The sequence below is a fragment of the Trichocoleus desertorum AS-A10 genome (genome assembly GCF_039962155.1).
Lineage (GTDB): Bacteria > Cyanobacteriota > Cyanobacteriia > FACHB-46 > FACHB-46 > Trichocoleus.
This window is the reverse complement of record NZ_JAMPKN010000009.1, coordinates 115,344-173,014: the sequence shown is the minus strand read 5'-3', so window position 1 is coordinate 173,014 and position 57,671 is coordinate 115,344. Positions and strand designations below refer to the sequence as shown.

Annotated in this window: 45 protein-coding genes (2 of these 45 cut by a window edge); 26 read left to right on the top strand and 19 right to left on the bottom strand. The window is 48.4% G+C overall.

Annotated features, from left to right (window positions below):
• The 3 genes from NDA01_RS14570 to proC all read left to right on the top strand — a co-directional run.
• A protein-coding gene (locus NDA01_RS14570; RefSeq protein ID WP_348228499.1) for a YggS family pyridoxal phosphate-dependent enzyme crosses the window boundary here: on the top strand, positions 1-133 show its final stretch. 551 nt of this gene lie to the left of the window's left edge; 133 of the gene's 684 nt are visible here — the last part of the coding sequence; the start codon falls outside the window, past its left edge; the stop codon is at positions 131-133.
• A 409-nt stretch (positions 134-542) separates the two neighbouring features.
• A complete protein-coding gene (locus NDA01_RS14565) occupies positions 543-1,124 on the top strand; it encodes a cell division protein SepF (RefSeq protein ID WP_190431762.1) in 582 nt (193 codons plus the stop codon).
• Positions 1,125-1,274: 150 nt separating this feature from the next.
• Positions 1,275-2,087 carry a pyrroline-5-carboxylate reductase gene (gene proC, locus NDA01_RS14560; protein WP_348228498.1) on the top strand — a complete coding sequence of 271 codons (813 nt, stop codon included), beginning with the start codon at positions 1,275-1,277 and terminating at the stop codon, positions 2,085-2,087.
• Here proC and NDA01_RS14555 read toward each other — a convergent pair.
• Together NDA01_RS14555 and NDA01_RS14550 are read right to left on the bottom strand one after the other, a co-directional pair.
• Entirely contained in the window at positions 2,084-3,472 is a 1,389-nt protein-coding gene (locus tag NDA01_RS14555) for a (Fe-S)-binding protein (RefSeq protein WP_348228497.1), read from the bottom strand. The genes proC and NDA01_RS14555 overlap by 4 nt on opposite strands.
• A gap of 5 nt (positions 3,473-3,477) precedes the next feature.
• Positions 3,478-4,833 (bottom strand): FAD-binding oxidoreductase, encoded by a 1,356-nt coding sequence (locus tag NDA01_RS14550; RefSeq protein WP_348228496.1) that lies wholly within the window; start codon positions 4,831-4,833, stop codon positions 3,478-3,480.
• A 259-nt stretch (positions 4,834-5,092) separates the two neighbouring features.
• On the opposite strand from NDA01_RS14550, the gene NDA01_RS14545 reads away from it, so the two are divergent.
• From NDA01_RS14545 to NDA01_RS14535, 3 genes are read left to right on the top strand one after another with little or no spacing between them, the layout of a single operon-like run.
• Positions 5,093-7,684, top strand: a complete 2,592-nt coding sequence (locus tag NDA01_RS14545; protein ID WP_348228495.1) for a PAS domain-containing protein — start codon at positions 5,093-5,095, stop codon at positions 7,682-7,684.
• Positions 7,685-7,699: 15 nt separating this feature from the next.
• Complete coding sequence (locus tag NDA01_RS14540) at positions 7,700-8,845, top strand: hybrid sensor histidine kinase/response regulator (RefSeq protein WP_348228494.1); 1,146 nt, start codon at positions 7,700-7,702, stop codon at positions 8,843-8,845.
• Positions 8,838-9,956: a hybrid sensor histidine kinase/response regulator gene (locus NDA01_RS14535; protein WP_348228493.1), complete on the top strand. Its 1,119-nt coding sequence runs from the start codon at positions 8,838-8,840 to the stop codon at positions 9,954-9,956. The genes NDA01_RS14540 and NDA01_RS14535 overlap by 8 nt, the downstream gene beginning before the upstream one ends.
• Here the strand turns inward: NDA01_RS14535 and glcD are convergent.
• Positions 9,936-11,405, bottom strand: coding sequence for a glycolate oxidase subunit GlcD (gene glcD, locus NDA01_RS14530; RefSeq protein ID WP_348228492.1), 1,470 nt, complete (start codon positions 11,403-11,405; stop codon positions 9,936-9,938). The genes NDA01_RS14535 and glcD overlap by 21 nt on opposite strands.
• 422 nt (positions 11,406-11,827) lie before the next feature.
• The gene (locus NDA01_RS14525) at positions 11,828-12,079 is read right to left on the bottom strand and encodes a hypothetical protein (protein ID WP_348228491.1); all 252 of its coding nucleotides are present in this window, start codon (positions 12,077-12,079) and stop codon (positions 11,828-11,830) included.
• 38 nt (positions 12,080-12,117) lie between these two features.
• Between NDA01_RS14525 and NDA01_RS14520 the strand changes: the two genes are divergently transcribed.
• The 6 genes from NDA01_RS14520 (at position 12,118) to NDA01_RS14495 (ending at position 20,284) form a co-directional block, all read left to right on the top strand.
• Positions 12,118-15,285, top strand: a complete 3,168-nt coding sequence (locus NDA01_RS14520; protein ID WP_348228490.1) for an ABC transporter transmembrane domain-containing protein — start codon at positions 12,118-12,120, stop codon at positions 15,283-15,285.
• A 372-nt stretch (positions 15,286-15,657) separates the two neighbouring features.
• A complete protein-coding gene (locus NDA01_RS14515) occupies positions 15,658-17,112 on the top strand; it encodes a beta-barrel domain-containing protein (RefSeq protein ID WP_348228489.1) in 1,455 nt (484 codons plus the stop codon).
• 63 nt (positions 17,113-17,175) lie between these two features.
• Positions 17,176-17,625, top strand: a complete 450-nt coding sequence (locus NDA01_RS14510) for a HetP family heterocyst commitment protein (RefSeq protein ID WP_348228488.1) — start codon at positions 17,176-17,178, stop codon at positions 17,623-17,625.
• An 838-nt stretch (positions 17,626-18,463) separates the two neighbouring features.
• Entirely contained in the window at positions 18,464-18,652 is a 189-nt protein-coding gene (locus tag NDA01_RS14505; RefSeq protein WP_348228487.1) for a hypothetical protein, read from the top strand.
• A gap of 236 nt (positions 18,653-18,888) precedes the next feature.
• Positions 18,889-19,629 carry a peptidylprolyl isomerase gene (locus NDA01_RS14500; RefSeq protein ID WP_348228486.1) on the top strand — a complete coding sequence of 247 codons (741 nt, stop codon included), beginning with the start codon at positions 18,889-18,891 and terminating at the stop codon, positions 19,627-19,629.
• A gap of 403 nt (positions 19,630-20,032) precedes the next feature.
• Positions 20,033-20,284 (top strand): hypothetical protein, encoded by a 252-nt coding sequence (locus tag NDA01_RS14495; protein WP_348228485.1) that lies wholly within the window; start codon positions 20,033-20,035, stop codon positions 20,282-20,284.
• A 105-nt stretch (positions 20,285-20,389) separates the two neighbouring features.
• Here NDA01_RS14495 and NDA01_RS14490 read toward each other — a convergent pair whose 3' ends face one another.
• On the bottom strand, positions 20,390-20,875 hold the full coding sequence (locus tag NDA01_RS14490; protein WP_348228484.1) for a Coq4 family protein: 486 nt from the start codon (positions 20,873-20,875) through the stop codon (positions 20,390-20,392).
• A gap of 490 nt (positions 20,876-21,365) precedes the next feature.
• Between NDA01_RS14490 and NDA01_RS14485 the strand changes: the two genes are divergently transcribed.
• Together NDA01_RS14485 and NDA01_RS14480 are read left to right on the top strand one after the other, a co-directional pair.
• Positions 21,366-21,560, top strand: coding sequence for a hypothetical protein (locus NDA01_RS14485; RefSeq protein WP_348228483.1), 195 nt, complete (start codon positions 21,366-21,368; stop codon positions 21,558-21,560).
• A gap of 88 nt (positions 21,561-21,648) precedes the next feature.
• On the top strand, positions 21,649-22,848 hold the full coding sequence (locus NDA01_RS14480; RefSeq protein ID WP_190431780.1) for a homocysteine biosynthesis protein: 1,200 nt from the start codon (positions 21,649-21,651) through the stop codon (positions 22,846-22,848).
• Positions 22,849-22,921: 73 nt separating this feature from the next.
• Here NDA01_RS14480 and NDA01_RS14475 read toward each other — a convergent pair whose 3' ends face one another.
• Positions 22,922-24,043: a hypothetical protein gene (locus NDA01_RS14475; protein WP_348228482.1), complete on the bottom strand. Its 1,122-nt coding sequence runs from the start codon at positions 24,041-24,043 to the stop codon at positions 22,922-22,924.
• Positions 24,044-24,530: 487 nt separating this feature from the next.
• Here NDA01_RS14475 and NDA01_RS14470 point away from each other — a divergent pair, with 487 nt between their 5' ends.
• Positions 24,531-25,427: a tetratricopeptide repeat protein gene (locus tag NDA01_RS14470; RefSeq protein ID WP_190555908.1), complete on the top strand. Its 897-nt coding sequence runs from the start codon at positions 24,531-24,533 to the stop codon at positions 25,425-25,427.
• A gap of 132 nt (positions 25,428-25,559) precedes the next feature.
• Here the strand turns inward: NDA01_RS14470 and NDA01_RS14465 are convergent, their stop codons facing one another.
• Complete coding sequence (locus NDA01_RS14465; RefSeq protein WP_190431786.1) at positions 25,560-26,180, bottom strand: TMEM165/GDT1 family protein; 621 nt, start codon at positions 26,178-26,180, stop codon at positions 25,560-25,562.
• A gap of 251 nt (positions 26,181-26,431) precedes the next feature.
• Positions 26,432-27,556, bottom strand: a complete 1,125-nt coding sequence (locus NDA01_RS14460) for an alpha/beta fold hydrolase (RefSeq protein ID WP_348228481.1) — start codon at positions 27,554-27,556, stop codon at positions 26,432-26,434.
• A 198-nt stretch (positions 27,557-27,754) separates the two neighbouring features.
• Here NDA01_RS14460 and NDA01_RS14455 point away from each other — a divergent pair, with 198 nt between their 5' ends.
• The gene (locus NDA01_RS14455) at positions 27,755-28,726 is read left to right on the top strand and encodes a terpene synthase family protein (protein ID WP_348228480.1); all 972 of its coding nucleotides are present in this window, start codon (positions 27,755-27,757) and stop codon (positions 28,724-28,726) included.
• Positions 28,727-28,812: 86 nt separating this feature from the next.
• On the opposite strand, the gene NDA01_RS14450 is transcribed toward NDA01_RS14455, so the two are convergent.
• Positions 28,813-29,835: a S1 RNA-binding domain-containing protein gene (locus NDA01_RS14450; RefSeq protein ID WP_431193404.1), complete on the bottom strand. Its 1,023-nt coding sequence runs from the start codon at positions 29,833-29,835 to the stop codon at positions 28,813-28,815.
• A 117-nt stretch (positions 29,836-29,952) separates the two neighbouring features.
• On the opposite strand from NDA01_RS14450, the gene NDA01_RS14445 reads away from it, so the two are divergent.
• Positions 29,953-32,220, top strand: a complete 2,268-nt coding sequence (locus NDA01_RS14445) for a recombinase family protein (protein WP_348228479.1) — start codon at positions 29,953-29,955, stop codon at positions 32,218-32,220.
• On the opposite strand, the gene NDA01_RS14440 is transcribed toward NDA01_RS14445, so the two are convergent.
• The 3 genes from NDA01_RS14440 to NDA01_RS14430 form a co-directional block, all read right to left on the bottom strand.
• Complete coding sequence (locus tag NDA01_RS14440; RefSeq protein ID WP_348228478.1) at positions 32,195-33,574, bottom strand: serine/threonine protein kinase; 1,380 nt, start codon at positions 33,572-33,574, stop codon at positions 32,195-32,197. The genes NDA01_RS14445 and NDA01_RS14440 overlap by 26 nt on opposite strands.
• A 25-nt stretch (positions 33,575-33,599) precedes the next feature.
• The gene (locus tag NDA01_RS14435; protein WP_348228477.1) at positions 33,600-34,973 is read right to left on the bottom strand and encodes a serine/threonine protein kinase; all 1,374 of its coding nucleotides are present in this window, start codon (positions 34,971-34,973) and stop codon (positions 33,600-33,602) included.
• A gap of 85 nt (positions 34,974-35,058) precedes the next feature.
• The gene (locus NDA01_RS14430; RefSeq protein ID WP_348228476.1) at positions 35,059-35,811 is read right to left on the bottom strand and encodes a dienelactone hydrolase family protein; all 753 of its coding nucleotides are present in this window, start codon (positions 35,809-35,811) and stop codon (positions 35,059-35,061) included.
• Between the two features lie 283 nt (positions 35,812-36,094).
• Here NDA01_RS14430 and NDA01_RS14425 point away from each other — a divergent pair, with 283 nt between their 5' ends.
• From NDA01_RS14425 to NDA01_RS14410, 4 genes are all read left to right on the top strand, one after another.
• Entirely contained in the window at positions 36,095-37,078 is a 984-nt protein-coding gene (locus NDA01_RS14425) for a GntR family transcriptional regulator (protein WP_190431801.1), read from the top strand.
• Between the two features lie 224 nt (positions 37,079-37,302).
• Positions 37,303-37,614, top strand: a complete 312-nt coding sequence (locus NDA01_RS14420; RefSeq protein ID WP_190431802.1) for a hypothetical protein — start codon at positions 37,303-37,305, stop codon at positions 37,612-37,614.
• Positions 37,615-37,804: 190 nt separating this feature from the next.
• On the top strand, positions 37,805-39,532 hold the full coding sequence (locus tag NDA01_RS14415) for a succinate dehydrogenase/fumarate reductase flavoprotein subunit (RefSeq protein WP_348228475.1): 1,728 nt from the start codon (positions 37,805-37,807) through the stop codon (positions 39,530-39,532).
• A 139-nt stretch (positions 39,533-39,671) separates the two neighbouring features.
• Positions 39,672-40,313 carry a pentapeptide repeat-containing protein gene (locus tag NDA01_RS14410; RefSeq protein WP_348228474.1) on the top strand — a complete coding sequence of 214 codons (642 nt, stop codon included), beginning with the start codon at positions 39,672-39,674 and terminating at the stop codon, positions 40,311-40,313.
• Between the two features lie 45 nt (positions 40,314-40,358).
• On the opposite strand, the gene NDA01_RS14405 is transcribed toward NDA01_RS14410, so the two are convergent.
• From NDA01_RS14405 to NDA01_RS14375, 7 genes are all read right to left on the bottom strand, one after another.
• Positions 40,359-40,781, bottom strand: coding sequence for an ATP-binding protein (locus NDA01_RS14405; RefSeq protein ID WP_199296120.1), 423 nt, complete (start codon positions 40,779-40,781; stop codon positions 40,359-40,361).
• A 324-nt stretch (positions 40,782-41,105) separates the two neighbouring features.
• Positions 41,106-41,426, bottom strand: a complete 321-nt coding sequence (locus NDA01_RS14400; RefSeq protein ID WP_190431805.1) for an STAS domain-containing protein — start codon at positions 41,424-41,426, stop codon at positions 41,106-41,108.
• An 81-nt stretch (positions 41,427-41,507) separates the two neighbouring features.
• Positions 41,508-43,484 (bottom strand): glycosyltransferase, encoded by a 1,977-nt coding sequence (locus NDA01_RS14395; RefSeq protein ID WP_190431806.1) that lies wholly within the window; start codon positions 43,482-43,484, stop codon positions 41,508-41,510.
• A gap of 63 nt (positions 43,485-43,547) precedes the next feature.
• Positions 43,548-46,457: a DUF3131 domain-containing protein gene (locus tag NDA01_RS14390; protein ID WP_348228473.1), complete on the bottom strand. Its 2,910-nt coding sequence runs from the start codon at positions 46,455-46,457 to the stop codon at positions 43,548-43,550.
• Positions 46,458-46,496: 39 nt separating this feature from the next.
• Positions 46,497-47,963 carry a DUF3131 domain-containing protein gene (locus NDA01_RS14385; RefSeq protein ID WP_348228472.1) on the bottom strand — a complete coding sequence of 489 codons (1,467 nt, stop codon included), beginning with the start codon at positions 47,961-47,963 and terminating at the stop codon, positions 46,497-46,499.
• Between the two features lie 163 nt (positions 47,964-48,126).
• The gene (locus NDA01_RS14380) at positions 48,127-49,665 is read right to left on the bottom strand and encodes a hypothetical protein (RefSeq protein ID WP_348228471.1); all 1,539 of its coding nucleotides are present in this window, start codon (positions 49,663-49,665) and stop codon (positions 48,127-48,129) included.
• A gap of 75 nt (positions 49,666-49,740) precedes the next feature.
• Positions 49,741-50,385, bottom strand: a complete 645-nt coding sequence (locus tag NDA01_RS14375; RefSeq protein WP_348228470.1) for a pentapeptide repeat-containing protein — start codon at positions 50,383-50,385, stop codon at positions 49,741-49,743.
• Positions 50,386-50,807: 422 nt separating this feature from the next.
• On the opposite strand from NDA01_RS14375, the gene opgC reads away from it, so the two are divergent.
• The 5 genes from opgC to NDA01_RS14350 all read left to right on the top strand — a co-directional run.
• Positions 50,808-51,989, top strand: a complete 1,182-nt coding sequence (opgC, locus tag NDA01_RS14370; protein ID WP_348228469.1) for an OpgC domain-containing protein — start codon at positions 50,808-50,810, stop codon at positions 51,987-51,989.
• A gap of 41 nt (positions 51,990-52,030) precedes the next feature.
• Positions 52,031-53,353, top strand: coding sequence for a DUF3131 domain-containing protein (locus tag NDA01_RS14365; protein WP_348228468.1), 1,323 nt, complete (start codon positions 52,031-52,033; stop codon positions 53,351-53,353).
• 124 nt (positions 53,354-53,477) lie between these two features.
• Positions 53,478-54,344 (top strand): Tab2/Atab2 family RNA-binding protein, encoded by an 867-nt coding sequence (locus NDA01_RS14360; protein WP_348228467.1) that lies wholly within the window; start codon positions 53,478-53,480, stop codon positions 54,342-54,344.
• A 111-nt stretch (positions 54,345-54,455) separates the two neighbouring features.
• Positions 54,456-55,790 carry a TldD/PmbA family protein gene (locus tag NDA01_RS14355; RefSeq protein ID WP_190555871.1) on the top strand — a complete coding sequence of 445 codons (1,335 nt, stop codon included), beginning with the start codon at positions 54,456-54,458 and terminating at the stop codon, positions 55,788-55,790.
• 299 nt (positions 55,791-56,089) lie between these two features.
• Positions 56,090-57,671, top strand: the 5' portion of a protein-coding gene (locus tag NDA01_RS14350) for a chloride channel protein (RefSeq protein ID WP_348228466.1). The gene runs 1,037 nt beyond the window's last position; the window shows 1,582 of its 2,619 coding nt (coding positions 1-1,582); it begins with the start codon at positions 56,090-56,092; the stop codon falls past the right edge of the window.

Here is a 57,671-nt window from a genome sequence, read left to right as displayed (position 1 = left end):
GCAGAAGAGTTGGGCTAATATCCAGATGGCTCAGCTTTCAATGGGAATGTCCAATGACTATCGGCTGGCTGTGCAAGCAGGGGCGACAATGATCCGCTTGGGCACAATTTTATTTGGAGAACGGGGTATCTAACCTCTTGCCTAAATTCCTAGACCCAGGTAGTATGTGCATGCTTTATTTATTAGGCAGTATTAGTAACAAGAGCTTGCAATCCCTCCATGAAGTCTGGCTTCTGTTGTGTTGTGTTAATTGCCACCACGCTCTTGCGCCTGTAAATCAACACTGCACTTCTGGCTTTTTCTGAGATTACAAGTAAGAAATCGATGTATACTGTGGAGTCAATTCAGGAAAGTCAGCCAGGGTGTTCGCAAGCTTCATTATGGATTGGGCTCTTAATTTTTTATTAAAGTCCGACCGTAAGCTTCAACTAGGAGGCACGCTTTTCAAGGGCTTAAGTCAATTTAGGTCTACTAGCGTTGTTTCCTCCTAATTAATGAAGTTGTTTACTGAAGGTAACTATTGTTGTGATGGAGCGTGAACCGTGAACAATATTTTCACGAAGTTACGGGATTTTGTTGGTTTTAACGATCCCGTCGATTATGAGTATGAGTATGACGAGACGGATGGGGAAGAATATCAAAATCTCTATCGAGAAGAGAACCCCCAACCCGCGCCAGAGGAAGATGCCCGGAATCGCCGTCGCATTCGTGAGCGCGTATCAATGTCCACTGAAACAGGAATTGGTTCAACCATGAATAACGTAATTGGCATGCCGGGAGCCATCAATGGCCTCTCTGAAGTGGTGGTAATGGAGCCTCGTTCTTTTGAGGAAATGCCTCAAGCCATCCAAGCCTTGCGCGAACGGAAGTCAGTGGTTTTGAACCTGACGATCATGGACCCCGACCAAGCTCAACGAGCCGTTGATTTTGTGGCAGGTGGTACCTACGCGATTGATGGTCATCAAGAGCGGATTGGCGAAAGCATTTTCCTCTTCACCCCCAACTGCGTGCAAGTTACGACTCAAGCAGGTGTGGTTCAAGAAGCGCCTCAGCCTCAAGCGCGCCCCAGCCGTCCTGCTGCTCCTACGCCCGCTTGGACTGCTGAGCAAGCTCGCATGGCTTAGTAGCTCACTAGCTACAGCTTACGTTCGCTTTGTTGTCTATCAATTAAGCCAAGTCTGTGAGTGGATCGAAGTTTCGATATCACTCATAAAAGATTTGGCGCAGAGACTCCTGTTAAATCGCACTAATTTATATAGGAGACAGCAAACAGGTTGTCTGCAAAATTTGGTTTAATTGGCGGCGGGGTAATGGGGGAAGCTCTGTTATCCCGCCTCGTCGCTCAAAAAATTTATCAGCCTTCAGAAGTCATTGTCAGTGAGCCACACCCACCGCGACGTGATTTTTTGGCACAACAATATGGTGTTGCTGTGACTTCAGAGAACGAAGTCGCTTTCGAGGCAACTGAAATTGTGTTGCTGGCGGTTAAACCGCAGGTGTTTGATGCTGTTGCGGTTAAGCTAGCTCCCAAACTGACAGGACGCGATCGCCTCCCGATTGTGCTTTCTATCTTGGCGGGGGTGCCGCTGCACAAGTTAGAAGATGCTTTCCCTGCATGCCCAGTCGTGCGCGCCATGCCTAATACACCTGCCACTGTGGGAGCGGGAATGACCGCGATCGCCCCTGGGAAATTAGCTCAGCCTGTTCACTTAGAACAAGCTCGAACTATTTTTGGGTCTGTGGGCGAAGTGGTAGAGGTGCCAGAAAATTTGATCGATGCGGTAACGGGGCTCTCTGGTTCTGGACCCGGTTACGTGGCGATTGCGATAGAAGCCCTGACTGACGGTGGGGTAGCGGCAGGATTACCACGGGCGATTGCAGCGAAGTTAGCTTTGCAAACGGTCTTAGGTACAGCGCAGCTTCTACATGAATCGGGAATGCATCCAGCAGAGCTGAAGGATCGTGTCACCAGTCCAGGAGGCACAACGATCGCTGGGATTGCTCAATTGGAGCAAGCAGGATTTCGCTCGGCTTTGATTCAAGCTGTGACCAAAGCCTGCGATCGCGCCAAGGAGCTAGGCAGCTAAAGCTGCACACCTCGAATTGAGTAATCGAGTAGTTCAATCGGGTGCATGATCGCTAAGTCCTTACCCGCATCTGGCATATGCTTCTTGATTTGTAAGCTACAGCCAGGATTGGGTGAGGCGATCATTTGTGCGCCTGTAGCGAGCAAGTTTTGAGCTTTCTGCTGACCGAGTTCGGCAGCCACTTCAGGTTGCAGCATGTTGTAGACTCCAGCGCTGCCACAACATAAGGCTCCATCAATAGGCTCGCGCAACTGCACTCCAGGAATTTGTTGTAAAAGTTGGCGCGGCGGCACGCTGATTTTTTGCCCATGCAAGAGATGGCAAGCATCGTGGTAAACCAAGGTTAGAGGTTGCTCCTGCAACGGAGAAAGTGTAGCTGTTAAGCCAACCGTGACGAGAAACTCCTGCACATCTCTAACTTTGCTAGCAAAAGCTTTGGCTTTCTCGCGGTAAAGCGGGTCATCTTGCAAAATGTGACCGTATTCCTTCAAGGTATGGCCGCAGCCTGCTGCGTTAATAATGATGAAATCAACATTCGTGCCCTCGAAGCTATCGATCATTTGCCGAGCGATCGCTTGAGCTTGCTGTTCTTGACCTTGGTGAGCAGGAAGCGCGGAGCAACAACCTTGCGTGGGGGGCACGACAACTTCGCACCCATTGGCTGTGAGCACTCGCACCGTGGCTTCGTTGACGTCGGGGAAGAACAAACGCTGGACACAGCCGAGAATCATGCCGACTCGGTAGCGCTGTTGTCCTTGAGCGGGAATTAAAGTCGGGATCGAGTTCTGAAACGATTTGAGGGAAACCTGCGGCAGCAACGACTCCATTGCTGCCAGTTGAGGCGAGATCTGTTTCAGCCAGCCTAAGGAGCGCACGAGTTTTTGTAGCCCAGATTGTTGGTAGATTCCCAAGGGGCCTAGCAGCAACCGCAGGCGTTCTGGGTAAGGGAATAGCGAGAAAATCAAGCGTCGCAGCAATCGGTCAGGGAGCGATCGCGAATAGTTACGCTCAATTTGGGGCCGCATCGCCGCAATCAGTTTGTCGTACTGCACGCCCGAGGGACAGGCAGTGGTGCAAGCAAGGCAACCCAAGCAAGTATCAAAGTGCTGCACGGAAGCTTCAGACAAGGGTGCTTTGCCCTCCTCGATCGCATCCATTAGATAGATACGGCCTCTGGGCGAGTCCATTTCTGTTCCTAAAACTCGATAACTAGGGCAGGTCGTCAAGCAGAAGCCACAATGCACGCAAGCATCAATCAGTTTGGGGTCAGGCGGGTGATGATCATCAAAGCCCTGAAAGTCGGCTAGAGTGGCAGGCCTTTGGTTGCTGGGGGGGGCGCTGGATGAATGGTTTGACTGAGGAACAAGAGAGTCTGAAGTTTGCATGCTCACTAGATACCGCCGACAAAACGATGGGGGCTTAAAAGATTTTTGGGGTCAAACTGATGTTTCAGCCGTCGCATGAGATCAAGCCCATTACCAGCGTAGCCCCAAACCTCGAACTCCTGCTTGACGGCGATCGGCGCTTGCAGCACTGAAAGGAAACCCCCGTGGGCTTGATACAAGGTCCGTAGTTCTAACAAGGTAGCGGGAGAGGTAGCTTGGCTGTCCAGATACAACTTCCCTAGCCCGCTGCTGGCATGAATTAGCCCTGCGGCTGTCTGGGAGGTGATGGCCTCGGTTTGTGCTAAGACCGCGATCGCCTCGGCAGGTCTGACTCCAATTTTGCAAACAATGGGTTCTGAGGAATCTGCGGACGTGGATGCTGCCAAGCGCTGCCAAAGCTGTTGTTCATCAGTATCGGCATATAAATGACTGGATAAACTCAACGTTTGCCCGAGTTCTAGTAGGCGATCTATTTGAGCTTTGACACTGCTAGCCATGCTCTGGAAACGAGCCACCAAGCCCATGCCTTTACCAATTTGCAGATTAGTGACCGTAGCAGTGGAGAGGATATCCAGGGCAGCGGGAGTTAGGGCGGAATGCAGGAGGGTTTGGGTGGCTTGAGCGATCGCCTCTGCCTCCCCGGTCAAAATCACCGTTCTCGAATCTGTCTGCAAGGGATACAGGCGGAACGTGACCTGAGTGAGGATGCCCAAAGTACCATAGGAGCCGCTGATCAGCTTCATCAGGTCATATCCTGCCACATTCTTCACCACGCGCCCACCAGCTTTGGCGATCGCTCCATCAGCCCGCACTAAAGAAAGACCCAGCAGCATATCTCGCACACCACCGTAGCGTTGCCGCAGTGAACCAGCATCACTAGTGGCAACAATACCCCCCAACGTTGCTGTTTCCGGATAAGCCGGATCAAGGGCTAGGAACTGGCCTGCCTTGGCTAGGAGGGCTTGCAGGTCAGCAAATTTCGTTCCCGCTTCAGCGGTAACGGTTAAATCTCCCACTGCATGCTCGATCACTCGGTTGAGCCGTTGAGTGCTGACCACCAAGTTAATGTCTGAGCCCAGCCCTCCCCAGCTGAGCTTGCTGCCGTTCCCGCAGGGTAAAATACCCCATTGGTGTTCATCCGCTTGACGCACAACTTCGGCTAGTTCTGCTGAAGTGCCAGGATAAACCACACCGCTAATCTGCGTTCCGGGCGCGACGGCTTGGGCGATCGCTCGCTGCCATGGTTCAGACAGCTCTCCATAAGAGCGGATGTTTTCTGCTCCCACAATAGAAGTGAGTTCCTCGATTGGAGGGCCGAGACGAGGTGCATTCGCATAATCTTCCGCAGGAATTGCTGCCATCCACTTTTCTACTACTTCTTAAATGCTGCAACTTAAGGTGACAGCGCTGCTCCTAGGAGGCGTGCTGCTCTGGATTCAGAGACCTATTGGCTTAATTTACCAAGAGTTTTGCTCGCTTGTGTGCAGCTTAGAGAGATTGGCATCCTAGGGTGAGTTACTTAAGTTTTGGATCTTCCCCTGAGAAACCTCCGTATAAAATCCCATGAACCGCAGAGTTGTCACGGGCCACAATAAAGAGAAGCAGCATTCTTGAAGACTTATGCCGAGTCTCAGCGCTCAGAAGCGCATGCTAAGAGACTGTAAATTTTTACTGCTGCAACAGTTACCCAGTGACGGATTGATTATGCTGCTCAACCCCCTAGCCCTCCCCGTCAATCCTCTAGAGCTTGTAATCGATCGCTGTCCTCTGAGGGTGACGCCTCAAACTCCGGTGTTGGAGGTGGCAAGGTTGATGAGTGTGAGCGATCGCTTGCTGGCTAGCCCTGCCTTACCTGAGCCTTGCGCCCTAGTTATGGAGGCAGGCCGACTGGTTGGGCTTGTGACTGCTCAGCAGATCCTGTGTTTGATGGTAAGTGATATGAGTCTGGCAGGACTTTGTGTCGCCGAAGTCATGGGGGAGCCGCCGCTGGTACTTCAGGAAGCAGAAGCCACCGCGTGGACCGCTGTAGGGGCTTTATTGCCACAACCGCAGACTCAATATTTGGTGATCGTGGATGAGCGAGAGCAGATTATAGGAGTGGCTACTCTGGAGCGTCTCTGCTTAGCTTTGCTGTCCTACCCGCAAGAAAACCAATGTCTGGAGCAGAAATGGGCAACCGTCATGACCCAGGTACGAGACGGGCAACTGCGGCCTACTCAAGAAGCACCTCAACCTCTAGAAACCGCGCTACAGATTGCTAGGGCTGAACTAGAAAATCAATTTGAGGAGCGAACCGCAGCGCTAAGACAGGCCAGTGATGAACTGATTGCTGAAATTGTCCATCATCGTCGCACAGAAGTTCAGTTGTCTCGTAGAACTTTTGAGCTAAAAACAATTTTTCAAGCCTTTCCCGACCTCTACTTTCAAGTTGATGTCGATGGCACCATTTTGGATTACCACGCGAACGATCATGATGATTTGTATGTGCCGCCAGAAGAATTTCTTGGCAAAAGAATGCGAGATGTTTTGCCCGCTTCTGTCGCCAAGGAAATACAAGCTGCGATTGATCGGGTAGTAGTTACTCGCACTTTAGTTGCAGTCGAATATTCTCTACCCTGGCAAGATACCCATAGACATTTCGAGGCGAGAATTCTGCCTTTTCTGGATCAAAAAATGCTGGTGATTGTCCGTGACATCAGCGATCGCATTCGGGCAGAAGCCGCATTACGTAAAAGTGAGGCTACAACCCGAGCTTTGTTAGCAGCGATTCCAGACTTGATGATTCGCATGAATAGTGCTGGAGACTACCTCGACTTTTTGCCTGCTAAAAATTTCAAAACCGTTGTATCGAGTACAGGTTGGCAGAAGAAAAATGTTTATGAAGTCATGCCACCTGCGATCGCCCAAGAGCGAATGTTTTATGTTGAGCGAGCTTTGCAAACAGGGATGACTCAAGTTTATGAATTCGAGTTGTGCTTAGAAGGAGAAACATTTACAGAAGAAGCTCGGATTGCCGTGAGCGGGGAAGATGAGGTTCTAGTCATTGTACGAGACATTACCGATCGCAAGCAGGCAGAAGCTGCCTTAAAAGCGCAAAAAGAATTTCTTTGCCATGTGATTGATACGGTGCCTAACTTAATTTTCGTCAAAGACTGGCAAGGGCGATTTACGCTGGTTAACCAGACATTAGCCAATATGTATGGTACTAGCGTAGAAGATTTGCTGGGCAAAACCGACGCTGACTTTAACCCGAACTCAACAGAGGTAGCACAATTTCTACAAGCTGATCGAGAAGTGATTCTTCGCATGCAGGATAAAGTTATTCCAGAAGAAACAGTAACTGATGCTAACGGACGAACTTTTTGGTTCCAAACTATTAAGAAGCCATTGTTGTCACCGGATGGCAAAGCTTACCAAGTGCTAGGAGTGGCCACAGATATTACAGCTCACAAACAAGCAGAAGTGGATCTACAGTTATTAAATGAAGCTTTGGAACTAAAAGTTCAGAAGCGGACTAACGCTTTGCAAGCAGTTAACGAGCAACTGTTAACGGAAATTACTGAACGCCAGCGAGCAGAAGAACAAATCAAACTATCTTTGCGAGAAAAAGAAGTTCTACTCAAAGAGATTCACCATCGGGTCAAAAATAACCTGCAAGTAATTTCTAGCTTACTCAAGTTACAGGCTGGCTCTATTAAGGAGTATCATGTCCTGGAAATTCTCAAGGAAAGCCAAAATCGTGTCAGAGCAATGGCTTTGCTGCATGAGAAACTTTATCAATCTGAAGATTTGGCTAAGGTTAACTTTGCTGAATACGTACATAGCTTAGTCGCTAACTTATTTCGGTCTTATGGCGTCAAATCGCAAACCATTACGGCGAAAATCAATGTTCAAGATATTTTGTTCGATATTGATGCCGTAATTCCTTGTGGTCTCATTATCAATGAGTTAATTTCCAACTCCTTGAAATATGCTTTCCCCGAAAACCAAAAGGGTGAGGTCAGTGTTGAGTTGGTGTCAACTGAGGCTGGAGAATGCCAAATAGTCGTGAGTGATAATGGAGTGGGTTTACCAAAAGAGCTAGACTTTTATCATACGGAGTCTTTAGGCTTGCAACTAGTCTGCATGCTCACTGAGCAACTAGAAGGTAGAATTGAGCTCGATCGCAGCTCTGGGGCAGTTTTTAGGATTAGCTTAAAGCCAATAAAATAAAAATACTAAAATTAAATGTCTACCAAAATTCTAGTAGTTGAAGACGAAAAAATAATCGCTTTTGATATTCAGAAAAGTTTAGAAAGCTCAGGATATAGCGTTCCTGCGATCGTTAGTTCTGGGGAGCAGGTGATTGAGAAAATTCCTGAGGTTGAACCGGATCTGGTTTTGATGGATATTATTCTCAAAGGTGAGCTTGATGGAGTTAAGACCGCAGAAATTGTTCGCGATCGCTTTGATATACCCGTAGTTTACTTAACCGCTCATGCTGACGAAACTACCCTTAAAAGAGCAAAAATATCAGATCCCTTTGGCTACATTTTGAAACCTTTTGAAGATCGAGAACTGGTTACTACGATTGAAATTGCCTTGTCTCGACATCGGGCAGAGTCAGCAACCCGTAAAGCTTTACAACAAGAAAAAGAACTTAGCGAGCTCAGATCGCGATTTGTTTCTGTGGTTTCTCACGAGTTTCGCAATCCACTCAGTACAATTTTGTTTTCCACAGAGCTATTAGAAAAATATCAAAGCAGACTTAGCGAAGCGAAAAGATTAACTTATTTACAGCGAATTCAAGCTGCGGTAAAGCGTATGAGTCAGTTGCTAGATAATGTTTTAGCCATTGGCGCAACAGATGCCGGAAAACTTATCTGTAATCCTACCCCCTCAGATCTCAATCAATTTTGTCTTGATCTAATTGAAGAACTGCAATTTAGTACTAATACTAATTGTGTGATTGGTTTTAACAATCACGATTTTCCAGAACCATTCACCGTTGGTACGCATCTGCCTTGCTTAGACACGAAGTTACTCCAGCATATTTTAATTAACTTGCTGTCAAACGCGATCAAGTATTCTCCTACAGGAAGCAAAATAAACTTCGACTTATACTATCAACCAGAAGCGGCTATCCTGCGGATTCAAGATCATGGCATGGGTATTCCAGTCGCAGATCAAGCGCAGCTTTTCAGCCCTTTTCACCGTGGTACTAATGTGAGTAACATCGCAGGGACTGGACTTGGGTTATCTATTGTTAAACAGTGCGTTGAGTCTCATGGTGGTACGGTCCAAGTTGTCAGCGAGGTAGGGATGGGAACCCTATTCACAGTCACGCTTCCGTTGAGTTATTCCCTCGCTCATTCATCAGCTCCCTATGCGTAAGATTTTAGTGATTGAAGATGAGCAACCGTTTCGTGAAGCGGTTTTAGAGCTTTTGGAGGTGGAAGGTTTCCAAGCCATTGGCGCAGAAAATGGTCAAATTGGCGTGCGCTTGGCCCAAGAAAATTTACCTGATTTGGTGCTTTGCGATATCCAAATGCCTGATATCGATGGATACAGTGTCTTAAGGGAACTTCGACAAAATAGTCTCACGGCAACTCTCCCTTTCATTTTTCTCACAGCTAGGGGAGGCAGAGACGAACTGCGTCAAGGTATGAACTTGGGGGCAGATGACTACTTGATTAAACCTTGTACCTCAGCGCAGTTGCTCAATGCGATCGCGACTCGGCTGAACAAGCAGGAGGTTCTGAAGCAACAAGCTCAAACTCAATTAGACGATCTTCGAAATAACATCACCGTAGCCCTGCCCCACGAACTGCACACTCCTTTAAATGGAATTTTGGGCCTCTCACAAGTGCTGATCGATGAGTATCAGGGAATCGAACGCGGGGAGATTTTAGAAATTGCCAAAGATATTTACCTCTCTGCGGAGCGTCTATATCAACTCACTCAAAAGTTTTTGCTGTATGCCGAACTAGAACTAATTGCCACCAATCCAGCCCGCTTGCAAGAGTTGCAAAAGGATGTAACGCCTTGCTCTAAGGCGGCGATCGCCAGCGCTGCAATGCAGGTGGTAGAGCAAGCGGGTCGGCAAACGGATCTTCAGCTAGACCTAGCAGAACTGTCAGTGTGGATGGCAGAGTTCAGACTAAAAAAAGTTGTCGAAGAGTTGATAGACAACGCTTGCAAATTTTCCCTTGCCGGAACTCCGATACGCCTAAGTACAACTCATGGAATGACAACGCAGAACCAGCAAGCCGTTGTATTGAGCGTTAGCGACCAAGGCCGTGGGATACCGCCTGAGGAGATCGCCAACTTAGGTGGATATATGCAGTTTGAGCGTAAAATTTACGAACAGCAGGGAGCAGGCTTGGGTTTAGCGATCGCTAAACGCTTGGTTGAGTTACACCAAGGCGAACTGGCGATCGAGAGTATTCTAGGCCAACAGACCACAGTTCGAGTTGTTTTACCACTAGAAAAGCTCCATCCCTGAGAATTGTTTGCTCGTTTCTACTCGCGCTGCCTCTCCACAGGTGCGAGGGGTTGGAAAAATTTTGTCCGGGTTGGCGATGCGTTGCGGATCAAACACTTCACGCACCCAAATCATTGTTTCTAAATCGGTAGGGGTAAACATATTAGGCATATAGCAGCGTTTATCCGCCCCAATGCCGTGCTCTCCGGAAATGCTGCCCCCCACTTCCACGCAAAGCTTGAGAATATCCCCGCCTAATTCTTCAACCCGCTCCAGCTCGCCAGGGATGGAGTTGTCGTAGAGAATCAAAGGGTGCAAATTCCCATCCCCAGCATGGAACACATTGGCGACTTTGTAGCCGTGTTTTTGGCTGAGCGCTTCAATTTCTTGCAAGACGAAAGGAAGCTTGGTGCGGGGAATGACGCCATCTTGAACATAATAATCTGGGCTAAGCTTACCCGCCGCTGCAAATGCCGCTTTACGCCCTTTCCACAATTTCAGACGTTGTTCTGGGTCAGTGGCGATCGTGACGCTGCGCGCTCCATTGTGGCGACAGATTGCTTCCACTCGCTGGCTACTCGCCGCCGCTTCCACTTCTAAACCATCCACTTCGACTAAAAGAATAGCCACTGCATCACGAGGGTAGCAACCTGTCGCCACCACATCCTCCACCGCATTAATGCTGAGGTTATCCATAATTTCCATACCACCGGGGATAATGCCAGCACTAATAATGTCAGAAACGGCTGCACCCGCCGCCTCGACATTGGTGAAGTCTGCCAGCAAAACCCGGACGGCTTCTGGTTGTTTCAAAATTCTTAGCGTAATCTCTGTGGCAATGCCTAAAGTGCCTTCAGAGCCGACAAACAACCCTGTTAAGTCGTAACCGGGAGTCTCGGCCACCTCTCCACCCACTTCAACAATCGAGCCATCGGGCAAGACCAACTTGAGACCGAGAACGTGATTGGTCGTCACACCATATTTGAGACAATGAACTCCTCCAGAGTTCTCAGCTACGTTGCCGCCTACGGAGCAGACGATTTGGCTGGAGGGATCGGGGGCATAATAAAATCCTGCACCGCTGACGGCTTGCGTCACCCAGCTATTGATGACTCCGGGCTGAACCACAATCCGCTGATTGGCTAAGTCAACTCGCAAAATTTTTCGCATCAGCGCTGTGACGATCAGAACACAATTCTCTGTGGGTAAAGCGCCACCCGATAACCCTGTGCCTGCGCCTCTAGTGACAAAAGGCAACCGCTGGCGATCGCAAATCTTCACCACGGCTGCGACTTCTTCGGTGGTACGCGGCAAAACCACCACCGCTGGCCGCTGGCGATAGCTGGTCAGGCCATCGCATTCATAGACCAGCAGTTCTTCAGGTCTGCGAACAACGCCATTTTTACCAACCACGGCTTCAAATTGTTTGACCACCGCTGTCCAATCACGTTGTTTGTTTTGGGTGATCATCAAATTTCTCCTTGAAGATATAGTGTCTCGCGAGTAAGAAGCGACTAGGCAAATTGAAGTTGTCCTCAAGACTATTGTGACAGCAAGCCCAAGGCAGTGAAAGCAGGGGTGCCGCTAAAGGCGATCGCGCTCTACTCAGCCCCATAGGATGGCAGAAAATCGTTCCTCTGAATCTTCCGATGTTTTTGGTTTTGAACCTCTTACTTGCGTGATACTACTGAGGAGCTGGAAGGACAGAGAGTTTCGTACCTTGATCAGGAAGGACCTTTTGTTATTATTTCAGCCGAGCTAATTTATATGATCGTTTTTTTGAACAGACCATCCGACTCGTAAATTTCTGGATATTGCGGCTCAAAAGCAGAACTGTCTTGGATTTGAGCCTACAGTGAAGTCTGCTTGATGGCCTTAAATTGGTCAGTTTTTCAACTTGTAATTTTTGGTTTATAAAAAATTAATATTTGCTCTAATCCTGCTCCTCTATGGAAAACCACCCTTTTTGCTAAGTCAGGGCGGTTTATTAACCCAAAATTTGCTGTTACTCTTAATTCAGCAAGTCTAGCCTTAGTGATTTCACGTAAAAAAAATCTAACTAGAACTCGTGCATCCTGCTTTTTTTGGGCTAACCAAAGGATCTTCTCAGTAATTTCACTGAGGAGCTGGCTAGAGTTGATCATACTGAATCCAGCCAAGAGACTTTGATAAGGCTAAAGTCATGAATCAGAGCCTAAAAACTCAAGCTCAATCTCAACATTCTCCAGAAAGCTCTAAAGCGCTGGCGGCTTCTCAATTGTTGTCCTTGATTCAGGCAGACCTTTCTCTGTCTGCTGACTTGAGCCAAGCTTTTCAAATCAAGCAGTTTCACTTGGGTGAAGATTGTGTCAGTTCTGAGTTAGTTAATTCAGCTCAGAATTCTGCTTGCCATGAGCAGTTGTATTTGGTTTGTGCGGGGCGGGTGCGCTTACTCAGTTTTGATCCAACTCAGCAGCGAGAAGCCCCTGTCATGGTTCTAGAGGCAGGCGAAACTTGGGGGGCAGACTCACTTTGCGCTCAGACTCCGCTTCCTTACCGAGCGATCGCGGCTAGTACCGTGGAGGCGGCGATCCTAGATGGTGCGGCCTTGACTGAGTGGTTCGATCAACTGCCTCGTCTACGCGACTATTTGCTCCGTCAAGCTCAACAGCGCGATCGCCTGATCTTTTTGAAAACATTAACCAACCTGCGATCGCTACCCAGCCAGAAGCTACGGCAAGTGAGCGACTATCTCGTAGAAACCCAGGTGGCTGCTGGCAATGCTTTGTCTCCGCCTATTCTGGCTGAAACAGACTACTGCTGGTTGCGGAACGGTGAAATTCAGAGCCAAGAAGCTCAGTCTCAGCCGTTGATGGTGGGGGCAAGTTGGCATTGCTCAAAAGCACCCCTGACCGATTGGATGGCTCAGACAAATCTGATAATTTATCGGCTGTCTTTGGAGCACTCTCTCAACTTGCAAGTGCTTGTTCCAGAAATCGGGGATTTAATCAAGCACCTGGCTGAATCAGAGGTTGTTGCCAATAATGGCCATTTGCAAGCTGCACCAGCTCAGCCACCTGCCCCTGCAACTGTCATTCGACGATCGCGGAAGCCCCAAGAGCATCTGGCTCGCCCTGCCGCTGATGGAAAAACCGCTCAAGCTAGCGCTACCTCTGAACCTATTAACTTTCCCGCTCCCTCTCGGCGTTACTCCAGACGACATTTGTGGGCGGGTTATCCCTTTATTCAGCAACAGAGCAGTTCTGACTGTGGGGTGGCTTGCTTGGCAATGGTGGGGCGATATTGGGGGCAGGACCTTAGCTTGAACTTTCTCAGAAACTTGGCGGGGGTTGATCGGAGTGGCGTTTCACTAAAAACCTTAGCGGTTAGTGCCGAACGCTTGGGGTTCCATGCTCGACCCGTGCGGGCCAGTTTAAGTGCCTTGGTGGATCAGACGCAGCCTTGGATTGCTCACTGGCAGGGAGACCATTATGTGGTGGTCTATCGCACTCAAGGCAGGAAGATTCTAATTGCCGATCCAGCGGCTGGGAAGCGATCGCTTTCTCACCAAGAATTTCAGCAATATTGGACAGGATATGCCCTGCTTCTAGAACCCACTGAAAAGCTGAACGAGATTGAAACTAAAAAACCCTCACTCGACCGTTTTTTACGGTTACTTTGGCCTTACCGTGGGGTTCTACTACAAATTATTCTAGCCTCACTCCTGATTCAGATTTTTGGGCTGATTACCCCTCTATTTACTCAAATTATTCTGGACCAGGTGGTAACGCAAAAAAGCCTCCTTACCTTAAATGTTTTCGCGATCGGCATCCTCATTTTTGGAATTTGGAGCATCACGCTCACCACAATTCGTCAGTATCTTTTAGATTATTTTTCTAATCGCTTAGATCTGACTTTAATTAGTAGTTTTGTCAGTCATGCCCTACTACTACCTTTGAAGTTTTTTGAATCGCGCCATGTGGGTGATGTACTAACGCGAGTTCAAGAAAACCAAAAAATTCAGATGTTTCTGACCCGTCAAGCTGTGACTGCTTGGCTAGATGCCCTGATGATATTTGTCTATCTAGGGCTGATGTTTTATTACAACTGGCAACTGACATTACTTGTAGTCGCTATTATTCCGCCGATTGTAATTTTGGTGCTCGTAGCCACTCCTTTGCTACGGCAAATCTCACGCGAAATCTTTAACCGAGAAGCGGCTGAAAACTCGACGCTGGTAGAGATTTTGACAGGAATTGCCACCGTGAAGGCAGCGGCAGCAGAGCGGGATTTGAGATGGGGCTGGGAAGAACGCCTCACCAGCATGCTCAATGCTCGATTTCAGGGGCAAAAGCTGAGTAACACTTTGCAAGCGGTCAGCGGGTTAATCAATACGATAGGCAGCACTGCTCTACTTTGGTACGGCGCTTCATTGGTGATTCGCGATCAGTTAACGATTGGTCAGTTTGTAGCCTTCAACATGCTGATTGGTAATGTGATTAATCCCGTCTTACGATTAGTGGGACTGTGGGATGAGTTCCAAGAAGTAATCGTCTCCGTAGAGCGGCTAGATGATGTTTTCTCAACCGAGCCAGAGGAGTCTGTGCGAAAACCGCTTCTGGCTCTACCACGCTTGCGGGGAGATGTGCAATTTGACAATGTGACTTTTCGCTATCAAGAAGACGAAGAACATAACACGTTGCAGAATATTTCTTTTCAAGTGCAGGCAGGTCAAACGATCGCCATTGTTGGCCGCAGTGGTTCTGGCAAAACAACTTTGATGAATCTGTTGCAAGGTCTGTATCACCCAACCAATGGCCGCATTTGGATGGATGGACATGATATTCGCCACGTTTCTCCCCAGTCGTTGCGATCGCAGCTTGGGGTGGTGCCGCAAGAATGCTTTCTTTTTTCGGGCACCATTCTGGAAAACATCACGCTGTCTCGCCCAAATTTTGCGCTTGAGGAAGTTGTGGAGGTTGCCAAGCTAGCAGAGGCTCATACCTTTATTCAGGCCATGCCGTTGGGGTACAACACTAAAGTGGGTGAGCGAGGAGCCATGCTCTCTGGGGGGCAGCGTCAACGTATTGCGATCGCCCGTTCTCTTTTGGGCAATCCACGAATTCTGATTTTGGATGAAGCGACCAGTTCTCTAGATACTGAGTCAGAGCGACGCTTTCAACAAAACTTGGCTCGCATTAGTCGCGATCGCACTACTTTTATCATTGCTCATCGTTTGTCCACGGTTCGACATGCCGATTGCATTCTAGTCATTGATCGCGGCGTTTTATTAGAGCAAGGGACACATGAAGAACTGATTGCTTTGCATGGATTGTACTACCACCTAGCACAACAACAACTTGACCTTTAATCTTTTAAGTCCACTTTATACAATCTTTAAATCTAGAACATTGTGAAATATGCACTTATCAATTTTGTTGCCTGCATTTCAGTCTTTATCCTCAATATTGCTAGTCAGAAAACTGCCAAATTGGCAGTTATGAAAAAAGGTGAGGATTAGCATGAATATGACCGCTAAGCTATTTCTGAAAATACATCGAGTCAAAGTTTGATTCTGTATAAAACAACACGACTTTTTGAGAGTCATGAACTGTGAAGACTGATTCAATCCGACCCTAAAGAGAAGCCTAGTTGAGCTGCCAAGATTAGCGATTGCTGCGAAGGCTTATAGACTGCTTAAGCAGCATTTAAATCAACCTTCATAACCACTGGATGCAAGGGCATGAACTTTAGTTTTCACGAAGGTTCTACTGGTTCTAGACGGCCACAGCTTTCCTTTCCTCAATCCATCAAAGACCTTCTTCTAATCCGGGGTGGTAGCGCAGTGAGTGCCGCTACAAGGCCAGAAGCCACTCACTCAGAAACTTCCACGCGCGTCATGCCTGCTGCTGTGTTAGCACCTCCGGATGCTCACTGGTCCACCTCTCTGCAAACAGTCCTAGATCAGCCCCCCTCCACGATTCCTTACAAATTCCTCCTCGGTGGGTTAGTGTTTGGTGCCATATTCGTGGCTTGGGCTTGGTTTGGCCAGATCAATGAAGTGGGGCATGCAAGGGGGCAGCTAGTTCCCAAAGGCCAGGTTTACAAAATCCATCCGATAGAACTGGGTAAAGTAACTCGTCTTGCTGTTCAAGAAGGCCAGGATGTGAAGGCGGGTCAAGTTGTCGCGGAACTAGATAATCAAATTGCCGCAGGCGAAGTGGAGCGGCTGCAAAAAATGTTGATGTTGGATCAAGTCCAACTTAGCCAGACGCAAACTCTAATTGAGCGAACTGCCTTAGAGGCGAAAACCCAAACTGCGATCGCCCAAGCAGATGCCCAAGCCCAAACAGTGACGATTGCTCAAGCTCAGTCTCAAGCAGCAACCGCCCAAAAACTATTAGCTCAGGGGCAAGGGGATGCTGCAGCACAGGCTACCCGCCTTGAACGGCTGCAACCACTCGTTGCGGAGGGTGCGATCGCTAAAGAGCAGACCTTTGAAGTAGAACAGGCCCTACGCGATCGTCAGCGGGCCATCACTCAACAACAAGGTGAACTGCAACAGGCGCTTTCGGAAGCTAAGCGCTTACAAGCAGGGTTAGCTCAAAAGCAAGCCGAAGGCCGCAAGGCTCAGCTAGAAGCGCAGCAACGCATTCAGCAACTAGAGGTTCAGGCAACTGAGCTAGAGGCCAAAATTTCTGAAACCCAAAACTTGCTGGTGACCGCACAGGCAAAGCTACAGCAACGATTTTTGTATGCTCCAGTCAGCGGAGTGGTTCTCTCTCTCGATGTTCCGAATACTGGTGAAGTGGTGCAACCAGGCCAAACGATCGCTGAAATTTCTCCCTCTAACGCCCCTCTGGTGCTATCTGCTGCTTTGCCCAATCAAGAGGCTGGTTTTGTCAAGCCTGGTATGCAAGTCCAAGTCAAGCTAGATGCTTATCCATTTCAGGAGTACGGCATCATTCCCGGTAAAGTTCTCACCATTTCACCTGCGACTAAACCCGATGAGCGCTTAGGACCTGTTTATCGACTGGAAATCGCCTTAAATCGTCACTCAGTCACGACTAAACATCAAACTGTCAAATTTAAAGCGGGTCAAACTGCAACTGCCGATGTAATTATTCGTCGCCGTCGCATTATGGATATCCTCTTAGACCCACTGAAGAAGCTGCAACATGGCGCTGTTGATTTGTAAGTCTGTAACCAAGCCTCGAGAACTTTGATCAATCCCATACGGTAGAGTCAAGGAGCCGACACTGTGAATCGCCAAAATCTACATTCCACCATTGAGTATGATCAAGAACAACTTGCTCCAATTATTGAAGCCATCATTGAAGGAAAATACTCTTGGGCTTGCGTTTTACTACTAAGACTAGCTGGTTATAATCCTCTGCATTACATCCCCTACCGAACTTACAATCGGCTCCAGAAGGAAAACTACACTTTTACAAAAAATAAGCAACAGAAAAGGCTTGAATCTCGTTCGAAATGCTCCAAGCTTGTTGCTGATATCTCCCCAATCGAACAACCTACTGAAAAGATTAATGATTTGACTTATATCGAAGTGATGGGCGATTGCCGTAGTCAAACTCGAGGTGGTTTTTGGCGTCAATATTTAAGTCCCTGGTCGTACCGATCTGAGCCAAAACAGGGCAGCTTGTTAGAGCTGGAGATTCTTACCTCTGTTCGCAAAAATAAAATTTTGTAATTACAAAAAGCGTCTCTATAGCCTCCTGAAGACACAGTTTAAAGTTTAGGTTTTATGTATCTCGTTCTTCACTGAAGAACGAGGTTTTTTGTTTTTATGTGACTTCACAGCCGTTATCTTTAATTTCTTCAGATGCCAAAATGGCAACCCCTACCGAAAGGTGGCATCTATATTTATAGGAAGAGTAACTATAAGCTCTGGAGCCCATGTTCTTTATTAGGAGGAAACAATGATCATTACTGACCTAAGATACATGCAAGTTGCTTCGGGGACGCGCGTAAAGGGAGGTAACAGTTGCCTAAGCTCCTGGCTACAAGAACTTGAAACTCTATTTCCTGTAGATGCTACTTGGGATTCTCAATATGCCCATATAGTCTCCTCAAGTTCGATTAATGGTAGATCCATCACTCAAACCTGGACTTATACTCCTGAAAAAGGATGGAATTATTCTTCAAACTCTACTCCTTAAACTAGAACTAGGGTGCTAACCAGTCATCAGATATTAGATGCGATCGCTTGAGATCTCTATTAGCCTTCAGCATAAAAAATCACAGGATTAGGGTGAAGTTGCTTTAAGAAAGCTCATTCTCTGATCCTGTTTCTCATGACTATTTGTTAGGTCTTACTACTTCTGGCCTAAGCATTGTAAGTAGTCATTAGCATTGAGATTTTTCTGCTTTGCATTTCTAATCCATATAATGAATTTCTTGATTAAATAAAAACTGCCAAAATGGCAATACAGGTTCTAAGAAGCCCACTATATTGTTAGTAACAACCGAAAAGGTTGAAAGAAACACAGAGCCAATTCTAAAACCTCTTCATTTAATAGGAGAAAGTCATGGTTATCTCTGATCTTCAATATCTAGAATCCGTTGAGACAGCTAGCATCGTAGGTGGTAGCGGCAAACACAAAAAAAATAAAGGTTATGGCGGCATTAAGTTGAATATCAATGTTGTTAATCAGTACAACGTCGCTCTCTTCAATAAGGGCTATGTTTACCAAAGTAACTATGCTCACATTTCCTAACGCTAGAATGAATCTTGCTTGATTCTAGTACCATCGCAAATTACAGGATCACTAAAACTAGTTTTAGTGATCCTGTAAGCTTGTTCAAAACTAAAATTTTGAATCGCAAAAATCATTGTTCAAAGATGACTTTTTGTTTACTTTTTGGGCGATTTGCTGAAACGACCTCACAGGTTTACAGATTGACTAGACACCCTAACTAAGATTGTTTATTTTTTAGCGATTTACAAGGCCAAATGATTCAATTTTCAGGGATATCTATTGAATTAGATGCTATTACGCATTATCTAAAAAAGAACTTCAAGCTCAAGGAGATCTGCCAGAGTCTTCTGCATCAGCAATTGATTACGGAAGCTGCCGCAGCACGGGGTTTGGTTGTGGCTGACGTGGAAGTTCAAGCTGAGGCAGAAAAGCAGCGTCGAGAGAAGGGCTTAGAAAAAGCGGCAGATACCTTAGTCTGGTTAGCCGATGAGCTTATAGCTTCAGAAGATTGGGAAGCTGGGATTCGCGATCGCCTATTGCGTCAAAAGCTGAGTGAATCACTGTTTGCTGAACAAGCAAAAAAGTTTTTCGCTGAAAATCGCTTGAACTTTGAACAGATTTCTGTATACCAACTAACAGTGGCGGATCAAAAGCTAGCTCAAGAAATTTCTTATCAAATTCAAGAACAGGAAATTACATTTTATGAGGCTGCTCACCTCTACGATTTGAATTCAAAACGTAGATATCAGTGTGGATACGAAGGCCATCTCTATCGTTGGAAGATCGAACCAGACATCTCAGTTGCTATATTTGGTTCACAGCCCGGGGAAGTGATTGGGCCTCTGCCTACTAATGAAGGCTATAGCCTTTTGATGGTGGAAGAGTTCATGAGTCCCGAACTTACCCCAGAGGTTTATCAAGAAATTCTAAACAGTTTATTTGAAGAATGGTTAGCGAATGAATTAGACTATATCTTGTATCACAAAATTAACTAGTCAAAAATATAAACTCTTTTTTGGGACTGGCTTATGAATTATTCCAGAGTTTGGAAACAAAAGATTACCAATGATGGCAGCATTGTCGTAACAGCGCAAAGCGTCACAGTAGTTTCCAGTGGCAATAATAAGGTACGCCAAACTGTTACTGTAAAAACTACTTCAGATAGCAGGACTCATTCAGATGATACTGATAGCTCTTGCTCTTTTTAGACTTATTGTGCTTTAGGGACACCGACGACTTGCCTGCGTACCAATACTAGGGTATCAAAATGTAAGCACTGAGGCTTCCTTCCGTAGATCTAAGGATAGGCAAGCTCAAGCTCTACATTTGATCAAGCAGGCTAAGTTCGGTTAAACTATCAAGCCTGAGGTCTTGACTAAAAGGGAGAAGCAAGAAGGTATGTTGAGAAAATCAGTTTTGATTTCCTTGGCCGTTTCACTCTTTTTAGCGAGTTGCAATGGAGCCTCCAAGCCAATCAGTCAATCAGAAACTTACGCTTGGAGCGTCCAAGGGGTAGACGGTGAAAAAACTAATTTCGTTTGTAAGAAAATAGATATTGTCATTTATGCCAGTAAAAAGGCAGGTTCTAACATGAACTCTATTGTGGTGGATGACAAATATTGTGCTAAGTTGCCGAAGCCCAGTGCCTGATTAGTTTCACTTGACTTAGAAAAGCGATCGCTCTCACTTGGAAAAGTAATTCCAGAAGAGTGATCGCTTTTTTCGTCTGTTTTTATGTCTATGGCAACTGTGAGCTTACTTCATTGAGTAAGCCGTTAAGGGCACAATGCCGAGCTTCTGTCGCACCAACTCTAGAGGGGTTTCCCAGTCAGACTCAATATCCCACTCAACAATATGTTTAGCTAACCGACCTGTTTTGATGCTTTGGGCCACCTCTTTCAAGTTGCATTTACGGGTCAGTAAACCAGCAATGACCAAGATCGCGCTAGAAGGCCGAAACACTTGACTGCGAACAAACGCTTGCAGCACGAACTCATCATGTTCTGAAGCAGATAACCCCGTGAGTACATGCCAAATATCGTGGGTGCGTTGAATCCAATCTCCTGAATTGAGGGGATCAAACCCATTTTGATCGAGAAACTGAGCAACTTCTCGGCCTAAGGTGCCAGCAGGTAATTGACGTAAGAACTCTATGTCTAGCGAAAATTTTTCGCTGGCACGGATTTGGGGGTTGATAATTTGGGCCAATTTTAAGACCACTTCTGTGCGTAAATCTTGCATAGTGACGATTCCGTAACTGTCTATCAGGCTCTCTGCGTATTTCTACAGGCTTTGATTGAGGAGTTACGGATGAAGATTAAATTTTTCCTTAAAAAGAGATTCTACGAAAAAGGAATTTCTTCTTAAAATGTCTTGTAGATAAGCTTTCTAGGAGTTACGTAGTTCTAGGTCAATGAAAGGGATGGGTACTCAGGCCTACGTATTAATACTAGGTATCTTTAACATGAATCTAAGGGCTTACTGAGGCGAGTTTCTTAGGCTCAAGGAGAAGTAGCGGCTAAAGCTACAAAACTAAAGCCAGAGATTACGGTCTATGGCTCCTATATTCGTCCCGGCAAACTCACTTCGGGCGAGACAGAGACTGTATGTGACCTAGCTGAGTTTTCTCAAGACCAATCAACATTGGCTCAAAAGTGTTTAACTAAATCCAAGCGCGGATCTGGCATCAGTACAGATTTGGCAATCATGTTTTGTTGAGCGAGCCAACTGTATGGGCACTAATCTTGGCTTTGTCGTGAAAGTAATGATGATTTCTGCATTGGTCGCGATCGCCATCCGATTTGTAGGACGCACGTTAGTCGTGCAAGCCACTCCTGAAACTGTACTATTCGTCGTATTGTTTCCCAGCTTTGCTTTAGCAATGGCTTTAGGTTGGCGAGCGTGGCAGCAGCGATCGCTGTCCTGAAATTCAAACTTATCTGATTGCCGAACTTAAACGGCAGTTGTGCTCTGTAGATCCTGGTTTTGGTAAATTCTGGCTCGACAACCCTTTTATGCGAACGATTGCTGAGATTAACGACAAAATTAGCCGACAAGCTGCTGTGGTTTGCACAGCGGAAGAAATCAAAGCCAGAGTCGCAGAAGTTGGTGTGGCACAAACGGCGAAAACCGTAGATGTCGTCACAACAGGTACGTTTGAGCCAATGGAGTCATCCGGGGCCATCCTTAACCTGGGCCATACTGATCCCCCGATCAAAATTAGGCAATGCTGGCTAGATGGAGTCTTGGCTTATTCAGGATTTGGCGCAGTTGACCTCTATTTAGGCGCTACGCAAGTTGTTGATTACCCTGGCATGTCAGAAGCGGCCGACGGGGAAGAAAATCGCGAAAGAGGCGGGGGACACGTCATTGAAGATTTGATTGCGGGTAAACCTGTGCAACTGAGAGCCTTAGGACAAGTCACAGATTGTTATCCACGGGCTGCTTTTGAGACGACGATTACCCGTGACACCATCAACCAGTTTTACTTGTTTAATCCTCGCAATCTGTACCAGAACTTTATTGTGGGGGTGAATGGGGGCGATCGCCCGCTCTTTACGTATCTAGGCCCTTTGCAGCCTCGACTAGGAAATGCAGTTTATTCCAATCCCGGAGCCATTTCACCGCTCCTGAATGACCCAGATTTACAACTGATTGGCATTGGCTCTCGGATTTTTCTAGGGGGTGGCACTGGCTATATTGCTTGGGAAGGTACGCAACATTTTCCTTTGCAAAAGCGCTTACCTAACCGGGCTCCCATCGGTCCTGCGGCCACATTAGCTTTAATTGGCGATGCCAAACAAATGGATTCGCGTTGGGTCCGAGGTTGCTACTTTAAAAACTACGGCCCCTCGCTCATGATAGGAGTTGGCGTGCCTTTGCCTGTCCTGCATGAAGAAGTCATTGCTCGCTGTGCCGTCCAGGATAAGGATTTAGTTGCACCCATCGTCGATTTCTCAATTCCTCGCCGAGTTCGTCCTACCTTTGGGTTGATTAGCTACGCTCAACTTAAATCGGGTCGGATTACGATTGATGGCAAGCCTGTCCGCGTGGCTTCCTTGGCCAGCATCTTTTTGTCGCGTCAGGTCGCTGTCGAGCTGAAGCAATGGATTGAGGCGGGCAAATTCTTGCTCAGTGAATCAGTGGCTCCTATTCCGCAAGACCGGGCTTTTATGCCCCAAAATTTGTGGGGTTCTCAGGTAAGCCTGGATTAACTGGGATCAGCTCACAAATAAACAAGGGGAGACATTGTCCCCCCTTTCAACCTACTGTTGCAAAAAACTAACTTTATTCAGGTTGTGCGTCTGAACTGTCCTTCCGCTTTACCGGCTTAGGCAAGGGTGCCTTTCTGACGGGGGCTGCTCCGGCGCTACCTCCAGCATTAGCGACAGGACGAGTGCTCGGACGGCTCGGACGCTGCCCATCTCTGGGTCTTCTGCCACCCACACCGCCTGCTCTGGGCCGCTCGTGCGCTTGGCGTTTGCGCGGAGGCAACAGACCAATAGAGGTGCCGTCGCGGATCACTAAAACATCGCCTTGACGATAGGCATTTAAATCCCAGAAGTGGCCAACTGCCTTACCCGTTAAATTACCCTGAAGTAATAGCTTAAAAGTTTTCTCCTCATCTGCATCTTTGCGGGGAGACTGTCTAATTTTGACAATAATTCGCTCCTCATCGAGAGCTTGATAAATTACCTCACCCCGAATAGAAAAATAGCCATCTTCGTGATCAGAAGAAGCCGCGCCTTCTGGGAGACTCGCCTCGGTTGGTTCCTCGGTAGTAGGTTGAGGGATGCCTTCATCAGCCTGATTTAGTTTTTCTGGCTCCCAAACTCCCACAATTTGGGCGTGTAAGTTTGCCTCTTTTTCCCTTGTACGTGGATACACAACCCAGAGGTGCTCTTGCTCTAGATCTAAATGCTTTCTCACCAAGCTCATCACCCGACCTAACAACACAGCATCAATAGCGGTGCCATCAGAGGTGACTAGATTGCCGCGAGTAAAGTGGTCTGGCGATGCAACGTATCGTCCTCGAATTAAGCCAATGGCCCGGTACTGCTTGGGTTCGCTTGGGGGAGGGATGGGTTGTTGCCGCATAACTGATGCCTGCTCGGATAGTTCGTCACCCTCGCTACGGGAGACTGGGTCTTCAGAACTTTTGATCCCAAGGGCTACAGGAGTAGTCGGTGGAGTCCGTTCTGCTGCATTCACAGTTGAAGCTAATTCTGACGTCATTTCAGATAGTTGATCTGCTGGAGTCTGTAAAGGGGTGGGAGCAGGAGATGAACTTGAAGTCTGCTCATGGGCAAAGTCTGAACCCAAGTTGGAGGTTGGGTCAGAAGCAGGCGAAGCCTGATGAGATGATACAGACTCAGGGGGCTTATGGGGCCGCTTGGGAGAGGAACTCATAGATGTTGTTTGCAGACAGGAGGCATGATTGCATCAGTCTGCTTATTTTACTGAATGCAATCACTCTACGGACCGATCCGCAAAGTTTCTGCAATCTTTAATTGTAATTAGTGATTTAAGCCACCCGTGCGTAAATTCTCGCAGTCTGTAGAAACGTATTGCACACAACTTTTGCTCTAAAAGTCGATTGAGGGAGCATTTAGAGTATGAGTTCGATTCTGTCAAGGTGTTTTTCTAGGATAAAAGAAAAATTTAAAGCTTAATATTTGATGCGATCGCTTTATCTACCGAGTTAGCGAGTGGAGATTAAGCAAGATTATTTCTGAACTGCAATAAGCTCACTAGGGAGGGCGATCAGGGTGGGAACCCCAGCTATTGAGAACCGCTCTGAACTAAAGTAAATAGCTGAGGGGGCAGGCTACGCTGGCTGAAAGCCGAGGTCTGACCCGGAGACCGTTAAAATGTTCGTAGAGTTCAAGGCAGTTGTGTGACTGAGAAGCGGCGTCGCTGGATCGTTAATGTTGTGCTAATTCTGGCAGTCGTTGCCTTTGTCGGCTTTTCTCTGTTCCCGCTCCTAGGGGATGCTTTTAAGGCTGAGCAATCTGGTGGTGAGCCAACTCCCTCCTCGGCTCAAGCCACGCCTACCGCCAAGCAAGAGGAATTGAAAGCTCAGGCGAAAGGGTATGAACTCGTTTTGCAGCGAGAACCAGACAACCAAACCGCTCTGCGGGGTTTAGTGGAGGCACGACTGCAACTGCAAGATATTAAAGGCGTGGTTGAGCCTTTAGAAAAGCTGGCTAAGCTGAATCCTGACCAAACCCGCTATGGGGTGTTGCTGGCTCAAGCGAAGCAGTATGCGGGCGATCGCGAAGGTGCGGCAGAATCCTATCGCACTATTTTGACCGCGAAACCGGGAGATATGATAGCGCTGCAAGGCTTGGTGGGTTTGCTGATTGAGCAAAAACGGCCTGAAGCTGCCGTGGGCTTACTGCAAGACACTCTCAAAACAGCCAATGAAACCAACCAAGTGAAGCCAGGTAGCGTAGATGTGCCCTCTGTCCAGTTGTTACTGGGCCAGGTATACGCAGAGCAGAAGCGCTACGACGAGGCGATCACAATCTATGACGAAGCGATTAAGAGTAGCGGCAAGGATTTTCGTCCAGTTTTAGCTAAAGCCCTTGTTTTCAAGCAGCAAGGTAAGGATGAGGCCGCTAAACCCCTGTTTAACTCCGCGATCAGCCTAGCTCCCGCTGAGTACAAAGACCAAATTAACCAATTGGCAAGCGGTAAACCACCAACGCCACCCACAACCGCCCCGACCACTGCTCCAAGTCAAGTACCTGCTAGCCCACCAGCAGATCAACCTTCGCCAGCGGCACCTTAGGCCGCTAAGGATGAGGGATGAAGGGTATCAGGAATGAGGAGCCAGAAATTAGCAGTCAAGAAAGTGAGCCTCTCGTAAATGCCTTACGTCGGACTCTCTGGCTTCTGACTCCTCACGTCTGACTTCTCATTCCTAATGGCTACCTTCTAACCAAGCCACTCCTGCGAAAATCAGGAATAGCAAACCACCTATTGCGGTCATGACTCGCTCGGAGATCCGCTGACAGACCAGGCGGCCACTAAATACAGCGATCGCCGCGCAAATGGCGTGACCCAGAATTGCGCCTAAAGTGATCCCAATGGGGTTGTTGGCCGCAGACAGAAAAATAGTGGCAAATTGCGTGCGATCGCCCCACTCTGCGACGAAAGTCAGTGTGAATGCTTCAATGCAAATCGCTAACCAAGTTTGGTGTTGAGGCGACTTTGCTTCCGCTTCTTCAACCACATTCATGGCTTCTTTCGCTTCATCTCCGGTGTTCTCGGCAGGCATTTGCTGCGCGTCATACAGCAGCTTCAGTCCAAAGGCAGCGAGTAAAACGACTTCCAAGTAGTGCATCAGCGCCTTAGGAAACAGGGAAACCGTTTGCCCCAACAGCACAGATAAAACAGTCATGAGAGCGAGCGCTAAAACTGCACCCGTAAAGACCCACCGGCGGGGGTGACGCATCGCTAAGATTGCGGCGATGAAGAAAGTTTTGTCTCCTAATTCGGAAACCGTAATTAGCGATAACCCAGCAGTAAAGGCTGTCAGCACTGACTCAAGCTCCTCAAACGTCTCTAGCCTTGAGGTGGCTTAAGTAGAGCAAAAGACCCCACCAAGCTCACCTCAGATGTGAACTTAGTGAAGGTCTCGCTTCCAAGTAATCTAAAAACTTGTCACCTGAACCAGGCTCATCGCCAGTATGTTGATTCAGATGGGCTAGCTGTTCTGCGCTAGCAGCTACTCCCCTTCAAACTATGAGTAATTATACATGGATTTACGAGTTTTGCGATCGCCCTCTTAAACTATGCCAAGCCCTGGAAGCAGGAACAAGCAGTAGTAAACGAGCTGACCGCTGCGGAAAACTGTTCGTTACGTTCCATCAACCCCATATGCCCGGCGGGACGCAGGAACTTCAATTCGGCGTTGGGAATGTGGCTGCCCATGTATTCGTGAGCGGCAGGAACGGTGGCGATGTCTGCATGACCCGCAATCACTAGCGTTGGGACAGCAAGGGTGGGTAGCGTGGCTCTCTCGTCGTAGCGCAACATCGCCAGCACCCCTCTGGCCAAAATACCTGGTTGAGCAATCAGTCCCAAAATGGTAGAGAAGTTGAGTTGACCGCGTGTTTCTCGTCCGGTAAAGCCAGAAATTTCAGTAGTAAGGTGCATGGAACCGTTGAGGTAGCTCAAGCCACTGATTAACCAAAACAGTGGCGATAACCAAATGGTCAGGTGCAACAGTGGCTCTATTAAAGGTTTCTGGAGTGCTTGTAACAGGCGACTCAGGATTGCGGTCTTGAGAGGGTTTGTATAGGTCGTATCTACTAGGACAATGCCAGCAACGCGATCGCGCAACCGCTCAGAAAATAAGCGGCAAAAGGTGAGGATAATCATGCCACCCATGCTGTGTCCTAGGAGAATGGCTGGCTTGTCTCCTGCCATTGCTAACACTGCCTCCAAATCAGTGGCATATTTTTCGATGGAGTAATCTTCGTTTTGCGGCTTTTTGGATTTGCCTAAACCAGGCAAGTCCCAAACAATTAAGCGGAAGCGATCGCCTAGTTGTCGCTTAGCGTAGTACCAAACGGTGCTGTTCGGTCCCCAACCGTGGGTGAAGATAATCGGCTGAGCATCGACGGGGCCGTAAAACTCGACATGAATTTCGCTGCCATCGGATCGGGGAATCTTGCGAACCTCTTGACTACGAATAGCTTTGGGTTCGTCTTTGCCAGGTCGCCGGAACAGTAGGAGCGGCAGGAAACCCACAAATGCCCAAAGGGTCATCAGTGAACCTGCGATCAACCACTTGTCCGAGATTAAATCTCCTTCATACCATTCGTGCAGAATGTAGATTCCGCCCCCTAATAGCGCGATCGAGAAAAGCCCTGCCAGCCACCGCAACAAAAACTCTAGGGGCGTAAATATCATGGTTAACCTCTTCGCTCCAACTCCTAAACCAATGTCTTGCGACACTAAAAAGTACGTTAGAAGCAACGTCAAACTCAAGCAACGACCAAAGGTCATAACCCTTACTAAAAAGATTAAATATCACTGACCGAAATCAGCCTTTATACGAATGAAGTAAGTAATTGGCAAAAGAAAAACTATGCAACTTGAACCGTAAAGATGACATTCGTAGATAAACTCAATCTTCCTTTTGTAACTTGGAAAAACCAGTGGGCAGATGAAGTAGAGCAAGCTACTAGAGAAATTGCTATTAAAACTGGGGTGTTCAAAGGCGATGATCCGATCGAACTTAAGCGTTTCAAGGGAATCATTGAGTGTCCTGCTTATGCTTATCCCCAAGCAGAACTAAAGAATTTAGCTTTGTGTGCTCGCTTTACATCTTTGCTGTGGTTTATAGACGACACTTACGATGAAGACCAAGCGTTTGCTAGAGATGAAGAACGCCTTGTAAATTTCATGTTGAGTCAGTGGAGATTATTTCTTCCAGACACAGACGTTGAGATTGAGGCTACAGATGCTTTGTCTCGCTTTGCCCTTCTCCTGAAGAATGATCTACTTGAGGCTGCCAAAGGTGGAGAAGTGTGGCTCGATCGCCTCAGTAAATCAATCTATGATTACTTATTCCAAGGCTCCTTAAAGGCGACTCAAAATTGGGTCAATAATATTACCCCTGATCTAGAAACATATCTAAAACTTAGAGAATATGACTCTGGTATGTATCCCTGTTTGGACTTCGTTGAGATTGCGAACGGAATATTTCTTCCAGACACAGTCGTGAGCCATCCAACTATTCAAGAAATGCGTAAGTTATGCGCTAGGATCTCAGGCTGTGTTAACGATATTTTTTCGTATGAAAAAGAAGTCAAAAGAAATAATGACCCTAGCAATCTAGTACACGTACTAATGCAAGAGCGATCACTTTCATTAGGTGAAGGTGTAGATGCTGCTGTCACTTTGATTAATGCAGATATAGCTGAGTTTTTGAAGTTAGAAAAAGTTGTACCTGAATTTGGAAACGAACAATTGCAAAGTCAAGTCACTCAATACATTGAAGGGATGAAGTACTGGATGCGAGGCAACGTAGATTGGAGCTTAGCAACAGGGAGATACTCGATTCCATCAACACCTTAGGGTTGTATAGCTTGGCCAACAGCATCAATAAAAAATAAGGTGAGCATTGCCCACCTTAAAATTTCAAATTACGAACTACGAATTAATTAAGCGCGGTCTCGCTCACGCTTCTTATTCGCTTTTTCAGCACGGGCTTCGGCTTCGGCCATGACGGTTGCCATTTGTTCCACCATTTCTCCAGGGTGGTTTTCTAGAACTTTCGTGGAGAGAGACACACGACCTTGAGTCGCATCTAGGTCTACAATCATGGCTTGGATGGGTTGCCCTACCTCGAATAGAGAGGGCAGGGACTCGATGAAGCGATTGCTGACTTGGTTGATGTGGAGCAGACCCGTGGTGCCGCTGAAGTCTACAAACACGCCAAACGGCTTGATGCTGGTGACTTTGCCTTCGATCAGTTGACCTACTTCCAGATTGCTCATGCTAGCTGCACGAGTCGCCATCCGGTTAGAGAGGATGAGTTTGTTACGGTTGGGGTCAACTTCTAGGAAGCTCGCGGTGAGAGTTTGGCCTTTGAGGGCTTCCAGGTCGTTGCGCTCTACTAAATGCGATCGCGGAATAAAGCCACGCAACCCGCGCACATCTACGGTGACGCCACCCTTGTTGGTGCCTGTGACCCGCACCTGCACCGATTGGCTGCTATTTTGCAGATCAGCGACTTCTTCCCAAATTCGATTCATCTCCAAGCGGCGACGAGACAACGTAACTTGGCCGTCGGCATCCTGGTCGCGAATAATGACAAATTCTTGCTCTTCGTTGAGCGGCAAAACTGCGGATAAATCTGTAACCCGTCTCAAGGCAGCTTCTTCAGTCGGCACAAAGGCGAGAGATTTACCACCAATGTCCACATAAGCGCCATTCGCTTCATAGTTGAACACTTTTCCTCGCACAACTTGACCGGATTGAAACCCATAGTCGTGTTGTTCTAAGGCTCTCGCAAAATCATCCATCGAGAAGGACGGAGTAGCTTGAGAACGGGGCGATTTTGAAGTCATATGAGATTGAACAGTGAAAATAATGAGATGAACTGAGGCGATAATTCTCAGTACCACTTGCTCTAAGGTATCGCGCTCAGATGCAACTGAAGGCTTTCCGTCAGGACTCTTCATGAAGCAAGGGCAACGGCAGAGGCAGAGTGGGTTTCCTCACTATAGTCAATTCCTACGCAGTTCAGGCGGTTGAGAAAAAGTCTATCCTGGGGGTGATAGGCGCTTGAGGCATTTCTGGTGGCTGCTGACTCTGTTTGGATCGTGGGGCCAACCCGTAGCGGTAAAACGACTTACTTGGTGAATCAGTTCAAGGCTTGGGTGCAAGCGGGGCTAGGGGAAAATCGCGATCGCCCACCCGTCCCCATGAAAGAAGGGCGACCCGTTTCAGAACGATTGCAGCAACTGATGGTAGAGCGATCGCAGCGCTCCCAGATGCAGCAAACCGCTTCCGCGATTTTAGTTTTTGCCGCCACTGGGGACAACCGCTTAGAGTTGGTCGATCGACTCACCTCCGCAACTCAAGGCGAGTGCCCAATTCAGTCTGCTACGCCGATCGGTTTCTTTCAAGATGAAGTGTTGCTGTTTTGGCCGCTGTTGGTAGAGCAATTGCAAGTGAAGGCGCAATTTCCGGTGCGGCTGCGACCCGAAAATGAGCAAGAATTAGCGACTCGACTTTGGCGATCGCAACTCACACCTGAAGTGTTGCAACGCTCTGGTGTGGGGGAGTATCGACTGGTGCGACGACTGCTGGATTGGTTGCAACTGGCAGCTCTGGCGGGTACTGCCACCGATGATATTCCTGGCATTGTAGAAGTGGGTTTATCCGGGCAAGATTCGGCTTTGTTTGGAGAGTTGTTGTGTGAGTGGCGCAGCTGGTGTCTGGGGCGTGGTTTGCTCACCTACGGTTTACTCTGCGAACTTTACTGGCGCTATCTTCTGCCTAACCCCACCTATCAACAACATTTGAGTCGGCGTTATCAAGCAGTTCTAGCCGATGATGTGGATAATTACCCTGCGATCGCGCGGCAGTTGTTTGAATGCTTGCTGGATCATGGTGCGGTAGGCGCGTTTACCTACAACCCTAATGGTGGCATCCGTCTGGGTTTGGGTGCTGATCCACAGCATTTAGGTGATTTGGCAACGCGGTGTCGAGTTGTGGAATTGTCTGCAAACGTCAATCCTGGCTTGGCAAATCAGGTGGGATTGTCTGTCGTGGAAGTCGTCACCGATCCCTTATTTCTTACCCAGCTACCAGAGGCAGTGCAATCGCTACAAACGACTTCTCGCGCGCAGTTGTTGCGGCAGACTGCTCAAGCGATCGTGGAAGCGGTGGGGGCAGGGCAAGCACAACCGCACGAAATTGCCGTAATTGGCCCTGGTGTAGACGCGATCGCCCGTTATACCCTGCGAGAAATCCTGGGCAAACATGGCATCGCTGTCGAGTCGATTAATGACCAGCGGCCCCTAGCCAGTTCCGCAATGGTGCGAGCCTTACTGACGCTGCTCACCTTGGTCTACCCCAACTTAGGCCGACTGATCAACCGAGACGCTGTAGCCGAAATGCTAGTCGTCCTCAGCCAAACTCCCCACCCTGAAGGGCAAGATTCGGCATCTACCAACTCCAAAACGTCATCCCACCCTACGGGAACGCCAAAGGCGAACATCCTTCATCCATCCATCGACCCCGTCCGTGCTGGCCTTCTAGCCGATCACTGTTTTGAACCGCACCCGGATTCCCCCCGATTACTTCCTACTACCGAATTTCCCCGTTGGGATCGCTTGGGTTATGAAGCAACTAAGGCTTATGACGAGATTGTGCGGTGGATCGAAACTCAGAAGTTACAGCAAGAACAACACTTAGTTCCAGGGGCGATCGCGATTCTGGACCGCGCCATGCAAAAGTTTTTGTGGAACGGCAGTCACCTGCCCTTTGACCAATTAGCGACTCTCCGAGAACTGATGGAGACAGCGCAGCATTATTGGGAAGTGGATGCGCGATTGCGACAAAGTGAGAATGCCGATACGCCCGCTTCTGTCACGGTTAGCAACTTTATTCAACTATTACGTGGTGGTACGATCACAGCCGATCCTTATCCGGTGCGGACTGGGAGGACTGCCAATCAAGCAGTGACTTTGGCGACGATTTTTCAGTACTGCTCCAACCGTTTGTCTCATCGTTGGCACTTCTGGCTAGATGCAGGCTCACCGCGCTGGCTCACAGGTTCTGAAACTTTGTTTGGCGCACCTCTATTTTTGCGAAGCTGGTCCGGCACACCTTGGACAGAAGCCGATTCGATGGCCGCTTTAGAGCGACGGTTGCAACGGATTTTGCTGGATTTGTTGGGGCGGGCAGGCGATCGCGTGTTTCTCTGCCATAGCGATTTGGCAACCAACGGTCAGGAGCAAATCGGCACACTGCTGTCGTTGGTGAATGCTTCGGTGCCGATGGTGACAGAACCGATGGCGACAGAGGATGCTCTTATGGCAAGTTCAACCAGCCCTTGATTTCCTGCACCAACCACAAACACTCAGCTCGGCTCAAACCTTCACCAAAAGAATATTCACGCATCCCTGCCTGAATCGTGATTCTGCGGCGAACTTCTGATCCAGAGGAGATTTTAGATTCGGTGCTATCTTCAAACACATCTTCAATTTCGCCGATACCACCATCGGGTTTTTCCGGGATATAGCCCAGGATTTTTCTGTAAATGACGAAGCAGTGTTTGTCGAAGTAAATGCGGGTTGGACAAGCAGATGTATAAGTCAAAAATGAGAGTGTGAGCGACAGAATTAGGTAGCCAAACGCCCAGTCCCAATAGCCTCGGCTTAGCGCAATCAGAAATGAACAGACAAAAAAGAACAAGCCTAACGACAAGAAGGGTAATGTAAGTCCCGTCCCTCTCGCAGGAATTTCGATTTGCATCTCAGTTTCGGCTTGCCTTAGCTTGACTTGAGTTCCCTCTGGCGCTTTTGCTAGAGGAGCAGTCGGATGCTGGCGCGATCGCGCCTTCGCTCCCTGCAGCCCAGATTCCAGCGCAGCCAATGCTTCACGAGCGGTACTGAAACGGTTGTCGGAAGCAGGCTCCGTTAAGCGGTCAATCCAGTCGAGCAGATGAGGATTGAGACTAACGCGATCGCGCCATTCCAAACGCAAATCTTTCTGGGGTAAATCAGCAGGAGCAACCCCAGTGATCAAATGAATCAAGGTGGCTCCTAGCGCATAGAGATCAGACGCAGGGACAGCGCGACCGCCAAATTGCTCTAGAGGTGTGTAGCCATAAGTTCCCACAACAGTAAAAGTGGAGCCTTCCGCTGCGGCTCGGTCTTGCACCGCGCCAAAATCCACCAGATAAATTTCGCCGTCGTCGCCCCAAATAATATTGCTGGGCTTGATGTCTCGGTGCAGCACTGGAGGGCTAAGTTCGTGCAGGTAAATCAACGTTTCCAAAATTGCTGTGGCAATGTCTCGAATCTCTAACTCAGTAAACTTTTCGCTTTGGGTAATTAACTCTTTCAAAGAGACACCCGGAATGTACTCCTCTACCAAGCCAAACCACAGCGGCTTCTTCTCCAAACAAAAGTAATCGAGGTACTGGGGAATACGAGGATAATCTAGCTGTTCGAGGACTTGTGCTTCACGCTCAAACAGTTTCACATGCTCCCACTGAGTTAAGCCTTCAACCGCTAGCAATTTGATAACGACTTGGTTGGCTTCATCGTCTGCTACTGCCAAATCTATGGCTAGCCAGGTCTTTCGTACAGGATGATCGTTGAGTTGGGCTTGGAGTTGATAGCGATCGCAAATCACCTGTTGTAGCTGTAGCATGCCGCGCCGCACCTGAAGCTGGTTCTTCTTCAATCTAGCGGAATCAAGCTCACTGCCGCTAAAGCCTCAACCAGCTCTTAATTTCTTGGGCAATCCAGACACATTCAACCGCACTTAAACCCAGACCAAACGAGTAACGCTGATCTTGGGTCTGAATGGTGATAATTTCTTTGGATCTAGAGTATGTTGTGTCGAAGGTGCCAGAAGCCTCAATTTGCAGACTTTGGAACACATCTTTAATCTCTGAATTAACACCTTTGCGTTGACGAATGCAACGATTAAATAACAATTTCTGGATCAAAAAGTCCTGTTCATCAATCGCAATCCGTTCATACCCAAAAGTAGTCTGTAAAAAGTGGAAACCCAGCCCAGCCCAAGCCAGGACTACTACCAAGCTAAAGCCTAACCCTCCCCCAGAAAAAGCCAGGCCGTAGGCGATCGCCATGCAGAAGCTGAGCAAAGAAACGGCTCCGATTAGACCAACAACGGCTATTTTTAGCCATAGTCCTAGTTTCTCTAACGAGCTGTGTTGAGTGGGAGGAAGTTCAATGAGTAGTTGTTCTCGAGACTTGCGAAGCTTGACACGAGTATGAGTAGGCGGACTAATCTTGCGGCTACCAGTCTGAGATAGATGACCTGACTTGAGCGCGTCGAAGGCTTGCTGAGCTTGGCTAAAGCGCCGTTTGAGGGATGGTTCTATAAGTTCTTCAATCCAGCTGACTAGACGAGAACTGGCATTGATGCGATCGCGGAACTCAATTGTCAGATCAGACTGAGGCAAATCCGCAGGAGCCACGCCAGTTAACAAATGAACCAAAGTTGCACCTAAGGCGTATAAGTCGGAAGCAGGGACAGTACGACCACCAAACTGCTCCATTGGGGCATAGCCATAGGTACCCACAACAGTAAATGTTGCCCCCTCCGCTGCGGCTCGATCTTGCACAGCGCCAAAGTCAACTAAGTAAATGTTTTGATCTTCGCCCCAAATTAAGTTACTGGGCTTGATGTCGCGGTGCAAAACCGGGGGATTGAGTTTGTGCAGGTGAATCAGAATTTGCAGAACTGAAACCGCGATTTTACGAACTTCGGTCTCGGTAAATTTCTTGCCTTGCGTTAGCAGATCCTTGAGCGAGTCACCTGGAATGTAGCTCTGAACCAACCCAAACCAAAGTGTGCGATCGTCAATGGAAAAAGAATCTCGGTACTTGGGGATGCGGGGGTGATTGAGTTGCTTCAGAACTTGGGCTTCGCGTTCAAACAGCTTCAAGTCATCCCACTGCATATCCCCGCCAAAGGTGAGGAGCTTGATAATCACAGGCTCTGGAGGCACTACTTGTAAATCTTCAGCGAGCCAGGTTTGCCGTCCTGCGTTCTGCCCTAATTTTTGTTTGAGTTGATAGCGCTCCTGAAGCACCTGGTCTGCTTGCAGCATCTGATGGTAATTGTAAAGCTTGAGAAATTAGCATTCCCAATCTAGCCGCAGATTCGCTGAGTCCCTGAAATGTGAAGGTTTCGTACTAGCCAGCAACTTTTAAGGTTGTCTCAAATAGCTGTAGTATCTTCTGCCAAGCGTCTTGGGCGGCATCTGAGTTGTAGCTGGCTCGCTGATCACAAAAGAAGCCGTGTTCAGCCTCAGGGTAGCGAAAGACTTGATGCGGAATTTGGTGCAACTTGAGGGCGGCTTCGATCTTTTGCACTTGCTCTGGAGGAATGCTGGCATCTTGATCGCCAAAGAAGGCATACAGGCTACCTTGAATTTCGCCAGTGCGACTGACTGTGGCTAAGCCGCCGCCCGGAGTCATGGTCGCGATCCCCGCGCCGTAGAAAGAAGCAGTCGCTTTGATGTCGGGTAAAGTTGCTGCTAGGTAAGCCACATGACCACCGAAGCAGAAACCCATACAACCAATGCGATCGCCTGCTACATTGGGCAAGTTCTTCAGATAGTTAATTGCGGCTTGAATATCCCCCAAAAGCTCACTGGCTTTGGTTTTGTCTTTGTACTCTCTGCCGATTTCGATGTCTTCTGGCTGGTATCCAGTTTCAAATCCCGGTGCTTGGCGCTGGTACAAAGCAGGGGCGATCGCAACATAGCCTTGTTTCGCAATCCGCTCAGTCACGTCCCGAATATGCGAGTTGATGCCAAAAATCTCTTGCAGCACCACAACCCCAGGAAATGTCCCTGCGGCGCTAGGCTGGGCTAAATAAGCTGTGATCTCTAGACCTCCGCTAGAAACCTGGATCTGTTGAGTTTGAATTGCTTGTTCTGCCATATGCCGTTCAAGTTGAGTGAAGTCGCCCTTCAAATTTTAGAGGAAGAAATTTATTTGGCTGGACTCAGCCTAAAAATCTGTGACGATGACAAGCTCATGCCATCAGGTGAACCAATATAAGGAAGCGCTGAGTGGCGATCGCAGTCCATACTGGAATGGTTTTGTAAACACTGGCAAGCAAAACACTTTTTTTCTAAAAATTACGAGCTAGGGCTTGATAAGCTTCGATCATCACTAGCTGTAGACCATTAATTCCTGTATCGGGGCCGCTGGAGGCATTGGCATGATCCAATTTCATATTCAACCGGATAGTGAAATTCCGGCGTCTACCCAACTCTTCAATCAAATTCGCTTCGCGATCGCCTCGCGGCAGTTTCCACCAGGACACCGCTTGCCAAGTACCCGTCAGCTCGCCATGCAGACTGGATTGCATCGCAACACGATCAGTAAGGTCTATCGCCAACTGGAAGAAGCAGGATTTGTGGAGTCTATTGCTGGCTCTGGCATCTACGTGCGGATTCAAGGAGATGAAGGCTCGTCCAAGCAGCGATCGCCCCTGCTAGAGCAATATCCTCAAGCCCACAAGCTGATTCGGCAAAGTTTGGATGAGCTGCTGAAGCAAGGTAGTTCTTTGAATGAGGCGCGAGAACTGTTTTTGGCGGAAGTGGATTGGCGGTTGCGTTGCAGTGCCCGTGTTTTGGTTACGGCTCCGACTCAAGATATTGGGGCAGGAGAACTAATGGTGCGCCAACTTGAGCAAGAGCTGCAAATGCCGGTGCAATTGGTGCCGATGGAGGAACTGGAGCGGACGCTGGCTCAAACTCGCTCTGGAACGGTTGTTACTAGTCGCTACTTTATTGGCGAAGCAGAGGCGATCGCAGGCCCTAAATCGGTGCGGGTGATCCCTGTAGATATCTACGACTACGCCCAGGAAATCCAAGTCATTCAGAAGCTCTCGAAGGATAGTTGCCTTGGTTTAATTAGTCTCAGTTCGGGCATTATCCGCGCCGCTGAAGTCATTATTCACAGTTTGCGGGGAGATGATGTGCTGGTGATGACTTCGCAACTCGAAGACACGTACAAGCTCAATGCGATCGTGCGGAGTGCCCAAATTATCATCAGTGACCAAGCCAGTTTTTCGATCGTGAAAGCGACAGTTGCGGCAGCGAGAGAGGATATTATTCGGCCTCCTCAAGTCATCTGTTGTGAAAACTACATCAATACCAAGTCAATTAACCTACTCAAGCGAGAATTGGGCTTGGAATAGTTCATCTTAAAAATTTGTTGGTATTTCTAGCTTGAGAGGGAAGATATTTTTTAATACCAATCAGGGCGATCGCAGGTTAAATCGCAAAAAGTGACTGCTTATGTAACGTCAAAGTGACTGCTTTGTAACGACATATTGCATCCTTTGTCGAAAGATTGAGAAGTTGTCCAAAAATTGAACCACGAATTAACTTAAGAATTTAAAGGAACACCTAGAGAGACACCATGAATAACATACAGAAATATCGTTTTATCTGTACTCTGACCTTTGGGGATATTTATGGTCAAATTATTGTTTGGTTGATTGTAATTTTCTTAAGTTTGGCCGCAGCTCTGGCTTTGATGGGAGCAAGTCGTCCCGTTTATGCCTTAGCAACGGTAGGTTTAATCCTGGTGTTGTCGTTGCCATTTTTGCTATTTGCTTTCGTCACCACGCTGTTTAATCACATTGAAGTCACGGCTACAGATGCAGCAACCAAACCAGAAACAGCTCCCAACAACATCCCAGCGCAGAGACCCGCTCAGGCTGCTAGCTAAGCTGCCCTTTTTAGAAACTCTTTAGAAAGTTTGTGTCAGCATCACGCTTCTCAGTAGAGAGGTGTGATGCTTTGTTGTGTCTACCTAGCAGTTCTCAATCAAAGATTTCTAAAGAAGTTCTCACCCATTGGCTAGGAAACTTTGAGTTGCGTCACCATAGTAGAACAAGCGTTTTCCAGCTGGTTCGAGCATGATTGATCATGATGTGATTATTGTTGGGGGCGGTTTGGCTGGCTGTCGAGCTGCCCTCGAAATTATCCGCACTGACCCCAACCTCAGTGTGGCTCTGGTGGCTAAGACCCATCCCATTCGTTCCCACTCGGTAGCGGCTCAAGGTGGCATTGCCGCTACGCTCAAAAATGTGGATAGCAAGGACACGTGGGAAGCCCACGCCTTCGACACAGTTAAGGGTTCCGACTATCTGGCCGATCAGGATGCAGTAGAGATCTTGACCAAAGAAGCGCCAGGAGTCGTGATTGACTTAGAACACATGGGAGTGTTGTTCTCCCGTTTACCCGATGGTCGGATTGCTCAGCGCGCCTTTGGGGGGCATTCTCACAATCGCACTTGCTATGCTGCCGACAAAACGGGTCATGCGATTTTGCATGAACTGGTGACTAATTTGATGCGCTACGGCGTGCACCTTTATGAAGAGTGGTATGTGACTCGCCTGATTTTGGAGGAGGGTCAGGCCAAAGGTGTGGTGATGTACCGCATTGAAGACGGGCAGCTGGAGGTGATGCGTGCCAAAGCAGTGATGTTCGCCACTGGAGGCTATGGCCGTGTTTACAACACCACCTCCAACGATTTTGCCTCTACCGGAGATGGCTTGGCGATGACGGCGATCGCGGGTCTGCCGTTAGAAGATATGGAGTTTGTCCAATTTCACCCCACTGGGTTGTATCCAGTGGGCGTGTTGATTTCAGAAGCAGTCCGAGGAGAAGGCGCTTACCTGATTAACAGTGAAGGGGAGCGGTTTATGGCTACCTATGCGCCAAGCCGCATGGAACTGGCTCCACGGGACATTACTTCACGAGCGATCGCGCGAGAAATTCAAGCAGGGCGAGGCGTTCATCGCGATGGCAGTGCTGGGGGGCCGTTTGTCTATCTCGACCTCCGCCACATGGGCCAAGAAAAGATCATGAGCCGCATTCCCTTCTGCTGGGAAGAAGCGCATCGTCTGATTGGCATTGACGCGGTCCATGAACCCATGCCTGTGCGGCCTACGATTCACTACTCGATGGGCGGCATTCCCGTCAACACGGAAGGTCAGGTCCGCAGTAGTACTGAGGGCTTGGTTGAGAGTTTCTTTGCCGCAGGAGAAACCGCTTGTGTCTCAGTGCATGGCGCTAACCGCTTAGGTAGTAACTCGCTGCTAGAGTGTGTGGTTTTTGGGCGCAAAACTGGAGCAACGATCGCTCAGTATGTGCAAAACCGGAAGCTGCCCGATGTCGAGGAGTTGCGTTACCTCACGGATACCCAAAATCAAATCCAATCTTTGCTTGATCAACCCGGTGAGTACCGCATTAACCAAATTCGGGAAGCCTTTCAAGACTGCATGACCGACTACTGTGGGGTGTTTCGCACCGAGGCTCGGATGCGCGAAGGTCTAGAAAAAGTGCGATCGCTGCAACAACAGTACGGACAAATTTATTTAGATGACAAAGGCAAACTCTGGAATACCGAAATTCTAGAAGCCTTAGAACTCCGCAGCGTCATGACCGTAGGAGAAATGATCATCACGTCAGCCCTATGGCGGCAAGAAAGCCGAGGGGCACATTCGCGAGAAGATTACCCCGAACGAGATGATGCGAATTTCCTCAAGCACACGTTGTCTTACTACTCTCCAGCAGGCGTTGATGTGCGCGATCGCCCTGTGACCATCACAATGTTCCAACCGCAAGAGCGTAAATATTGAGTTTTTGAAACGAGTTTTCTTAAAAACTTCCTACGTAAGGCGCTACTGTAGCTAGCGAGTTCAATAATACAATTGTTGAACCTTCTCACAGTTGTGAGTTAACTGTGCGATCGCCAGAGAATGATTAGGTTAGTCTGATATGCAAAACGAAGAATATTTATCCTTATTGCGACAAGGTGTTTCGCAGTGGAACCAGTGGCGAAAAGAAAATCCTGAGATTCAGGTAGATTTAAGCAACTTAGACTTAAGAGAAATTAGTTTGGTTCAAGCTAATCTCAGCTTTGCTAATCTCCAAGGCGCAATTCTAGAAGGAGCCAATTTAAGTGGAGCTATTTTACTTAATAGTGACCTGCGACAAGCGGATTGCAAACAAGCTAATCTCAACGGTAGCAATCTAGTAAGTGCCAATGCTCAGGGCGCTATTTTTACCCAGGCAAAATTTATGGGGGGAACCCTGGTAGACGCAGATTTCACAGGAGCTAGCCTGGAAGAAACCGATTTTAGCGGCGCTGATCTCTCTGGTGCAATTCTGAAGTCTGCTAACTTAAACAAAGCTATTCTTTGTGAAGCTAAATTGCTCAGAACAAATTTAGTGAAGGCTTGTTTAACTAAAACAGATTTTAGCTTGACCGACTTAAGAGAAGCTGATCTTAGAGGTGCTGCTGTCAGTCAAGCTGACTTTAGTGATGCCAATTGTCACGGAGCCGATCTGAGTGAAGTTGATTTGAGTTCTGCTAACTTTAGCCGAGCTATTTTGCCAGACCCAACCTGTCATCTCTAGGCCCCAAACTTAATATCCGCGATCGCTCGTCTGATTGGTTCAATCTTAGGATGCTTGGTAGTACTTAATCATTGATAAGCAATTACGCTGCTCATCAGTACGAACATAGCTAATTTGATCAGCAATCCGAGCGATTAGCTGTAGCCCTCTACCACTAGAGGCAGTAGGATCAAAGGTTTGCTCGCGACTTTTGAGATTTTGAATTAAGTCAAAAGGTGGACCAAAATCCCAGACATAAATTTCTAGTTGTTGAGGTGTAATAGTTACCTCAATCTCAACAATTGTGTCAGGCGGTAAGTTGCTATGAGCATGCTTGACCGCATTGGTAAATCCTTCGGCTAAGGCTGTCTGACACTGAATCCAGATTTTTCTAGGAATTGTTGGCTGATGCAACTGCTCGAACCAAAGCAATACTTGATTGAGTTCTGTAAGATTTGTCGTTACCTGAAGGCGATTTTGTGAAGTCACCTGGAACCTAATCTAAATAACTATTACTATAGTGAGCTGAGAAGTTAAATTCCCCTTGAAAATCTCAAGAAAAATTTAACTCATGCAGTCTCACCGTTTCTTGGCTTTGTCTTGCTCAAAGGATGATAAAGCAAAATTCTCAGAGTGGAAACTCAGATTCATTATATTTTTGATGTACCAGAGTTGTTGTCAGATTGAAGGTAACTAAAGCTTACCCACCCCTGATTCCTAAAAGTTGCTTCAGAGAAAACAGGGATGGAATAAAAAGATGCTACTGGATGAAGCTGCGCTGATGAAAATATCAGCTTCTTCTCCAAATCTAAGCTAGCTGGCGACCTTTTGCTCGAATGCTTCTCGGTTGGGAAAAATCTCGAACAAACTGTCCATACTGGTTAACTGAAGAATCATTTCAATCTGATCAATGATGGAGCAAAGTGCGAGCCTACCGCCTGCTTCTCGCACGGTTTTGAGGATCATGACTAAAGCCCCTAACCCAGAACTGTCCATAAAGGTAGCTTTTTCACAGTCAATTAAAATTGTTTTCGCACCAGAGGCGATCGCATCACTCACATCTCGCCGAAGCTGATTGCCACTAATGCTATCAATTGATCCAGAAGCTTGAATTACTGTAACTTGAGAGTCCATGATCATCTATCCATTCACGAATCTAGGTTTAAGTGATATTGCTCTCACTGCTCGAAAGTAGTTAAAGCAATGCTTTAGGGCTTATTCAGGCTGCCAAACGGCTGCACGAATAATGACGAGTAACAGCGCTAGGTTATAAACTGACCACGCTGCGTTAATTAGGTGAACCGCAGGGTCCTCTAATGTGCCTGTCACTAAGCGGTACAGACTCCAAACTATACCAAGTATGGTCAGTACAAAAACAGTTAATTGCGGAATAACGAGCCCTAAATAAATGCCTGCTTGCCGCTGTTTAGGAGTAACTTGAAATCTAATCGGACGGTTGGTGAAGACACTAACCACTGCTTGAATAAACAAGGGAAAGAGAGCGATCGCGTACTGTTCAGACCGCCAAATTTCTCTAGCGGGCACGCCCCAACCCGCCACCATAAAGGTGAGGCGATTTAAAATAAATGCTGGGAAGAAGTGTATGGCGAAATCAGGGCCAAAGGATGTCACCGGAATAATGCCTGTGAAAAAGTAGATAATTGGGCAGGCAATAAATATTACAGTGGCGAAACCTGATAGATAGCTATACATGGTTTGAAAATACTGCAATCGCTGCCAGAATGTCAGCCCTGGCTTCGTGAAAGGATTTTCCCGCACCATGACTTGCATGGTTCCTTGAGCCCAACGAAGGCGTTGTTTCAAGGTAGAACTTAGGTCATCGGGCGCTAATCCTTCCGCCAAAACTTCATTATGGTAGATCGACTTCCACCCATTGGCATGCAAGCGCATTGCCGTATTCATGTCCTCGGTGATGCTGTTGCTAGACATACCACCGACCAAGTCGAAATCGCTTAACTGACGCTCATTTTTGCTGTACTCGTTGAAGAAATGCCGCAGGCCTACATTGACCAGCGCTTCGCGTCGGAGAATGGCATTAGTGCCTGTGTAGAAGGCAGAGTTGAGACCATCTTTACCTTGCTGGATGGGGCCATAAAATAGATTGGCCCGATGTCCAAAAGGGTCACCTGGCGGGATATTGTAGAAATCCTGAGGCGTTTGAACGAAGGCAATGCGGTTACTGTCGTAACGGCCTGTAGCTACGTTGTAAGTGTAGAAGTAGGAAAGTACCCGCTTTAGGAAATGGGGTTTGGGAATATGGTCTGCATCTAAGGTAAGAATGAACTCCCCAGCAGTGCCCCCCGCAAAAATAGCGTAGTTAATGTTACCCGCTTTGGCGTAGTGGGGTTTTCCAGCAGGCTTTGGCCGAGCAATGTAACGGCACCGTAGGACTTCGCTCAGTTCTAATTCTTTGTGATGCAGCGATTGCTCGGTTTGCTTTTCTTCGGCGGACAGGCGATCGCGCAGGCTGGAATGTCCTGGATTCAGCATCAGCGCTAGCTTCTGAAGACTTTGTAACCATCCAAATACTAAGTTGCCTTGATTAATGGTAGATGGATCTTCGAGGAAGGCTTCGGCGGCTTGCGTGTCGGGTTCTAGTTGTTTCAGTTCTTCTAGGCGAGTAGCTAGCTGGACTCGCTCACGACTGAGGCGGGCAACTTCTTCCTGAAGTTGAGGTAGCTGTAAATCTTCTAGAGCCAGACGTTCAGCCATCGCTCGGATCTCTGAAGAGTTGCCATCATCCAGAATGTAAACCCGCAACTTAGTAACGGGATAGTCCATTGCCAGGGCAGCACGAGTAGTTCGCTCTACAATGTCTACCGATTCGTTATAGCAGGTGACAAACACATCTAGGGTGGGCCAACTAGATGCAGGCATCGCCGGAGTCAACTGATCGAGTGACTTCACCTGACGGCTCAGGGGCCGCCAAAGCCCGATCGTAAACATGAGTCCGCCGATGTAGCTGTATATCTCAGCAAGTAGCAGTGGAATCGACAGCCACAGCACATCGAAATTGATCGAGTTGTTAACCCGCCAATACAAGTACCAGGCTCCTAAAATCAGATTGATTTCAGCCAAGTACCGAAACAGAAGAGTTCTCTGCTTTAACCGAGAACGGGTGTTACCAGAAAAATTGGGACTGCCTTCAACGATAGAGATGGGGCTGATCATACGAAACGACTTAGAGATTCCAGGGATGAATGACACCACAGATGGGGCGAGGAAATCGCAGAGCTAGAGATTGGGTTGGCGAGACTGAACCGCAGTATTGTTTGGCGCTGATGCCCAATAGGTTCCAGCTCTATCCCTCACCAGTTGAATTGCTTGCGTCGCTCTCTCAGGTAGCCCTCGCCCGGAGTCTCCTGCCGCGATCGCCTCCCACCAAGGAGATTTCGCTGATTGGGTGGGACGAATGAGCGGTTGTTGCTTGGTACTGACGTAGAGCAATGATTGCAAAATCAAGCTATTGGTACCACTGCTAAAGGCCGCGATCGTCGGTTTCCCGGTTTGCTCATAAAACCCCTCGTAGTAGCCTAGCAGTGGACTATACAAGTCTGTGACTTGCTCCCCAAGTTGACGCGCGTACTTGTTTTCTGGCAGCAAGGCGCGGAACGCAAAGGCGATCGCGGTGCTAACAATCCGCAACTCTGGAATGGCTGAACCATCATCTGCCAGTGTGGCCCAAGGCTGCTGTTTGCCCACGAGCGTACTATGAACAATGTAGGGTTTGCGGTTGATCAAGGTGGTTCCCGCTGCGGTGAAGGTGCCAGTCCGACGATAGCGTTCGGCTTGGGCTTGCAGCATGGGTTGCACCAGTTCCTTCATTTGCGGATCTAGGCCAAACTCCAAGGCATACAACACGAAGGGATCGGCGACCGTGTAAGCAGGTTTTTCTGTTTTGTTGCCAGCTTGCAACCGCTGTGTAGGCACTGGAGCACCATCTACTGTAGCGGTTTCGTATCGACCTCCTACCGCTGAGCGATCGACCTCAAAGCCCCACAACTGAAAGCCGCGAGCAGCATATTCTTCATATCCTAGATAGTTAACGGGCTTGATTCGGGTTAACCAACGGGCAGCTCTCTGGGGTTGCTGATCTCGTGTGGTGATGGCACTAAATATCTTGCCATCTCGAATTACGCGCAGAAATGACCAATCTAGAACGGTTTGATCGACCGCCTCTGTATATTCGGGATGATAACTTTTTAGGTTGTGTAGAGCTGCTAGAAGTCGCCCCACATCAGTTCCAGACCAACCATTGCCCTCTGTGATCGGGTTGCCACCATAATCTACAGGTTGCAAGGTTTTTGTGTCGTAGCCTCGATAAGGAAGTTCTCCGCCAAAGAGTGAGACCTGCCTTAACGCGCCTAACAACAGCCGTACCCGCTGGTCGAACTCGGAAGCAGAAACAATATCTAGCGATCGCGCTGCATTCAGAGCTGCCAAATAATTACCCATGCCCCAAAGCGAAGCAGTCTTGAGGTCACTGCGATCGCTAACTAAGCCTGTATCTGGGTTGTAGTTGGACTTGAAATAATTCCAAGCCGCTTCTGCATAACGACGCTCTGCGACGGTTAGTGGTTTGACCGTTAAAGGAGGCTTGGATAGTCGAGAACCCACACTGCCAATAGCTGCAACCTTAACCGGAGGAGCAACCGCACGAGCAGTCGTAGCTGGAGGGGGAGTTTGAGCTTGAGTCGCCGGTTGCTGTGGGGTAGGTGGAGCAGCAGTTGGTTGTGGAGTGGATGGAGCCGCAGTTGGTTGTGAAGCCGTAGGTGGTACTGAGGGAGTTGGTGCAGACTGTGCTGCTGTAGCACCACCCCGGGGAGAGGCAAACGTTACATTACTGGAACCAATTAACGGACGGTTGCCACGAGCTTTGTAATACAGGATTTCTAAAATCAGCCCATTCGTATTGCCCGTCAAGACTTTATTGGGCTGCTTGGTGGTTTCATACAGACCTGCATAGAAGCCAGCATTCTCTGGATCTTTTAAGGTTTTGACCGCATCAAAGACTTTTTGAGCATAGGCATTATCGGGATACAGATAACGCCAGCCAAACGCGGCTTTGGTACTGATGTTGCGGAACTGAGGAAAAGCCTCATTCTTTTCGTTGATCGCAGCCCAAGGTACGCCGTTGGAATAGACGGTGTTGTAGATAAAGTAGGGAGCTTGGTCGAGATTATCCTCGGAAACGGCTGTTAGTTGACCTGTAGAGTCATAGCGACGTTTTTGAGCTTCTAGCACCCTAGCCGCATAGTCCCCTAAGACTCCTCCCAAACCAAATTCAATGCCGTCAAGGATATATGATTCACTCACGACATAGTTGTTGGCATTGGAACTTTGATAGTCACGGGTATCTACTGGAATTTGGACGCCATTGACATCAACAAACTTAAAAGGTTCTATCTCCAGAGCTTTAGCGGGCTTCAGATTCCAAAGCTCATAGCCTCTAGCAGCATATTCCTCATACCCTAATCGTCCTTCTTGTACAGGAAGAGTTTTGCCATCCTCTAGGACTGCGGCTCCATACATCTGTTCATCTTTTATGGAGCGAGCCAACTGCCACTTAGACAGAACACCTTTTGTCCAGTCGGCGTATTGAGGATGGCAAGTCCGAATAATGTGCATGGCGGCGAGCAAACGCCCAATGTCAAGGGCAGACCAGCCAATACCCCGTTCTATGGGGTTATTGCCATAGTCTACTAAAGCCCCAGTAGCAGTGTTGTAGACTTTGTTGGGTAAGGTGTCTTCAAATAGTCTTAAGCTAGCGAGCGTCGTCAAGAACTTATTCAGACGGGTATCAAATTCTTTTTGATCAATCAGATTCAACCAACGAGCCGAATTCAGAGCCGTCAAGTAGTTTCCCATATCCCACAAGGTGCTAGAGGGATAATTGCCGACAGAATTCACCAATCCCGTGGCGGGCTGATAGTTCTTGACGAAGTATTGCCAAGCTGTAGTGGCATAGGCTTGCTCTTCTGGCGTTAGAGGCACTGTGATTTCGGCACAAGCCCCACCCGTGGCAACGGGTTGCTGAGCAACTACTGGTTTGGAAAGATAAGCATTGAGCAGGAATTGAAAGCAGACCCCCACTAAAAATAGGGCGATCGCTCGAATCCATTTGGGCTGAAAAGTTCTCCGCATGCTGGAAACCAAATTAGGGACGGATATGATTGCTGTGATTTATGGCGTAGCTTGCACTCCTGCCCATACCGTGAGGGGTTTGCCCACTTTTCGATACAACAAACTCTCTAGTACTACCCCGTTGTTGTTGGCTGTAAGCGCTGCATTCGGTTCATTGAGCAACTCATAAAAGCCGTTGTACCAACCTTTTTCGGCTTTCATATTGGTGTTGACAAAATCGAATAGCTTCTGGGTGTAGTCGTTGTTGTAGAGGACATGCCAGCCCACTGCCGCTTTGGTGCTAAGGAAGCGGAGATGGTATTGTGATTTCTGCTCAGGGGTAATGGTTGACCAAGGTTCCCCGTTCACAAATAAGGTGCTGTAGACAAAGTAGGGAGCGCGATCGAGGTTGTCTTCAGTGACAGCAGTGAGTTTCTTGGTGGCGCGATAACGGGCAGCTTGGGCTTCTAGAACCCGATCTGCAAAAGGCTTTGGTAAGGATTGGAAACCTGTTTCAATGCCATCTAGAATGAAAGGCTCACTGAGGACATAGTTGTTGGCTTGGCTATTGGAGTAGTCTCGGCGATCGTAGGGAACTCCTTGCCCGTAGAGGTTAACGTAGGCAACTTTGGATTGATAGTCCAAGGCTTTATCAACTTTCATGCCCCAAAGTTTTAGCCCGAAAGCGGCATAATTTTCATATCCTAAACGGCCTTCCTGATTGACCTGTTCTTTGCCTTTAACTACTGCGGTGCCGTACATATCTCCATCTTTGGTGAGTCGGTCAACCTTCCAGTGTTTCCAGACTGCTTCGGTCTGCTCTTGAAACTCAGGATATTTAGCGCCAATGATTTTCAGCCATATAGCCATACGTCCGATGTCTAGGGCAGACCAGCCAATCTCCTGCCGCTTGTCTAACTGCCCATAGCCCACAGGAAGCAGCGTTTTAGCGTTGTAGACCTTGTTGGGTAGTTCGCCTTTGTAGAGAGGCATTGTCGCCAAGGTTTTCAAGCTAACGCTCATTTTGGCGTTAAATTCCGTTTCTGCAACGATGCCAAGCTCCTTAGCACTGACTAATGCCGCTAGGGCTGCTGCTTGGTCCCACATCGTGATTGAGGCGAAACCATCTACCGCATTGACTAGTCCCGTCTTTTCATTCCAGTTGGCCTCAAAATATTTCCAAGCTGTCTGAGCGATCGCCTGTTCTTCGGGAGTCAGGCTACCTGCTCCTGTCCCTGCCGCTACATAAGGCGTTTTGACTGCTTGAAGTTGTTGTTGAGAAACAGGTGTGCCTTGCAAACTCCAGGATTTTGAATCTAGCTTTGCGATCTCTGTAGCTTCAGGTGGCAAACCCGGAGGGAGAGACGGTAACGGTTTGACAATCGGTTTAGGGGAGGTCACGACTTGTGGAGCTTGCCGAGAGTTACGGGACAGAGTTTCTAATCCAGCGATCGCGATGGCAGCGGTGAGGACTCCACCTACTATTGCTAGTAACGATAATCTTTTAGAAGGAGGTTCAAAATCCATTGAGTCAAGAAGTTCAACTACAAGAATGACGTTTGTTTAAGGAATACAGAGATTAAGGTCGTGTAAGCGTACTATGTAATCTTCAATACTTTTTATACTTGAGGAACCTCCGCTTGGAATATACCCTATAGGAGATTTACTTAGGCTTTTAGGCTGAATCAAGTCAAAATTTGACCCGAAGTTGGCTGACTACTGCATCGCTTTGAGCACCGCTTTCTCCTGTTTCTCGAGTAAAGATATTGCTAACGGTATAGCCAAGATCTATCTCAATGGAGGGTGATAACTCAGCCGTGCAAAGACCTTGATAGCTGTAACCGTTGGTACTGGTATCTTTTAAGCGCTGGCCTCCCAAATTGGCAGTTAACCGACAGGTGAGAAAGTCAAAAGGCTTACCCTGCCACCCTACTTCTCCGTTGTAGACAAGAAAATTTGGGGGTGAGAAGTAGCCGCTCTGCGCTTGCATATCCTTTCTCACATTCCAAGAGAACAAGTTGGCCGCAACATGAAATTGGCCAAATTTTCGTTCTAATCGACTAAAGGACTGTGCCTCACTGTTGCCGTCGTTATAAAGTCCTACCCGGAATGACGAAAAAAGAGTTGTTTTGCGATCGATTTGCCAAAACAAATTAGGCCCAAATCTCCAAGCAGTGATTTGGTTTTCTAACGTTCTGGCATTGGCTTTATAAGGGCCTTGTTCTAGAACTCCCGTTACTGTCAGGGAAGGCGTGAGAGGCACACTGGCTTGAACATCTAGATTGAGGGCCGCAGGCAAACGGTTGAAGAAGTCTACACCCGCTGCCACTTGTAAAGTTGATTTGCCGACCTTGGTCTGCCAGCCAATTTGAATGGGGATATTGGTGATGGTTTCAGTTTCTGGCTCCTCAAACGTGTTGAATCCCGTTTTGACTAGAAGGCGATCACCCTTATTACCCAGTTGAAATTGAGCGGTTGGCTCTATCCACTGATTATGTTGCCCAGATTGATCTTGGTTATCACGAAAATTGATTTGCAGATTTTCTAATTTAAAGGGATTAGACTCCTGGGAAGCTGTAACCGGTTCCGTCTCCTGTGGTGCCTCTAATGGCGCTGGTGCTGGAGGGGGTAGGGCTGGGGGTGGCAGTGGTGGTGGAGGTGGGGGTACTCGTAATTCAGGGTTAAAGTTTTCTGGTCCTGAAGTGGCAATGTAGGTTGTCGCTGCCACGCCAGTTATGGTTTCTGGCTCAACTGCAAGCGTGGAGAAGAGCGAGGTAACAGAACTAGCTTGGTGCTTGTCAGACTCTGCCAGTGCTTGATTTTCTGTCGCAGAGATGATTGCCGCTTCAGAATTTAAAGCTTGCGAGTTAGGAAGACCTAAAAATTCAGGCTCTAAAGAGTTGGGCTTTTCTGGGGCGATCGCGGCATTCTCTAAGCTGGCGCTTGGGGTAGGGTCTGGCTCTAAAGATAGTGCTGAGGCAGATGAGCGATGTGCTGGAAGTGAAGATGCCGTCTGGATTTCTGTTTCTGTAGCGGCGTGATTATCTATTTCTGAAGTAAATTGCTCTGGGCGAGGCTGTAGCTCGGCCAAAATTGCGGAAGCTACGGGATCTAAGGAGCTAGAGGTTGTAGCGATCGATTGAACTCCAGTGCCTCCTAGTATCCAGATGCCTAAACTCCAAAAAGGTAATGAGGGCGATCGCAGATGTCGTGAACTTGGGAAAAACATGGTAATCCTATCCTGCAAACTCACTTGGAAGCTTTCCTCACAGGTTTTCTAGACATCTGCATGACGCGATTGTAATTATGTTATTGAGGACTCTGAGCGTTTGACGCCAAACACATTGGCTGTCTCTAAATTGGTTTCGGTGAGGTCTGCTTCCAGCAAGTTCGCCTCACGCAAATTGGCTCCATCAAAGTTGGCTCGGCGTAGATTAGCTCCGCTCAAATTGGCTTCACTCAAATTGGCTCCTACCAAGTTAGCGGCTGTTAAATTGGCCCCGCTTAAAACTGCACCACTTAAGTTAGCTCCACTGAAGTCTACCCGAATTAAATCGGCTCCTATCAGCAGCACTGCTCCCTTTAAAGTGGTTTTTTGGAAGTTGGCTTCTGTCAGATTAGCCATGCAGAGATTGGCCCCTGTCAAGTTGGCCTCACTACAATGCGATCGCGTTAAGTTAGCCTGACTAACATTGGCTCCATCCAAATTAGCTTCTGCAAGATTGGCCCCTGTGAGGTTGGCTCCCACGAGTTTAGTGACGATTAGATTGGCCTTGGACAAGTCTGTACCCATCAAATTGGCATTGCTGAGGTTAGCCGCCATCAAGTTTGCTCCGCTCAAATTGGCTCCAGCTAAATTTACACCCGTTAAATTAGCGCCTACCAAATTAATCTGACTAAAATCTCGTTGTCCGGAGTCATATTGTTTCTGGAGCGTCGCAGTATCCATAAATCCTATATTTGGCTGATTAATTGATGACTAACAAACTAGGCTGGTTGAGAAAAGAGTGGCAGCTAAATCCCGCTTCGCTTTCCACGTAGGGGCGATCGCCACTGGTAAAATTTGAAACCCAGTTCTAGCGCTAAGATATCTTTTTTTGTTTCGCCATCGATTGCTCCTTAAGGTGGGATGTTTTCAAGCTCGAAGGATGATGCATCGCCCTACTCTTGCTGTAGGGCCTTCAAATTCTTGGTTGTAGGACGGGCTTGGTGCAAAGCTATTTTCCTCTCCGATACCAGTAGTGGTAGCAAATTCAGCAAGAGTTCAGCCATTTGATGGACGCGGAGAGACGACGGTAACCTGGATAACAAAATAGGCCTGCCTCGATCTGCATGCCTGCTCGTTCCTGGTAATTCTTCCTCCTACACTCAATGTCTGATTCAGAGCTAAAGCCGATCATGGCTGATACGGCAACTCCTAATACCTACGTGTTTTCCCGCAAGCAGTGGGTTTATGACCCTAGCGTGGATACCAAACGAGACCTCCGCCTAGATTTTCTGCGGGGCTTAGCGATCGCATCAATGGTGATCAATCACTTGGAAAGCCGTTCTTACTTCAACAACATCACTCAGGGTCACATCTACGCCAGTTCTGCGGAAGGATTCGTTTTTCTATCGGGCATGGTTTTGGGGTTGGTGACACGCCAGCGAATTCAAAAGATTGGCTTACCTGAAGCCATGAAAAAGCTATTAGAGCGAGCTTGGACACTGTATAAAACTAGCTTTATCCTGATGGCGACCTTAGGGCTGTTGTCAATCTTCTTTCCAGGCTGGACTCGCCCTGCTTTTGAAGCCGCTCCAGGAAGTTGGTGGCAAATTCTCTTAGCTGCTGCCACATTGCATTTAGCTCCTCCAGTAATTGACATCTTGCAGCTCTACGTCTTGTGCCTAGTTGCCTCTCCCGGTATGTTTTGGCTGTTACGCAGAGGGCTGTGGGCACCACTTCTGGCCATTTCCTGGTCTGTGTGGAGTTTGCAGCAGTTGCATCCTTACGCACTCAGCTTCCATCCGCTCGATCGCGACCATCCTTATTTCTCTTTTGCTTCTTGGCAGATCTTATATGTGCATGGCTTAGCCGCAGGCTACTACCGATCGCAGTTGCAACAACTCTGGGCGCGGATTCCTAAACTGCCACTGGTCACAGTTCTAGTCACGATTGTGATTGCGGCGATGGTAGCGGCTCAGTACGACATGCAATTGGGCGTTTGGCCTGCGAATGTCTCTCAGCGAGTTCAGTGGTTGCAGTGGACTGACCGCAGTATTAACGGCCCGATTCGGTTAGTCACCTTGTTAGGTTTATTTCCCTTGCTGTATATGGTGGTCAACACATTTTGGCTACCGCTCAATAAAGCATTAGGCAAACTTCTAATTCCTTTGGGACAAAACTCACTTTACGTCTATGTGATGCATGTGCCCCTGACGGTGTTGTGGTTTATGATTCCGGGGCTCACTACAGGTAGTGCCCTGGTAACAACCCTGTTACAGGCGATCGCGATCGGATTCTTCTGGTTCCTCATCAAAAAACAATTTCTGTTCAATGTGGTGCCTCGCTAAACGACGTATCCCTCGCTAGCTCCATTATTAAAAAAGTTGTTATGGAAACATCCGATCGCCGTTTCAATCTGATTCAGCAGGTTGCTCTGTGCAGTGCTATCTTTTTGGTTGCCTTTAGCGTCCACAAAGCATTAGCCTGGCGCGAAACCTCGGTTTTGCCTGTTCCCGTCACCCGACAGATTCCCCTGAGTGGCGAAGATAAAAACCTGGCTCGCAACGCTTGGCGCTACTTTGAATTAAACCGTTCCCAGACTGGACTCGTCACTTCAGCCGCAGGCTTCTCTGCCACTACGATGTGGGATGTGGCCAATCAGTTAGCAGGAATGGTGGCAGCGCGAGAACTGGGTCTGATTTCTCCGCAAGAGCTTGATCCCTGGATGACTCAAGTTCTAACTACTCTCCAAAAGTTGCCGCTGTATCGTAACGAGTTGCCCAACAAAGCCTACAACGCTACGACTTTAGTGCCGATTGATTACGGACAACCAGAAAAACGGCAGGAAGTTGGGTTTTCGGCAGTAGACCTAGGGCGATTGGCTCGCTGGCTAGATATTGTGGCAGTGCGCTATCCCCAACATGCTGCCGCTAGCCGAGCGGTGACCAGTCGTTGGAAGTTGGACCGACTGGTGAAGGATGGCCAGATCATGGCAGCAACCACTGCCTCTGGTAAGGAAGTTTGGCAACCAGAAGGCACTCTGGGTTACGAACAATATGCGGCTTATGGGTTGAGCAAGCTGGGGCTGAAGCCAACTCAAGCCCTGGATGTGAAGACGCAAACCCAATTTGTCGATGTGATGAATGTGGAGGTACCGACCGATCAGCAGGGAGCGCAGCCCAACTGTGTCGTGAGTGAGCCTTATGTTTTGGATGGCCTAGAAAGCGGCTTTAAAGCGCTGCCTGTAGAATATGCTGCCCGCTTACTCCAAGCTCAACAGCATCGATATCTAGCGACAAATCAACTTACAGCCTGGTCGGAAACAAACCTAGATCAGGCTCCTTGGCAAGTCCATAACTGTGTAGTGGCGAATAGTCGTCCTTGGCAAACCGTGACTCCTGGGGGAGAGGATGCGGCTGCTTTTCGAGGCAGTAGTACCAAGATTGCGATCGCCTGGAATGTCTTGTTCCGTAACCGCTACACCGAGCGAACCTACAAGGGAATGCGCTGGCTGGCTGATCCCCAACAGGGAGTATTCGCTGGCTTCTACGAAGAGAGTCAACAGCCCAACCGAGCGTTGACTCTAAATACTAATGCCATTGTTTTGGAAGCGCTACTTTATAACCAGACATCACAACCTTTAGAGGTTTGGGCTACTAGTTCCGAACCTTCCTCCGCATCATTCAACAGCCCTAGGCTGACTGAAGAATAGAAAAGCTGCATTAGGCGATCGCCCTCCCTATAGTTGTCGTGCCTCTAAGAGCCAGCGTCACCGATACTGGTAATGGGGCAGATAGTTTGGTTCTGCTCTGGCTCAATGATTTACGTGTGGTTGTATGGGTATCGTCTGGGAATTAGATTTTTATTCACGTCCGATTCTGGACGAAAGTGGCAAAAAACTGTGGGAAGTGCTGGTCTGTGAAAGTCCCTTGGAGGCAGGCCAAAAGCCCGCAACTCTCTTTCGCTATGCCCAGTATTGTCCCAGTACCCAGGTAAACTCCCTGTGGTTGCAGGAAGCATTGCAAAACGCGATCGCCCAAGCGCCTCAACCCCCGAATGAGATTCGTTTCTTTCGTCGTCAGATGACGAACATGATCAACAAAGCCTGCGAAGATTTAGGCATTGCTTGTGAAGTCAGCCGCCGCACCTTTGCCCTCAATCATTGGTTGCAAGAGCGAGAGCAAGTTGTCTATCCCGATCAACCAGGATTCCAACCAGGAGCGAATCCGTCAGTTAGTTACGAAACCACCACTCCACAACCGCTACCCGATGCGCTAATCGGCCAGCAGTGGGCCTTTGTCACCCTCGAAGCTAGCGCCTTTGCAGAAATGGCAGAGTGGGAAATTGCCTTTACAAGGGCTTTTCCTCTAGAAATTCTGAAACTAGCCCCTGATACCAAAATTCCAGGACTGATCATTTTTTCGCATAGAGCCTTAGCCTTAGCGGGTTGGATGTCTGGTTTAGAGTTGGCCTTCCTTAAAATGGACACCAGCACCACCAAACCCAGATTGTTGCTCGAAACAGGCTTAAGCGATCGCTGGATTTTAGCCAATCTCACCACGCCACAACTGCAAGCAGAAGCGCAAGGATTCGAGCAAGCCAAACAAGCCGCGCAGCAAGTGCATTTTGTGGCGGTGCAGTCTGATCCGGAAGCCGAATCTTTTGCGGGATTTTGGTTATTGCAGGAACTAAATCTGGCTTAAATTGGGTTCCAAACTAGCGTAAAGTGATCCCAGGTGGATGAAGTGACGCGACTAATTGAGTCATGTAATCTCCGCCTGCTTCCCCGTTAGCTTCACTCGTCCACAGATTTTATGGGTCTTGACGAACTACAGCCAGAGATGCCAGCAGAACAACTGTTGGAGCTAGCCGCCCGCGCAGGTGCCGAAGCAGCGGAAGTGTTTCAATCGCGATCGCTTTCCCGTCCTGTTTTCTTTGAAGCCAATCGCCTCAAGCAGCTAGAGAGTACTCAGTCAGAAGGTACGGCGTTGCGCCTTTGGCAAGATGGCCGTCCTGGTTTAGCCGTAGCCTATGGTCCTGTAGAGCCACAAGCCTTGGTGGACCGAGCCTTGGCGCTCAGCCAACTGAATGAGCCAGAGGCAATCGAGCTAACGACAGGCTCTAAAGTGTTTTACCCAGATGTAGGGGAGGCGATCGCCGTTGAGCAGCTCGTGGGTTGGGGCAAGGAAGCGATCGCCTTAGTCCGGGAGGCCTACCCAGAAAGCCTCTGTACCGCTGAGTGGGAGTGTGAAGCTGAGAGCACCCGTTTGCTCAACTCTGAAGGATTGGATTTTAGCTATACCGACACTACCTTAAGTTGTTTTTTGTCGGCGGAGTGGATTCGCGGTGACGATTTTCTTAGCGTCTCGGATGGGCAAATCCAACGTGGCAATTTAGACCCAGTGGCTTTGGCTCAGGAAGTGTTGCAACGCTTGGAGTGGGCGAAAGAAAATGTGCCAACCCCTAGCGGTCGGGTGCCGATTCTATTTACCTCTAAAGCCGCCGACATGATTTGGGGCACGGTGCAGGCAGCACTGAGCGGTAAGCAGGTAATTGAGCGGGCCTCTCCTTGGAGCGATCGCTTGGGCGAACAAGTGATTTCCGATGCGCTAACCATTTCTCAGCATCCCAGTCGCGGTCCCTTTAGTTGCCCCTTCGATGATGAAGGCACACCTACTCGGCCTCTGGTTTTCATCCAAGACGGAGTGCTGCAATTGTTCTATACCGATCGCACCAGTGGGCGTTTGCTGGGGAGCGGAACGACAGGCAACGGCTTCCGTCCTGGTTTAGGCAGTTATCCCACACCCGGTTTGTTTAACTTGTTAATCGAACCCAGTGCGATGATGGCTAGCTCCACTGCCAACAAGTCTCTCCTAGATTTAATCGCCAGCCTCGATGAAGGATTGGTGCTCGATCAGATGTTGGGAGGTGGCGCGGGCATTTCTGGGGACTTCTCAGTGAATGTGGATTTAGGCTACCGCGTTAAGCAGGGGCAGATTGTGGGCCGTGTCAAGGACACGATGATTTCTGGCAATGTCTACACAGCCTTGAATCAACTGGTAGATATTGGCAGTGATGCCGACTGGAACGGTGCTTGCTATACCCCTTCGTTGATTGTGGAAGGGTTGTCTGTGACGGGGCGGCACTAGGCCATGAGGCCAGAATCAAGCGATCGCGGCTCTGACTGATGTCGTTCACTCGCTAGTTCAAGTTTAAGGATTTGGGAAACTTGGATGCAGTTTGAGTAAAGCGCTGATGCAAGTTGCTCCAAGAGGAATCTACTGACAGCAATTTTCCGTCCGATACTGAGATCTAGTGATTGCTGGGTGAGCTCTTGGCATCATTCAGGCTTAATTTGCTGTTTACCTATTGCGTACTAGGCAAACCTGACATCGCTCCAGCGTGATGTTTATCCGAGTTCAAGTCTTCCTATTGAGCCGTCGGCCTGATGTGGTATCTTTCCCTTCCCCAGCATCTCCGTCAATTTTTGCGGCCTAAGCGTCTGGCTATCTTTGAAGCTTGTGCGATTGGGTTGGTCTCTGCCTTAGCAGCGGTTTTGCTCAAGCAGGGGTCTGGGTGGTTGGGTGGCTGGCGCATTACAGCGGGACATACATTTCCAGCTTGGCTAGTCTTACCAACGATTGGTTTGATTGGCGGTGGCTTAACAGGCTGGTTGATTCAGCGCTTAGCCCCAGAAGCTTCTGGAAGTGGCATTCCCCAAGTCAAAGCGGCTTTGGCTTACGTGCCGATCGCCCTAAATTTACGGGTGGCATTGGTCAAGCTGGTGACCACTATGTTGTCACTGGGGTCTGGATTAACCCTGGGGCGGCAGGGGCCGACGGTGCAAGTGGGAGCAGCTTTGGCCGCGCAGTGTAGTCGTTGGGTGCCTACCTCTCCCGACTACCAACGCCAGTTACTAGCGGCAGGAGCGGCAGCAGGTTTGGCGGCTGGGTTTAACGCCCCGATCGCGGGGGTGATCTTTGTCGTGGAGGAACTACTGCAAGATGTATCTAACCTGACGCTGGGCACAGCAATTCTGGCTTCTTTTGTGGGTGGGGTGGTGTCTCGCTTACTGGGGGGGCATGGGTTGAATATGATCCTGACGACCTCGAATGCCAAATTTTCTCTGGCAGAAATTCCTCTGTTTCTACTGTTGGGGGTCTTAGCAGGGTTATTGGGCGCATTATTCTGTAAAGGAATTTTTGTCAGTTTAGACCTAAACCGGAAGTTGCTGCGTACAGGTGGGTTGCCGCTGCGAATTGGTTTGGCTGGGCTGCTGTCGGGTCTGGTTCTAGCTTTTTTGCCCGCTTCTCTGCGCGACAACACTGGGCTGCAAGAGTTTCTGGTGACAGGGGGAGCAGGGTGGCAAATCACGGCCCTGGCGTTTGTAACCAAATTCTTGCTGACTTTGGTGGCTTACGGTTCCGGAGCACCCGGTGGCTTATTTGCGCCATCGCTAATTCTTGGCTCAGCCTTGGGGTATTTGGTGAGCCTTGGTGCCGAAGCTCTACAGACGGCGTTAGGAGTCCCACCTGATTTGGCGATCGCGATTGGTTCTCCGACCACCTATGCGTTGACGGGAATGGGCGCTTTCTTTAGTGCCGTGACTCGCGGCCCCATTACCGCGATCGTGATTGTGTTTGAGATGACCACCGATTTCAATTTGGTGCTGCCGCTGATGATGGGGTCGGTGGTGGCTTACTTGGTGGCAGAAGCGATCGCCAGTGGCTCGATTTACAAGCGGCTCTTAGCTTGGAATGGCATTTATTTGGAGCAAGAAGCCCCCATCGAAGGCCGTTTATCTGGTTTGACGGCAGCCGACATTATGCAAAGACGGGTGGAAACGCTGTCGAGTCAGATGATTTTAGAAGAAGTGGTGCAAGCATTTTCGCGATCGCATCATCGGGGCTTCCCAGTGGTGGATCAAGGAAAGTTAGTGGGCATCGTCACTCAAACAGATTTGGGCAATATTGCTCAGCAGCAACTATCTGAGACCATGCCGCTCCGCGCCTTAATGACGCCGCAGCCTG

Coding starts and splice junctions, on each gene's coding strand:
- NDA01_RS14420 (WP_190431802.1), top strand. CDS start 37,303: ATGAATAACATACAGAAATATCGTTTTATCTGTACTCTGACCTTTGGG.
- NDA01_RS14455 (WP_348228480.1), top strand. CDS start 27,755: ATGACATTCGTAGATAAACTCAATCTTCCTTTTGTAACTTGGAAAAAC.
- NDA01_RS14555 (WP_348228497.1), bottom strand. CDS start 3,472: ATGCAAACTTCAGACTCTCTTGTTCCTCAGTCAAACCATTCATCCAGC.
- opgC (WP_348228469.1), top strand. CDS start 50,808: ATGTCTGATTCAGAGCTAAAGCCGATCATGGCTGATACGGCAACTCCT.
- NDA01_RS14545 (WP_348228495.1), top strand. CDS start 5,093: ATGCCGAGTCTCAGCGCTCAGAAGCGCATGCTAAGAGACTGTAAATTT.
- NDA01_RS14535 (WP_348228493.1), top strand. CDS start 8,838: ATGCGTAAGATTTTAGTGATTGAAGATGAGCAACCGTTTCGTGAAGCG.
- NDA01_RS14365 (WP_348228468.1), top strand. CDS start 52,031: ATGGAAACATCCGATCGCCGTTTCAATCTGATTCAGCAGGTTGCTCTG.
- NDA01_RS14375 (WP_348228470.1), bottom strand. CDS start 50,385: ATGGATACTGCGACGCTCCAGAAACAATATGACTCCGGACAACGAGAT.
- NDA01_RS14435 (WP_348228477.1), bottom strand. CDS start 34,973: ATGCTGCAAGCAGACCAGGTGCTTCAGGAGCGCTATCAACTCAAACAA.
- NDA01_RS14460 (WP_348228481.1), bottom strand. CDS start 27,556: ATGATATTTACGCCCCTAGAGTTTTTGTTGCGGTGGCTGGCAGGGCTT.
- NDA01_RS14480 (WP_190431780.1), top strand. CDS start 21,649: ATGCGAACGATTGCTGAGATTAACGACAAAATTAGCCGACAAGCTGCT.
- NDA01_RS14360 (WP_348228467.1), top strand. CDS start 53,478: ATGGGTATCGTCTGGGAATTAGATTTTTATTCACGTCCGATTCTGGAC.
- glcD (WP_348228492.1), bottom strand. CDS start 11,405: ATGATCACCCAAAACAAACAACGTGATTGGACAGCGGTGGTCAAACAA.
- NDA01_RS14450 (WP_431193404.1), bottom strand. CDS start 29,835: ATGAAGAGTCCTGACGGAAAGCCTTCAGTTGCATCTGAGCGCGATACC.
- NDA01_RS14425 (WP_190431801.1), top strand. CDS start 36,095: ATGATCCAATTTCATATTCAACCGGATAGTGAAATTCCGGCGTCTACC.
- NDA01_RS14355 (WP_190555871.1), top strand. CDS start 54,456: ATGGGTCTTGACGAACTACAGCCAGAGATGCCAGCAGAACAACTGTTG.
- NDA01_RS14525 (WP_348228491.1), bottom strand. CDS start 12,079: ATGATCAACTCTAGCCAGCTCCTCAGTGAAATTACTGAGAAGATCCTT.
- NDA01_RS14550 (WP_348228496.1), bottom strand. CDS start 4,833: ATGGCAGCAATTCCTGCGGAAGATTATGCGAATGCACCTCGTCTCGGC.
- NDA01_RS14475 (WP_348228482.1), bottom strand. CDS start 24,043: ATGAGTTCCTCTCCCAAGCGGCCCCATAAGCCCCCTGAGTCTGTATCA.
- NDA01_RS14430 (WP_348228476.1), bottom strand. CDS start 35,811: ATGGCAGAACAAGCAATTCAAACTCAACAGATCCAGGTTTCTAGCGGA.
- NDA01_RS14410 (WP_348228474.1), top strand. CDS start 39,672: ATGCAAAACGAAGAATATTTATCCTTATTGCGACAAGGTGTTTCGCAG.
- NDA01_RS14515 (WP_348228489.1), top strand. CDS start 15,658: ATGAACTTTAGTTTTCACGAAGGTTCTACTGGTTCTAGACGGCCACAG.
- NDA01_RS14490 (WP_348228484.1), bottom strand. CDS start 20,875: ATGCAAGATTTACGCACAGAAGTGGTCTTAAAATTGGCCCAAATTATC.
- NDA01_RS14415 (WP_348228475.1), top strand. CDS start 37,805: ATGATTGATCATGATGTGATTATTGTTGGGGGCGGTTTGGCTGGCTGT.
- NDA01_RS14380 (WP_348228471.1), bottom strand. CDS start 49,665: ATGTTTTTCCCAAGTTCACGACATCTGCGATCGCCCTCATTACCTTTT.
- NDA01_RS14505 (WP_348228487.1), top strand. CDS start 18,464: ATGGTTATCTCTGATCTTCAATATCTAGAATCCGTTGAGACAGCTAGC.
- NDA01_RS14485 (WP_348228483.1), top strand. CDS start 21,366: ATGGGCACTAATCTTGGCTTTGTCGTGAAAGTAATGATGATTTCTGCA.
- NDA01_RS14395 (WP_190431806.1), bottom strand. CDS start 43,484: ATGATCAGCCCCATCTCTATCGTTGAAGGCAGTCCCAATTTTTCTGGT.
- NDA01_RS14520 (WP_348228490.1), top strand. CDS start 12,118: ATGAATCAGAGCCTAAAAACTCAAGCTCAATCTCAACATTCTCCAGAA.
- NDA01_RS14495 (WP_348228485.1), top strand. CDS start 20,033: ATGTTGAGAAAATCAGTTTTGATTTCCTTGGCCGTTTCACTCTTTTTA.
- NDA01_RS14385 (WP_348228472.1), bottom strand. CDS start 47,963: ATGGATTTTGAACCTCCTTCTAAAAGATTATCGTTACTAGCAATAGTA.
- NDA01_RS14390 (WP_348228473.1), bottom strand. CDS start 46,457: ATGCGGAGAACTTTTCAGCCCAAATGGATTCGAGCGATCGCCCTATTT.
- NDA01_RS14540 (WP_348228494.1), top strand. CDS start 7,700: ATGTCTACCAAAATTCTAGTAGTTGAAGACGAAAAAATAATCGCTTTT.
- NDA01_RS14500 (WP_348228486.1), top strand. CDS start 18,889: ATGATTCAATTTTCAGGGATATCTATTGAATTAGATGCTATTACGCAT.
- NDA01_RS14400 (WP_190431805.1), bottom strand. CDS start 41,426: ATGGACTCTCAAGTTACAGTAATTCAAGCTTCTGGATCAATTGATAGC.